General features: G+C 60.8%; 51 protein-coding genes (1 of these 51 running past the window's edge). 25 read left to right on the top strand and 26 right to left on the bottom strand.

Features of this window, described 5'->3' with window-relative positions; genetic code table 11:
* Window positions 1-178 precede the first annotated feature (178 nt).
* Window positions 179-670 (top strand): gliding motility lipoprotein GldH, encoded by a 492-nt coding sequence (locus tag GM79_RS00755; protein WP_035557572.1) that lies wholly within the window; start codon window positions 179-181, stop codon window positions 668-670.
* Window positions 671-743: 73 nt separating this feature from the next.
* Here GM79_RS00755 and GM79_RS00750 read toward each other — a convergent pair whose 3' ends face one another.
* Window positions 744-941, bottom strand: a complete 198-nt coding sequence (locus tag GM79_RS00750; protein WP_035557569.1) for a cold-shock protein — start codon at window positions 939-941, stop codon at window positions 744-746.
* A gap of 245 nt (window positions 942-1,186) precedes the next feature.
* Here GM79_RS00750 and GM79_RS00745 point away from each other — a divergent pair, with 245 nt between their 5' ends.
* Window positions 1,187-2,500, top strand: coding sequence for a hypothetical protein (locus tag GM79_RS00745; protein ID WP_035557566.1), 1,314 nt, complete (start codon window positions 1,187-1,189; stop codon window positions 2,498-2,500).
* A gap of 136 nt (window positions 2,501-2,636) precedes the next feature.
* Here the strand turns inward: GM79_RS00745 and GM79_RS00740 are convergent, their stop codons facing one another.
* Window positions 2,637-4,961, bottom strand: a complete 2,325-nt coding sequence (locus tag GM79_RS00740; protein ID WP_035557626.1) for a M1 family metallopeptidase — start codon at window positions 4,959-4,961, stop codon at window positions 2,637-2,639.
* 361 nt (window positions 4,962-5,322) lie between these two features.
* On the opposite strand from GM79_RS00740, the gene GM79_RS00735 reads away from it, so the two are divergent.
* The 3 genes from GM79_RS00735 (at window position 5,323) to GM79_RS22560 (ending at window position 13,103) form a co-directional block, all read left to right on the top strand.
* A complete protein-coding gene (locus tag GM79_RS00735; RefSeq protein ID WP_035557563.1) occupies window positions 5,323-5,919 on the top strand; it encodes a DinB family protein in 597 nt (198 codons plus the stop codon).
* A gap of 163 nt (window positions 5,920-6,082) precedes the next feature.
* On the top strand, window positions 6,083-12,364 hold the full coding sequence (locus GM79_RS00730) for an alpha-2-macroglobulin family protein (RefSeq protein ID WP_035557560.1): 6,282 nt from the start codon (window positions 6,083-6,085) through the stop codon (window positions 12,362-12,364).
* Between the two features lie 109 nt (window positions 12,365-12,473).
* A complete protein-coding gene (locus GM79_RS22560) occupies window positions 12,474-13,103 on the top strand; it encodes a hypothetical protein (protein ID WP_051718325.1) in 630 nt (209 codons plus the stop codon).
* A gap of 234 nt (window positions 13,104-13,337) precedes the next feature.
* On the opposite strand, the gene GM79_RS00720 is transcribed toward GM79_RS22560, so the two are convergent.
* Window positions 13,338-15,077 carry an APC family permease gene (locus GM79_RS00720; RefSeq protein WP_035557557.1) on the bottom strand — a complete coding sequence of 580 codons (1,740 nt, stop codon included), beginning with the start codon at window positions 15,075-15,077 and terminating at the stop codon, window positions 13,338-13,340.
* 203 nt (window positions 15,078-15,280) lie between these two features.
* Between GM79_RS00720 and GM79_RS00715 the strand changes: the two genes are divergently transcribed.
* From GM79_RS00715 to queG, 7 genes are all read left to right on the top strand, one after another.
* Window positions 15,281-16,516 (top strand): acyl-CoA dehydrogenase family protein, encoded by a 1,236-nt coding sequence (locus GM79_RS00715; RefSeq protein WP_035557554.1) that lies wholly within the window; start codon window positions 15,281-15,283, stop codon window positions 16,514-16,516.
* Between the two features lie 494 nt (window positions 16,517-17,010).
* Complete coding sequence (locus GM79_RS00710) at window positions 17,011-17,235, top strand: hypothetical protein (protein WP_035557551.1); 225 nt, start codon at window positions 17,011-17,013, stop codon at window positions 17,233-17,235.
* Window positions 17,235-17,582: a hypothetical protein gene (locus tag GM79_RS00705; protein ID WP_035557548.1), complete on the top strand. Its 348-nt coding sequence runs from the start codon at window positions 17,235-17,237 to the stop codon at window positions 17,580-17,582. The genes GM79_RS00710 and GM79_RS00705 overlap by 1 nt, the downstream gene beginning before the upstream one ends.
* A gap of 77 nt (window positions 17,583-17,659) precedes the next feature.
* Window positions 17,660-18,007, top strand: coding sequence for an HIRAN domain-containing protein (locus GM79_RS00700; protein WP_035557545.1), 348 nt, complete (start codon window positions 17,660-17,662; stop codon window positions 18,005-18,007).
* Window positions 18,008-18,134: 127 nt separating this feature from the next.
* Window positions 18,135-19,190 (top strand): Holliday junction branch migration DNA helicase RuvB, encoded by a 1,056-nt coding sequence (ruvB, locus tag GM79_RS00695; RefSeq protein WP_035557542.1) that lies wholly within the window; start codon window positions 18,135-18,137, stop codon window positions 19,188-19,190.
* 10 nt (window positions 19,191-19,200) lie between these two features.
* Window positions 19,201-19,854 (top strand): hypothetical protein, encoded by a 654-nt coding sequence (locus tag GM79_RS00690; protein WP_152559751.1) that lies wholly within the window; start codon window positions 19,201-19,203, stop codon window positions 19,852-19,854.
* Between the two features lie 123 nt (window positions 19,855-19,977).
* Window positions 19,978-20,913: a tRNA epoxyqueuosine(34) reductase QueG gene (queG, locus tag GM79_RS00685; protein ID WP_035557535.1), complete on the top strand. Its 936-nt coding sequence runs from the start codon at window positions 19,978-19,980 to the stop codon at window positions 20,911-20,913.
* A gap of 24 nt (window positions 20,914-20,937) precedes the next feature.
* Here queG and GM79_RS00680 read toward each other — a convergent pair whose 3' ends face one another.
* The 7 genes from GM79_RS00680 to GM79_RS00645 form a co-directional block, all read right to left on the bottom strand.
* Window positions 20,938-21,153, bottom strand: coding sequence for a hypothetical protein (locus GM79_RS00680; RefSeq protein ID WP_035557533.1), 216 nt, complete (start codon window positions 21,151-21,153; stop codon window positions 20,938-20,940).
* Between the two features lie 209 nt (window positions 21,154-21,362).
* Window positions 21,363-22,250, bottom strand: coding sequence for a ferritin-like domain-containing protein (locus tag GM79_RS00670; protein WP_035557527.1), 888 nt, complete (start codon window positions 22,248-22,250; stop codon window positions 21,363-21,365).
* Window positions 22,251-22,274: 24 nt separating this feature from the next.
* Complete coding sequence (locus tag GM79_RS00665; protein WP_051718324.1) at window positions 22,275-22,838, bottom strand: ferritin-like domain-containing protein; 564 nt, start codon at window positions 22,836-22,838, stop codon at window positions 22,275-22,277.
* 298 nt (window positions 22,839-23,136) lie between these two features.
* On the bottom strand, window positions 23,137-24,156 hold the full coding sequence (locus GM79_RS00660) for a ferritin-like domain-containing protein (RefSeq protein ID WP_035557522.1): 1,020 nt from the start codon (window positions 24,154-24,156) through the stop codon (window positions 23,137-23,139).
* A 40-nt stretch (window positions 24,157-24,196) separates the two neighbouring features.
* Window positions 24,197-24,997, bottom strand: coding sequence for a ferritin-like domain-containing protein (locus tag GM79_RS00655; protein ID WP_035557519.1), 801 nt, complete (start codon window positions 24,995-24,997; stop codon window positions 24,197-24,199).
* Between the two features lie 318 nt (window positions 24,998-25,315).
* On the bottom strand, window positions 25,316-26,149 hold the full coding sequence (locus tag GM79_RS00650) for a ferritin-like domain-containing protein (protein WP_035557516.1): 834 nt from the start codon (window positions 26,147-26,149) through the stop codon (window positions 25,316-25,318).
* 34 nt (window positions 26,150-26,183) lie between these two features.
* Complete coding sequence (locus tag GM79_RS00645; protein WP_035557513.1) at window positions 26,184-26,945, bottom strand: ferritin-like domain-containing protein; 762 nt, start codon at window positions 26,943-26,945, stop codon at window positions 26,184-26,186.
* 296 nt (window positions 26,946-27,241) lie between these two features.
* Here GM79_RS00645 and GM79_RS00640 point away from each other — a divergent pair, with 296 nt between their 5' ends.
* Together GM79_RS00640 and aroC are read left to right on the top strand one after the other, a co-directional pair.
* Window positions 27,242-28,816: a BatD family protein gene (locus GM79_RS00640; RefSeq protein ID WP_161787085.1), complete on the top strand. Its 1,575-nt coding sequence runs from the start codon at window positions 27,242-27,244 to the stop codon at window positions 28,814-28,816.
* Between the two features lie 120 nt (window positions 28,817-28,936).
* Window positions 28,937-30,016, top strand: coding sequence for a chorismate synthase (gene aroC / locus GM79_RS00635; RefSeq protein ID WP_035557507.1), 1,080 nt, complete (start codon window positions 28,937-28,939; stop codon window positions 30,014-30,016).
* An 18-nt stretch (window positions 30,017-30,034) separates the two neighbouring features.
* Here the strand turns inward: aroC and GM79_RS00630 are convergent, their stop codons facing one another.
* Window positions 30,035-32,275: an OmpA family protein gene (locus tag GM79_RS00630; RefSeq protein ID WP_035557505.1), complete on the bottom strand. Its 2,241-nt coding sequence runs from the start codon at window positions 32,273-32,275 to the stop codon at window positions 30,035-30,037.
* 215 nt (window positions 32,276-32,490) lie between these two features.
* Between GM79_RS00630 and GM79_RS00625 the strand changes: the two genes are divergently transcribed.
* Entirely contained in the window at window positions 32,491-33,093 is a 603-nt protein-coding gene (locus GM79_RS00625; protein ID WP_035557502.1) for a NifU family protein, read from the top strand.
* Between the two features lie 243 nt (window positions 33,094-33,336).
* Window positions 33,337-34,623: a PQQ-dependent sugar dehydrogenase gene (locus GM79_RS00620; RefSeq protein ID WP_035557498.1), complete on the top strand. Its 1,287-nt coding sequence runs from the start codon at window positions 33,337-33,339 to the stop codon at window positions 34,621-34,623.
* 138 nt (window positions 34,624-34,761) lie between these two features.
* Here the strand turns inward: GM79_RS00620 and secDF are convergent, their stop codons facing one another.
* Window positions 34,762-37,758, bottom strand: a complete 2,997-nt coding sequence (gene secDF / locus GM79_RS00615; RefSeq protein ID WP_072008485.1) for a protein translocase subunit SecDF — start codon at window positions 37,756-37,758, stop codon at window positions 34,762-34,764.
* A gap of 122 nt (window positions 37,759-37,880) precedes the next feature.
* Window positions 37,881-38,255 (bottom strand): hypothetical protein, encoded by a 375-nt coding sequence (locus GM79_RS00610; RefSeq protein WP_035557494.1) that lies wholly within the window; start codon window positions 38,253-38,255, stop codon window positions 37,881-37,883.
* A 40-nt stretch (window positions 38,256-38,295) separates the two neighbouring features.
* Between GM79_RS00610 and GM79_RS00605 the strand changes: the two genes are divergently transcribed.
* The gene (locus tag GM79_RS00605; RefSeq protein ID WP_035557491.1) at window positions 38,296-38,622 is read left to right on the top strand and encodes a hypothetical protein; all 327 of its coding nucleotides are present in this window, start codon (window positions 38,296-38,298) and stop codon (window positions 38,620-38,622) included.
* Between the two features lie 20 nt (window positions 38,623-38,642).
* Here GM79_RS00605 and GM79_RS00600 read toward each other — a convergent pair whose 3' ends face one another.
* The 6 genes from GM79_RS00600 to GM79_RS00575 all read right to left on the bottom strand — a co-directional run bounded on the left by GM79_RS00600 (window position 38,643) and on the right by GM79_RS00575 (window position 45,605).
* Window positions 38,643-39,164 (bottom strand): DUF6252 family protein, encoded by a 522-nt coding sequence (locus GM79_RS00600; RefSeq protein WP_035557488.1) that lies wholly within the window; start codon window positions 39,162-39,164, stop codon window positions 38,643-38,645.
* 46 nt (window positions 39,165-39,210) lie between these two features.
* Window positions 39,211-42,501, bottom strand: coding sequence for a hypothetical protein (locus tag GM79_RS00595; protein WP_035557485.1), 3,291 nt, complete (start codon window positions 42,499-42,501; stop codon window positions 39,211-39,213).
* 111 nt (window positions 42,502-42,612) lie between these two features.
* Complete coding sequence (locus tag GM79_RS00590) at window positions 42,613-43,275, bottom strand: hypothetical protein (RefSeq protein ID WP_152559750.1); 663 nt, start codon at window positions 43,273-43,275, stop codon at window positions 42,613-42,615.
* Window positions 43,276-43,314: 39 nt separating this feature from the next.
* Complete coding sequence (locus GM79_RS00585) at window positions 43,315-44,007, bottom strand: hypothetical protein (protein WP_152559749.1); 693 nt, start codon at window positions 44,005-44,007, stop codon at window positions 43,315-43,317.
* Window positions 44,008-44,091: 84 nt separating this feature from the next.
* On the bottom strand, window positions 44,092-44,790 hold the full coding sequence (locus GM79_RS00580) for a hypothetical protein (RefSeq protein WP_035557475.1): 699 nt from the start codon (window positions 44,788-44,790) through the stop codon (window positions 44,092-44,094).
* 146 nt (window positions 44,791-44,936) lie between these two features.
* Complete coding sequence (locus tag GM79_RS00575; RefSeq protein WP_035557473.1) at window positions 44,937-45,605, bottom strand: hypothetical protein; 669 nt, start codon at window positions 45,603-45,605, stop codon at window positions 44,937-44,939.
* 460 nt (window positions 45,606-46,065) lie between these two features.
* Here GM79_RS00575 and GM79_RS00570 point away from each other — a divergent pair, with 460 nt between their 5' ends.
* Window positions 46,066-46,710 carry a hypothetical protein gene (locus GM79_RS00570; RefSeq protein ID WP_035557470.1) on the top strand — a complete coding sequence of 215 codons (645 nt, stop codon included), beginning with the start codon at window positions 46,066-46,068 and terminating at the stop codon, window positions 46,708-46,710.
* Window positions 46,711-46,805: 95 nt separating this feature from the next.
* Here the strand turns inward: GM79_RS00570 and GM79_RS00565 are convergent, their stop codons facing one another.
* The 4 genes from GM79_RS00565 to GM79_RS00550 form a co-directional block, all read right to left on the bottom strand.
* The gene (locus GM79_RS00565; protein ID WP_035557467.1) at window positions 46,806-47,267 is read right to left on the bottom strand and encodes a DUF4268 domain-containing protein; all 462 of its coding nucleotides are present in this window, start codon (window positions 47,265-47,267) and stop codon (window positions 46,806-46,808) included.
* A 100-nt stretch (window positions 47,268-47,367) separates the two neighbouring features.
* Window positions 47,368-47,994: a uridine kinase gene (locus GM79_RS00560; protein WP_035557464.1), complete on the bottom strand. Its 627-nt coding sequence runs from the start codon at window positions 47,992-47,994 to the stop codon at window positions 47,368-47,370.
* Window positions 47,995-48,087: 93 nt separating this feature from the next.
* Complete coding sequence (gene rdgB, locus GM79_RS00555) at window positions 48,088-48,672, bottom strand: RdgB/HAM1 family non-canonical purine NTP pyrophosphatase (protein ID WP_035557461.1); 585 nt, start codon at window positions 48,670-48,672, stop codon at window positions 48,088-48,090.
* Window positions 48,673-48,962: 290 nt separating this feature from the next.
* Window positions 48,963-49,415: a hypothetical protein gene (locus GM79_RS00550; protein WP_035557457.1), complete on the bottom strand. Its 453-nt coding sequence runs from the start codon at window positions 49,413-49,415 to the stop codon at window positions 48,963-48,965.
* A 202-nt stretch (window positions 49,416-49,617) separates the two neighbouring features.
* On the opposite strand from GM79_RS00550, the gene GM79_RS00545 reads away from it, so the two are divergent.
* The 7 genes from GM79_RS00545 (at window position 49,618) to GM79_RS00515 (ending at window position 55,611) form a co-directional block, all read left to right on the top strand.
* On the top strand, window positions 49,618-49,887 hold the full coding sequence (locus GM79_RS00545; protein WP_035557454.1) for a type B 50S ribosomal protein L31: 270 nt from the start codon (window positions 49,618-49,620) through the stop codon (window positions 49,885-49,887).
* A 173-nt stretch (window positions 49,888-50,060) separates the two neighbouring features.
* Entirely contained in the window at window positions 50,061-51,269 is a 1,209-nt protein-coding gene (locus tag GM79_RS00540; RefSeq protein ID WP_035557452.1) for a GlmU family protein, read from the top strand.
* A 7-nt stretch (window positions 51,270-51,276) separates the two neighbouring features.
* Window positions 51,277-51,702 carry a hypothetical protein gene (locus tag GM79_RS00535; RefSeq protein WP_035557449.1) on the top strand — a complete coding sequence of 142 codons (426 nt, stop codon included), beginning with the start codon at window positions 51,277-51,279 and terminating at the stop codon, window positions 51,700-51,702.
* Window positions 51,703-51,704: 2 nt separating this feature from the next.
* Window positions 51,705-52,841 (top strand): ATP-binding protein, encoded by a 1,137-nt coding sequence (locus GM79_RS00530; protein ID WP_035557446.1) that lies wholly within the window; start codon window positions 51,705-51,707, stop codon window positions 52,839-52,841.
* Window positions 52,842-52,950: 109 nt separating this feature from the next.
* Window positions 52,951-53,877, top strand: coding sequence for a hydroxymethylbilane synthase (hemC, locus tag GM79_RS00525; RefSeq protein WP_035557443.1), 927 nt, complete (start codon window positions 52,951-52,953; stop codon window positions 53,875-53,877).
* Window positions 53,878-53,960: 83 nt separating this feature from the next.
* Complete coding sequence (locus GM79_RS00520; RefSeq protein WP_035557441.1) at window positions 53,961-54,617, top strand: peptidylprolyl isomerase; 657 nt, start codon at window positions 53,961-53,963, stop codon at window positions 54,615-54,617.
* Window positions 54,618-54,711: 94 nt separating this feature from the next.
* Window positions 54,712-55,611: an SDR family oxidoreductase gene (locus GM79_RS00515; protein ID WP_035557438.1), complete on the top strand. Its 900-nt coding sequence runs from the start codon at window positions 54,712-54,714 to the stop codon at window positions 55,609-55,611.
* A gap of 73 nt (window positions 55,612-55,684) precedes the next feature.
* On the opposite strand, the gene GM79_RS26215 is transcribed toward GM79_RS00515, so the two are convergent.
* From GM79_RS26215 to GM79_RS00510, 3 genes are all read right to left on the bottom strand, one after another.
* Entirely contained in the window at window positions 55,685-55,819 is a 135-nt protein-coding gene (locus GM79_RS26215) for a hypothetical protein (RefSeq protein WP_262489427.1), read from the bottom strand.
* A 13-nt stretch (window positions 55,820-55,832) separates the two neighbouring features.
* On the bottom strand, window positions 55,833-56,012 hold the full coding sequence (locus tag GM79_RS24480; protein WP_152559748.1) for a hypothetical protein: 180 nt from the start codon (window positions 56,010-56,012) through the stop codon (window positions 55,833-55,835).
* A 377-nt stretch (window positions 56,013-56,389) separates the two neighbouring features.
* A protein-coding gene (locus tag GM79_RS00510) for an ABC transporter permease (protein WP_035557435.1) crosses the window boundary here: on the bottom strand, window positions 56,390-56,500 show its end. Its footprint extends 876 nt past the window's final position; 111 of the gene's 987 nt are visible here — the last part of the coding sequence; its start codon lies off the right edge, out of view; the stop codon is at window positions 56,390-56,392.

Genomic DNA, 56,500 nt, shown 5'->3' with positions numbered 1-56,500 from the left:
CCGGCGCGGCGGCCGTGGGCCCGCTGGCGAAGGCGGTGGGGCGGCCGCACCCGCGCCGGCGGGCGACTAAGCGCCGCTGCTTTGTTTCCTACTGTGAATAATTGAGTGAGCGGGTAGTGAAGGTGTTCTGATGGAATAGATTCGCCGCCCGCTGATTACCTAATCTTGATTGCCGAATATGCTTTACCGCTTTGCGCTCCGATTGACCCTGGTTTTTGGGCTCCTGGGCACCCTCACAGCCTGTGACCCTAACCGGGTGTTCGAGCAGAATATCGACTTCCCGGATTCTTCCTGGGACGTGCAGCAAAAACCCGCTTTCACCTTCGCGATTGAGGATACGGCGGCTACTTACGACGTGTACTTCAACGTGCGCTATGCTTCGGCTTACGGTTTTTATAACCTGTATCTGAAGCACACGCTGGTAGGCCCGGCTGGCCGGGTGGGGCCGCCACTGCTACACCAAATGCTGCTGATGGACCCCAAAACCGGGGAGCCCAAAGGCAGCGGCACCGGCGACATCTACGATATTCAGATACTCGCTCTGCCCAAGCAGCGCTTCGCCCAGCCGGGCAACTACACCCTGACCCTGGAGCAGTACATGCGCCAGGACCAACTGCCCGGCCTCATGGCCATGGGCGTGCGGGTGGCCAGGCACGAAGCAAAAAAGTAGGGTTTCAAGCCCGTGAAAAAGCCGGTTCCGCAGCGTGCGGAACCGGCTTTTTGTGTTTTTGGCGGGCGTGGCGCTATTCCGGCAGGCGGGTTACGTCCACTGCGTTGGGGCCTTTTTTTCCGGCTTTGATGTTGAACTGAACCCGGTCGCCTTCCTGGATTTCGTGGATGAGGCCGGTTTGGTGAACGAAGATTTCTTCCTGGTTATCGTCGGCGACAACAAAGCCAAAACCTTTGGTATCGTCGAAAAACTTAACGGTGCCGGTGAGCATAAGCGTGGGGAGGGGGTGAAAATGAAAGGTGGCCTTCGATTAACGCAACTGGTTGGGCGTGGGTTAACGGCCTAAGACGAGCGCGCGGAAGGATACCGCCGCACAAAGGTAAAATTTTGGCACCGAACAGCCGCGCCCCACCGCGATGGCCGACATGGAACCTGGCCCCAGGGCGAACAACGGTTTGGGGGGCGCGTATAGGTTGAGCAGTCCATTCCTTCACCGATTACAACGCCCGCCCTGCCATGAACAACGACGAAACAAACCTGAATACCGAGTCCAACGACATTGCGGGCAACCGCGTGGATGGCCCCATTGGCAACACTGCGACGCAGCACACGCGGCCCGGCGCCGGCACGGGCATTCCCGGTGGTGCCCCCGCGCCGGCGGCGGCTGGCCGCCCCGCCGTTAGCACGCCCGGCGCGCCGGCTTCGAGCGAGTCCCTGGCTGATTCGGAAACGAGTGTGGCCGATGGGGCCGTGGATGCGGAAAACGACGAGCAGGAAAACAAGGAAGCCAACCCCGATGACCTCCGGCCCACCCAGCGCTACGGTGGCAATTTCGGCAACAGCACCCAGGGCAGCTACAACGACCGGGAGCGCCTCGAAAACCAGAATAGTGACCCCAGCCGCGGCGAGTTTGGCGCCCAGGATTTGGGCGGCACCACCCAGGGCGGCTATGGCAACCAGAACCGGTTGTCAGGGCCTGATGAACCCCGCAACGCGGGCGAAGAAAAATATTATGGCGGTAGCGCCGGCCGGCCCGGCCCGCAGGATAATTCCTACCGTGCCTACGACGGGGGCAACTACCAGACCGATGCTCCGGCCAACTACGGATTTGAGGCGGGCGCTCCAGTAGCGGCTACTTCGGGCCGGGCGGCCGATGCCGGCCAGATGCAAGGAACGGACTTCGACGGCCCCAGCGGCGACAACCGCAACCAGCCCGACCGCGCCGACCCGAACAGCGCTTTTCAGGTAGACAACGGGTCGGCAGCGACCAATGACCGGGGCTACGCCGATGATTATGGCAATACTTCGCTCCGGCGCCCGGATGCCAGCACCGGTGGCGCCACCGCCCCAGTTAGTAAAGGGAATCAGGAAACTGTTTCGGAAAGCCGCAACCAAACCGAAGATTACCGCCCAAACCAGAGCGGTTTCGACAAGCAGGGCCACCGCGAAGAGCAGCATCCGGGCTACTCTACCAACACGCCGGAATTTGCCGACCAGCGCGGCCAGCAGCCGGCCAGCAGCCGGGGCGACCGCGGCCGTGAGCCCGACTTCCGCACCGGCGACGACCGCAACGGCTATGTGGAGGGCAACGGCGGTGATACTTCCTTGGGCATGGGCTCAGAAGGAGGCTCTTATAACGATGCTTACGACGACAGCCAGCCCGGCAGCAACGCCGGCTCGCCGGCCCAGGGCGACCAACGCCTTGAAGACCGCGCCCAGAACTACGGCCAGACCGCCCGCCAGCAAAACCGCAGCACGGACGACGAGAACGAAGCCGACCACGGCGCCCCGCGCCGCAACGCCGGCCGCGACGGCGAGGGGAATGACTAGCCAGCTAGATAGCCACAAGCTTGTGGCTGATTTCTAGTAAACTGAGTAAATCAGATAGGCTTTTTTTTCACTAGCCCTTTAAAAAAAGAAGACCCGCCATGAAACTGACGGGCCTTCTTTTTTTAAAGCCAGACTTCTATTTTGTGCCGTTTTGCGCGGCCTGCTGCATGGGGTTTTGGGGGGCTTGCTGCTGCTGCTGAAACAGGTCGAAGCGGGAGGCAGCGGGCTGGCGGGGAAAGGCGTTGTTGCTCAGGTCGGTGTCGGCCGTTTGCAGGAAAGGGTCGAGTACGAAGCTGATAACGGGCTTGTCGGTCACCATTACCTTGGTCACTTTCTCGTTGTTTTTGCGCCAGATTTCGGCCGGAATCGTCCGTACTTCCTGGCTGTTGTCGGCGTAGGTAAGCTGCACGATAACGGGCATGACCAAGCCGCCTAAGTTGCGCAGGCTCAGCTCGTAAAAATACTGGGGCTGAGCGGCCAGGCGCTGCTGCTGCTCGGGGCTGAGGCCGGCGCGGTAGGCGGCATAGCGCTGCTGGTCGGCGGCGGTCACGGCCAGCGGGTTGTATTCGTTGTAGAAATCCTTCAGCTCCGGCTTTTCGTCTACCAATGTGGTTTTGAGGTCGGTGGCATTGCGCTGGGCCGAGATGGAAGGCGCGGCAGCGGCCTGCAGCTGCTGGAGGCGGGCTTTCTCCACGGCCGGGTCGCCAGTGCTTGGGGTGAAGGATTTCACCGATTCGAGGGCCAGGTCGGTGTGGTCGGTGGTGTAGAACCAGCCGCGCCAGAACCAGTCCAGGTCCACGGCCGAGGCGTCCTCCATGGTGCGGAAGAAGTCGGCGGGCGTGGGGTGCTTGTAGGCCCAGCGCTGGGCGTAGGTCTTGAAGGCGTGGTCGAAGAGCTCGCGGCCCATCACCGTTTCGCGCAGGATGTTCAGGGCCGCGGCGGGCTTGCCGTAGGCATTGTTGCCCAGCTGCAATACCGACTCCGAATTGGTCATAATCGGGTTTTGCACGCTCTTATCTGTGCGCATGTAATCCACGATGCTCTTCGGCTCGCCGCGGCGGGAAGGGTAATTCCGCTCCCATTCCTGCTCCGTCAGGTACTGCATGAAGCTGTTCAGGCCCTCGTCCATCCACGACCACTGCCGCTCGTCGGAGTTCACAATCATGGGGAAGAAATTGTGGCCCACCTCGTGGGTTATCACCCCAATCATGGCGTATTTCAGCTGCGCCGAATAGGTGCCGTCCTTCTCAGGCCGGCCGCCATTGAAGCTAAGCATGGGGTACTCCATGCCGAAAATGGGGCCGTGCACCGAGATGGCCACGGGGTATTCGTAGGGAATGGTGAACTTGGAATACGTCTTGATGGTGTGCGCCACCACTTCGGTAGAGTACTGGCCCCAGAGCGGGTTGCCTTCCTTGGGGTAGTAGCTCATGCACAGCACGGGCTGGCCGCTCTGCTTGATTTCCATGGCATCCCAGATGAACTTGCGCGAGCTGGCCCAGGCAAAGTCGCGCACGTTTTTGGCGGCGTAGGTCCAGGTTTTGGTGCCGGTGGCACGGCCGGCTTCGGCACTTACCGCCTCGGCCTGGCTCACGATGAGCACGGGCTTCTTGGCGTTTTTGGCCTGTGCGAGGCGCTTTTGCTGGGTGGCGCTCAGCACCTGGGTGGCGTTTTGCAGCGTGCCGGTGGCGGCCACCACGTGGTCGGCCGGCGCGGTGATGCTCACCTTGTAGTCGCCGAAGGGCAGCGTGAATTCGCCACCGCCCAGGAACTGCTTGTGCTGCCAGCCCTGGTTGTCGGAATACACGGCCATGCGCGGGTAGAACTGTGCAATTTCGTAGAGGTAATTCTTGTCCTCCGGAAAGTACTCGTAGCCGCTGCGCCCGCCCATTTTTATCTGGTCGTTGATGTTGTAGCGCCACTTCACATTGAAGGAGTAGGACTGGCCGGGCCGCAGGGGCGCGGGCAGGTCCACGCGCATCATGGTGTGGTTTACCACCGTTTTGAGCGCTTTGCCGTCGCGGCCCGTCACGCTTTCAATCTTGAAGCCGCCGTCAAAATCCGAGAGTAAGCCTTCCAGCGCCTGAAACTGCATTCGGTCCTGCAACTGGCTGACCTGGGTGGATTTGGTTGCTGATTTCTGGTCGTAAAGGTTCTGGTCGAGCTGCATCCAGAGGTAGGGCAGCACGTCGGGCGAGCGGTTGGTGTACGTAACGGTTTCGCGGCCCGTGATGGCCTGCTTGGCGTCGTCAAGCGTGACCTGAATGTCGTAGTCGGCCCGCTGCTGCCAATACTTGTGGCCCGGCGCGCCGCTGGCCGTGCGGTACACGTTGGGCGTGGGCAGCGTGGTTTCGAGCTGCGCGAATTTATCGGTGCCCGAGTTGGTGGTTTGGGCTTGCAGGGCCACGGTGGGCAACAGCCCGAGCCCCAGCAGGGCAATGCAACGACGCAGGTTTTTCAAAGTCAGCAAAGGGAAGAGGCGTTGGGGGTGAAACGGCCGTGCCCCTTGTGGCTGGCCGAAGCGCAAAGTTATCCAAAACTATAAGCTGTCAGTTTTTCCGAGCCGAGTATCAATACCGGGCTCCGTGGATGTTCCGGCGAATCCGGTCGAACGGAGACGGGGCCGACACGCACCAAAAGAGACTAAAATCCCGTTTAAGTCAAAAACATCAGGACCTGAACGCGTTAAAAGGGTCGTTTTAAAGTCGAGTCAAAGTGCCGAGCCGCAACCGCTTGCCGAGTGCAAGGCCGTCTGTTCAGGCGGTTGCAGCGTCGCAATCGGTCCCTGAATTGTATGTTTATAGTCTGTTAGCCCCGCGTCCATGTCCGCTGTTGTCCGTGCCACCTCCGATTTTTTTGACCAGCTGACCAACGACCTGCTGACGTTGCGGGTGCAGGCCCAGCGGCAATTCCGCACGCTGAGCACCGAGGAGCTGAACCGCCGGCCCAGCCCCAGCCGCTGGAGCGCGGGCCAATGCCTGGAGCACCTCAACATCGTGGGCGGCTACTACCTGCCCAGCATCGCGCGCCGCATTGCCAAAGCCCAGGCCGGAGGCTCGAAGCCCACGGCCACCGTGCGGCAGGGCTTTTTCGGCCGCCGCTTCGTGAACGCCATGCGCCAGCCGGCCAGCAAAAAATCCTACGTCACGCCCCAGCGCTACGCTCCCACCGGTACCCGCCTGCCCCGCACGGTAGCCGAAGTATTCAGCCGCCAGCTCGACGAGCTGCTGCGCCTGGTGCTGCTGGCCCGGCAGGTAAACGCCAACGCCGTGCTCATTCCCAACGCCGTTTTTCCGCTGCTGATGCTGCGTCTGGCTGACCAGCTGGAGTTTTTGGTGGTGCACATTCAGCGGCACATAATTCAAGCCGAGGGCGTGCTCGCGGGCAACCGGGCCAGTTCCAAAATGTCGGTGCGGTAGGCACGCGGCGGGCCGGGTTACGGGAGGGATGCTGGCCGCTGTTACGCGCTAAACAGCAGCCAGTGCGCATGACGGCGTCAAATATTAAAAACCCGCTTCTGGTGTGCAATAAAAGCGACGTAAGCATCTTTAGGGCATCACTCCAGTGCCGCTCGGCCTTTCTATGCGCATTTTCCTGTTTGCCTGCCTGCTCCTGACTATGGTTTTCAGCGCCGATTCGGCTGCCCCCGCGCCGCCCAATCCATTTGCGGCCCAGTGGAAGAAAATTGACGCACTGCTGGCCAAAAACCAAACCGCCACCGCCGCGCCTCTGGTAGAAGCCATTTACCGGCAGGCCAAAAAAGCGGGTAACAGCCCGGCCTACGTGCGGGCGCTGCTCTACAAAGTGCGCCTGCTGCAAGCCAGGCAGGAAGATGCCGACGAAAAAGGCATTGCCCTGCTCGAAACGGAGCTGAAAACCGCGCAGTTTCCGGCCCGGCCCATCATCCACTCGCTGCTGGCCGAGCAGTACACGCAGTACCTCAACCAGAACCGCTACCGCCTCTACCAGCGCACGGCCGGCGCCGACCCTACCACCGACGGCAACGCGCCCAACGGCGACGCGGCGGCCGACGGCGGCACCAGCCTCGCCACCTGGGACATGGGCCGGCTGGGCGCGGCCATCGTGCGGCACTACTACCAGTCGGTGGAAGACGAGCCCCAAAAGCAGCTGAAAACCACTCTGGCCGACCTCGGCGACCTGGCCGTGGGCGGTGATGCCGAAGGCCGCGCCCTGCGCCCCACGCTCTACGACCTGCTGGCCCAGCGCGCCATTGAGGGCCTGAAAAACCAGGAATTGTACGTGACCAAACCCGAGCAGCAGTTCCAGCTCACGGAACCCAAGCTGTTTGGAACGGCCGAAGAGTTTGCCGCCCTGCGCCTGCTGGCGCCCGATGCCGACTCACTCAACGGCCAGCTGCACGCGCTGCATGTGTTGCAGCGCCTCACCGCCTCGCGCCAGCAGCTCACGCCACCCAACCTCGCGGCCCTGGCCGACGTGGACCTGAGCCGGATTGACTACCTGCACGATATCACCCAGAATACCGACCTGGCCGACCAGTACGAGCCCGCGCTGGTGCGCCTGGCCGAAACCTATCGGGCGCTGCCCATCAGCACGGAGTTTATGGCGCGGCGGGCCGAAGCCGTGCGCGAAGCCGGCGACAACGTGGCCGCCGTGCGGCTGGCGCGGGAGGCCGAAGCCCGGTTCCCGAAGTCGCGGGGCGCGGCGCGGGCGCGGCAGCTGCGCGAGAGCATCGAGCAGATGGAAGTAGCCTTTTCGGCTTCCGATATTGTGGTGCCCAACCAGCCCTGGCGGCTGGATATGACGGCCCGCAACGTGGCCGGCCTGCACGCCTGGGCCTACCGAATTTCGCTGAATGAGTGGGAGAAATCGGGGGAGTACGATGAGAAAAACCGCACCGTGGCCCAGCGCTACGCCCGCGCCCTGCGGGCCGCGCCGGTCGCCACCTGGACGGTGGCGGTGCCCACGCATCCGCATGATTACAAGGAGCAGAAGTTTGCGGTGGCCGGTGCGGCGCTGCCCGTGGGCTATTACTTAGTCGTCATCAGCAACCAGGCCGCTAATCCGACAAAGGAGAAAGTGGGCGCGGTGACGAGCTACGGGTTTGTGGGAGCGAGTGAGCTGAGCGCCGTGAACCGGCAGGATACTGACGCGGGAACGGCTCGACTGCTGGTCCTCCAGCGCCAGAGCGGTGCGCCATTGGCCAGCGTGCAGGCCCAGCCCACGTACCAGTATTACGACCGCAAAGCCAGCAAATGGGTAACGAAGAAGGGCGGCATTGCCGCAACTGCGGCCACCGGAGAAGTGCTGCTGCCGAGTTTGGAAAAGGCAGTTTCGGATGAGAACGATTACAATAACCGCATTCAGGCCGTGCACATCTGGCGCGGCCGGGACACGCTGCGGCTCACCAACATCAATGGCTACTACCGCCCCGAGCGCAACCAGCCGGAGCAGGCCCAGCGCCGCACCTTCCTCTTCACCGACCGCGCCATTTACCGGCCGGGACAGACGCTGTATTTCAAAGGCATTCTGACCGAGACGCTACGGGCCAAAAGCAGCCTCGTGACCGGCCAAACCGTGAGCGTGCGGCTGGTGGACGTGAACGGCCAAACCGTGCAGACGCTGCCCTTCACCACCTCCGATTTTGGCAGCTTCCACGGCTCTCTCGTGCTGCCCACCAGTTTGCTGAACGGCGAAATGAGCCTGCAAACCGACCACGGCAGACTCAGCTTCGCGGTGGAAGACTACAAGCGCCCGACGTTTGAGGTGAAAATTGATTCGGTGCCCGGCCGGCCGGCGTTGGGCCAGCCGCTCACCCTCAACGGCCGCGCCCGCGCCTACGCCGGGCAGGCCACCGACGGGGCCACGGTCAAGTACCGCATCACGCGCCGCGAGCTGTGGCCCCTGTTTGGCTCTGGCTACGGCGACGGCTACGGGCGCGGCGGCTATAACCCCGGCGGCGGCCAGGGCAGCCAGGAAATTGCCCACGGCACCGCCACCACCGATGCCGAGGGCCGGTTCAGCTTCACCTTCACGCCGCCGCTGATGCCCAAAAACCCCGGCGGCCGGCGCGGCTGGGAGCCCGGCTTTCTGTTTGAAGTGACCGCCGACGTAACCGACGCGGCCGGCGAAACCCGTACCGGCACCCGCGCCGTGGTTATCGGCCGCAACCCGCTGAGCCTGGTTTTAGCCGGGCCGGGCGAAGTCGATAAGCAGGCGCTGCCCACGTTCACGCTGCTGAGCACCAACGCCACCGGCGAGCCGCTGCCCGCCATCGGCACCCTGCGCCTGCTGGCCCGCCGCTACCGCCCCAACCCGCCCGGCGTGCCCGGCCCGCCCGTCATATCTCCCGAGAACGAGCTGCCGGCCGAGCTGCTACGCACCCTGCCCTTCGACACCAAAACCAGCCCGGCGCTCGACCTGAATGCCGCCCTGGCCACCCTGCCCACCGGCCGCTACCGCCTCGAAGCCCAGGCCGCCGGCGCCGACACGGCCGCCCGCGCCACCCACGATTTCGACCTCTACGACTCGCGGGCTACCACTGTGCCCTTCGCCACGCCCGACTGGTTTGTGGCCCTGGCCGATACCGTGGCCCCCGGCCGGCCCACCGATATTTTGGTGGGCAGCAGCGAAGCCGGAGCCCGCATCCTGCTGGAAGTGGAGCGCGAAGGCAAGCTGCTGCGCCAGGAATGGCTCACGCTGAACGCCAACGAGCAGCGCCGCCTCAGCTTCGAAAGCGGCCTGGCCACGGCTCTTGGCCCACTCTATATTCACACCACGCAGGTGCGTGATGGCCACCTCTACCGCCACACGGCCACCGTGCAGGTAGCGGAGAAACCCCAACCGCTCCAGCTCTCCATCGCCACGTTCCGCGACCGGCTCCAGCCCGGCCAGAAGGAAACCTGGCGCGTCACCATCCGCCAGGCCAACGGTCAGCCCGCCGCCGCCGAGCTGCTGGCCACGCTCTACGACCAGAGCTTAGACGTGTTTCGCCCGCACAGCTTTATGGGGCTGGATTTTGGGGGTGGCTATTACCCGGCGCGTTTTGGCTGGCAGGGGGAATTTGGGGAGGTGAAAAGCTTGAGCCTACTGGGGCGTCAGTTGGACAAGGTTTCACCCGACGTAGAGTATCCCGGACTACTAACGTGGAATGACATCGTGTATTCTAATGACATCGCGTATACTGAAGTGCTGGAACGCCGCAGAATCAGGAAAAAAATGTACGGTACAGCTCACAACGCCAAATTCCGTGGCAACAGTGAGCTTAGCGAGGTGCAGGTAATGTCTAGAACTATGATGGGGGCGCCTATGGCTTCGGAGGCTATGGCTGATTCCGAGCAACTTAATGAGGTGGTTGTTGCGGGTGCTGGCTCGACAAATCCAAAGCCCGCCGTGCCCGACCTCGCCGCCGTGCCCACCCGAACCGACTTCCGCGAAACGGCCTTCTGGCAGCCGGCCCTGCGTACCGATAAGAACGGCGACGTGGTGCTCGAATTCCAGATGCCCGAGGCGGTGACGCGCTGGCAGCTGCTGGCCCTGGCCCACGACAAAAACCTGCACACTGGCCAGCTGGCCCGGCAGCTCGTGACGCAAAAGGAAATCCAGATTTCGCCCAACGCGCCGCGCTTTTTCCGGCAGGGCGACACCTTCACCTTCCCCGCCAGGTTCTCGAACCTGACCGACCACGCCACCACCGGCACCGCGCAGCTCTTCCTGCTCGACGCCGCCACCGGCCAGGACATCACCAGCCAGCTGCTGAAGGGCCCGGCGCAACAGCCCGTAGCCGCCGCCGCGCACCAGAGTACGGCGCTGGGCTGGGAAATTGCGCTGCCGAGTGATTTCGCACCGGTAGCCGTGACTTATAAAGTGGTTGCTAGTGCTTCGTTGTCAGTCGTTAGGGAAGAGAAAGGCAAGAAGGGGAAGGCCAAAAAGAGAAAAAAGAGCCAGACAACCGACAACCAACAACTGACAACCAGCTACTCCGACGGCGAGGAAAATACCCTACCCGTGCTGCCAAACCGCATTCTTATCACCGAAAGCCTGCCGCTGCCCATCGTGGGGCCGGGCACGCGGGAGTTCGAGCTGAAGAAGCTCAGCAGCACCAGCAGCGCCACGCGGCGCAATTACTCGCTCACGCTGGAAATGACGGCCAACCCCGCCTGGTACGCCGTGCAGAGCCTGCCCTACCTCATGGAGTATCCCTACGAGTGCTCGGAGCAGGTGTTTAGCCGCCTCTACGCCAACCTCATCGCGGCCCAGATTCTCAAGTCGAACCCGCGCTTCAAAACCATTTTGGCCGAGTGGACGCGGCAGGCGCAGAGTGGCGCCGCCGCGCAGAAAAACGCCCTCGAAAGCAAGCTGGCCCAGAACCAGGAGCTGAAAAACCTGCTGCTGCAAGAGACGCCCTGGGTGCGCGACGCCCAGAACGAAACCGCTCGCCTGGCCCGCCTGGTGGAGCTGTTCGACGCGCCCCGCCTGCAAGCCGAAACCGCCCGCGCCCTGCTCAAGCTCCAGCGCATGCAGCAGCCGGGCGGCGGCTTCCCGTGGTTCGAGCGCATGCCCGACGACCGCTACATCACCCAGCTCATCGTGGCCGGTTTTGGCAAGCTGAAAAAGCTGGGCGCCTTCGATGCCAGCCAGGACGACACGGCCCGCGACATCCTGGCCAACGCCCTGCGCTACCTCGATGCCAGCCTGGCCCGCGACTACGCCGAGCTGCGCCGCCAGAAAAACGTGAAGCTAGCCGACGACCACCTTGGCGACACGCCCATTCAGGCGCTCTACGCCCGCAGTTTCTGGCCAGCCCAGCCCGAAGCGCCCGCTGCCAAAACCGCCTTCGCCTACTACCGCAGCCAGGCTGCCAAGTATTGGCCTGCCCGCACGCGCTACCTGCAAGCCCAGATTGCCCTGGCCCTGCACCGCGAGAAGAAAGCCGCTCCCGCCGCCCAGGAAATCCTGCGCGCCCTCACCGAAAATGCTTTGCATTCGCCCGAGCTGGGCATGTATTGGAAGGATGTGCGCGGTGGCTACTACTGGCGCGAAGCCCCCACCGAAACCCAAGCCACGCTCATCGAAGCCTTCGATGAAGTGCGCGATGACCAGAAATCAGTGGACGAGATGAAGCTCTGGCTGCTCAAACAGAAGCAAACCCACAGCTGGGAAAGCACGCGCGCTACTGCCGACGCCTGCTACGCCCTGCTGCTGCGCGGCTCCGACTGGCTCACGCCCACTCAGCCCCTGCAAGTCACCGTCGGTGGCCAGCCCGTGAAGCCTGAGGCCGCGCAGGCCGGCACCGGCTACTTTAAAACTACTTGGCCTGCCGCCGAAATCCGGCCCGTGCAAGGCCGCGTCAGCATTACCAAGCCCGACGCGGGCGTGGCCTGGGGGGCGCTCTACTGGCAGTATTTCGAGGATATTGACAAGGTGACGTCCGCCGCCACGCCGCTCAGCCTGGAGCGCCAGCTCTACCGCGAAACCCGCACTGGCGCCGGCCCGGTCCTGGAAAAGCTCACGCCCAACTCGCCCCTACGCATCGGCGATGCGCTGGTGGTGCGCCTCGTGCTGCGCACCGACCGCGCCCTGGAATACGTGCATCTCAAGGACCAGCGTGCCGCCGGCCTGGAGCCCATCGCCCAGACCAGTGGCTACCGCTACCAGAACGGCCTGGGCTATTACGAGTCGCCCCGCGATGCGGCCACGAACTTCTTTTTGAGCGAAGTGCCGCGCGGTACGCACGTCTTCGAATACCGGCTGCGGGCCAGTCAGGCCGGCGATTTTTCGGGTGGTTTGAGCCAGGTGCAGTGCCTGTACGCGCCGGAGTTCGGGGCCAATTCGGCGGGTTCGCGGCTTCGAATAGTTGCGGAAGCGACTAACCGCGGAAAATAGGCCATTGGAGTGGTTAGAGGCCGTTTTCAGGGCTTAAAACAGTGGTGGCCTTGCATTTCGCCGGGACAGCCTGTAGTTTTGTCTTCAGTCGAGTTTATTTTAACCATCTATGAAGCATCTATTTGTCTTTCTTTCGCTGCTCCTGACCTGGAGCGGCGCGCAGGCTCAAACCGAGAAGCAGACTCCTGTTACGAAGCTGGCAGGCGAAGAAAACCTGAGCGTGCGCGAACGCGCCGAGCGGGATTTTCTGATGCCCGTTCGCCGCCAAAAAATGGCGACTGAGGCCGCTAAAGCCACCGCCGAAGAGAACACGGCCGCACCGGAAACGGACGCCACCGCCCACTACACCGAATCGGCTGAGGAAGCCCGCGCCATGCCGGCCCGCACCACCCGCAGCTACGAGGCCCGCAACACCGAGCGCATGGCCGCCCGCCGGGCCGAAGCCCTGGCCGAAGCCCGCCGGGCCAGCAGCCGTGGTCACGCTTCGCGCAGCAAATCCAGCGCCCACAGCACTAAATCCAAGTCCAAGTCTAAATCGGCAAGCGCGAAGTCCAGCAAGACCAAGACCAAGGCTAAGACCAGCAGCAGCTCCAAAAAGAGTACTGCTAAAAAACCAGTTGCCACCAAAAAAAGCAGCGCTAAAAAAGCACCGGTTAAAAAATCCAGCTCATCTGCTAAAAAATCAACGGCAAAAAATTCTTCCAAATCAGCTGCGGCCAGCAAAAAAAAGCGTCGCTAATTCAGAAATCCGCCAAACAAAATGATAATGCCCGGCCCCAGTAAATGGGGCCGGGCATTATCATTTTACTCAAGCAGTCACGCAAAGGTGACGGTATTGAGTTGTTCAGTTATGCCGGGCGCAGCTGAGGCATCCCGCTCGCACCGGTTAGCAAAGCACGCGGGACGCCTCGGCTGCGCCCGGCATGACGGCTTGGAAACCACGCTTGCTTATGGTTGAGTGCCGGCCAAGGCATCAGATAATCAGCCGGACGCCGCCCAGCTCGGAAATCTGGTACGGAAACCGGTCGCCGGGCGAGCCGATGAACATGAAGTTCTTGGGGATATTCCACTTTTCGGAAAGCTCCGTAATCAGCTCCGGCCCAAACTGGCCGTCCATGGTCACAAAATCAACCACAATCTGCTCGTAGGCGCGGTCCAGCACCCGAATGTCGTTGAGCAGGTCCTGGGGGTACTCTTCGCCATCCTTGAGCAGCGTCACGATTTTTAGGCGGGTGGTGAACTCGTTTTCGACCACGTAGGCCATCACCTTATTCAGGTTGGATACGTTGTCGCCCTTGGTGAAAAACACGAATTCCTGCTGCGAAAGCTCCCGCAGCTGCCGCCGCACAATGAGGCGGCCCAGCCGCGAAGCGCGGGGCATGTGCTGCTCGAAGGAATCCACGGCCGACAGAATAAAATTCAGAATGGCAATGCGGTTGAGCATGATGGACACCACGGCCATGGTGGGCAGAAAGTACTGTAGGAACACCACCAGGTACTCGGGGTGAATCTTGACGTTGCCGTACAGGGCCACCGAAACGCCCAGCAGCGCCAGCGTCACCGTGACGATGCCGGCGTAGACGGGGCGCGGCAGGTTGGGCCGCTTGCGCTTGAGGAGGAAATTGCCCAGCGCGAAGAAGGCCATCACCGAGAGAAACGAAATGGTGTACACTCCGGCCAGCGGCCCCAACTGGCCGTTGGTAATGAGCAGCACCGACACGCAGAGCAGGAAAAACGTGATAAGGATGACGTAGTTGCTGCCCCGCTTGTTCTCCTTGAGGAAAAATTGCGGCAGAATGCGGTCCAGCGTCATCCGTTTCATCAGGCCGCTCACGCCCACAAACGAAGTGAGCACGGCGCCGCTGAGCACAGCCACGGCGTTGACGGAGATGAGCGTGCCCAGCCAGGGACCACCCGTGACGGTGCCAATGTGCGAGAGCAGGGTTTCGGTGTGCTCGCCCACTTCGGCCATTGGCAGCACGGCAATGGCCAGAAACGCAATGAGCGGGTTGAACACCGTGACCACCACCCACATGTTGCGCAGCGTTTTCTGGAACACGCCCCTGGCCTGCTCTTCCACGAAGTTGGCCGAGCTTTCGAAGCCCGAAATGCCCAGCATGGCCGCGCTAAAGCCAAAAAACAGCGCGTTGATAACGCTGCCGCCCTTCACGGGCAGCGCAAAATTGAGCGAGAGGTTGTCCAGCCCGTTTTGGGCCAGGTACCACACGGCTACGCCCACGAGCAGCGTAAGCGAGAACAGGTGGGTGATAAAAATCACCACCGCCACGATGGCCGATTCGGACATGCCCAGGATGGTGAGCAGCAGAAACAGCGCCAGTAGCCCCATGGTGGCCGGAATAATGGGTAGCGTGTGCCACAGCGTATGCAGGTAGTGCATGGCCTCGTTGGCCGAGAGCACCGCCGTGGCCATGTACGACAGGATGGTGAGGCAAGCGGCCAGAGCGGCATTGCGCTTGCTGGTCGTATTCAGGAGTACGTTGTAGGCGCCGCCATTCAGGGGCAAGGCGCCCACCACTTCGCCGTAAATTTTGCGAAACAGAAACAGTACCACGCCCACCACCAGCAGGGCCAGCCAGGCATATTGCCCGGCGTAGGAAATGGCCAGGGCCGAGACGTACAGGCAGGAGGAGGAAATGTCGTTGCCGCAAATGGCAGTGGCCTCCAGTTCGTTAAGCTTTTTTTCGTGACTCATGGTTAGCCTGTAGCTAAAGCGGGCAAAATAAGAATGGTCGTTTGTACGGCGAAGCAGACGCTTTGGGGCAGTAAGAAGCCAAAATTAGTCAAAAGCTAGCGGCCCTTCGGTTTCAAATCAGGCTTTTATGCCCGCAGACCCCGAACCGCGCCCCCGTTGCGGCTGTTATCTTTGCATCGACATCCCACCCCAACCATCCCGTTATGTCCTCCCAAGCCGACGTTCTTTCCCCTGAAGCCAAAGCCCACAGCGCCCAAAAAGGCAGCACCAATGCCAACGGCTTCACCGATTATTTCGACCTCGATGGGCTCCTCACCGAGGAGCACCTGCTCATTCGCCAGTCCATCCGCGACTTTGTCAAAAAGGAAATCAACCCGAACATCGAAAAATGGGCACAGGACGCGCATTTTCCCTCCGAAATTGTGCGCAAGTTTGGTGATGTGGGCGCTTTCGGCCCCACCGTGCCGCAGGATTACGGCGGCGGTGGTCTGGATTACATCAGCTACGGCCTGATTATGCAGGAAATCGAGCGCGGCGATTCCGGCATGCGCTCCACGGCTTCGGTGCAGGGCTCGCTGGTGATGTTCCCGATTTACGCCTACGGCTCGGAGGAGCAGCGCATGAAGTTCCTGCCCAAGCTGGCCTCCGGCGAGTGGCTCGGCTGCTTCGGCCTGACGGAGCCCGACCACGGCTCCAACCCCGGCGGCATGACCACCAACATCAAGGACATGGGCGACCATTACCTGCTGAATGGCGCCAAGCTCTGGATTTCGAACTCGCCCGAGTGCCAGGTGGCCGTAGTGTGGGCCAAAAATGAAGCCGGCCGCATCAAAGGCGTCATCGTGGAGCGCGGCATGGAAGGCTTCAGCACCCCCGAAATCCACAACAAGTGGAGCTTGCGCGCCAGCACCACCGGCGAGCTGGTGTTTGAGGACGTGAAAATTCCCAAAGAGAACATTCTGCCCAACATCGACGGTCTCAAAGGTCCGCTTTCCTGCCTCGATTCGGCCCGTTTCGGCATTGCCTGGGGTGCCATCGGTGCGGCCATCGACTGCTACGAATCGGCCCTGAAGTACTCGCTCCAGCGCGAGCAGTTCGGCCAGCCCATAGCCGGGTTCCAGCTCCAGCAGAAGAAGCTCTCGGAGATGATTACCGAAATCACCAAAGCCCAGCTTATGGCCTGGCGCCTCGGAGTGCTCAAAAACGAAGGCAAAGCCACCAGCGCCCAAATCTCAATGGCCAAGCGCAACAGCGTGGAAATGGCCCTGCACGTGGCCCGCGAAGCCCGCCAAATCCACGGCGGCATGGGCATTACCGGCGAGTACCCCATCATGCGCCACATGATGAACCTGGAATCGGTGATTACCTACGAGGGCACCCACGATATTCACCTGCTCATTACGGGCGCGGATATTACAGGCATTCAGGCGTTTAAGTAAGCCGTCGCTTGCCCCATATAAAACCGACCGCTTCATCCGAGGCGGTCGGTTTTATTTTTTTTAAACCAAAAGCCAAAACCCATGGACCTGCTCGCTCTATTCGCCGCTGTTATTGGGGTAATCGGGTGGTTTTGCTACCTTTTGGGTTGGCGTGGTGCGGTATTGTGCTTAATAGCATGTGGGCTTGTCACCCTATGGGTACAAAGCGTTAACTGGCGGGGTAATGGTGGCTGTGATGGAGGGCTTTGCATATTCGGCTACTTAGCTGGTGTCTTGACCTGGCTGGCTGGCTGCATCGTCGCATGGCTCATCATCTTCTTTGCGATGCCCACAGAATACCGTCGTCGGTGGTGGGGCAGGCAAAAACCGTCAGATATGCTGTAATTTAGTGACAAGATGAAGCACGCTCCCACGCGTCCTAGCATCGCCACAACGCGGAGCAGTGAGCGGTGGGTAGGCCCACACACTTTGCTCGTTCCCTAAAATCTAATCCGATGTCCGCCCCTGATTCCCTGCACTACCTCACCGATGCCAGCGGCAAGCCCGAAGCGGTGGTGCTGCCGATGGCCGACTGGCTGGAGCTGAAGCAATACTACCGCCAGTTGCAGGGCCGCGAACTGGTGCTGGGCGGCCTGCGCGAGGCGCTGTGCGAGGTGCCCGAAATCATGGCCGGCCGCCATCCCGAAATTAGCCTAACCGATTTTTTGGCCGCTTCCTGATGCCGTTGACTCTCGTTGTCACCACGGCCAATTTCCGGCGCGAAGCCAAGCCGCTACTCAAGAAATACCGTTCGCTAAAGCCGGAATTGATTGATTTGGTTGAAGTGTTGCAGCGGGATTCTACCCACGGCGAACCGCTGGGGCAGGACTGCTACAAAATCAGGGTTGCTATTGCCAGCAAAAGCCGGGGCAAGAGCGGAGGGGCCCGCATTATTACCTATCGACGCGTTATAGATGTCGATACGCAGGCCGTTAAGCTGTTTCTGTTGTCAATTTATGACAAGTCGGAAGTTGCTTCCATCGGTCGCGATGAGATAGCGCGCTTGCGGCAGGAAGCAACTGAATGACAAGCAAGCCGCTAATAAAGCCCGTGTTTGCGGCCGAATGAGGGCCAAACCCGCCGCCCATACCGTAATTTGGCCCCATGATGAAAATCGTCCCCGCGTCCGAACCCCTGGTGCTGCTCGAATGCCTGGTGGCCGGCACCTCGCACCGCCCCAACCTGGAGAAGTACGAGCCGAAGCTGAAAATCGGCCAGAGTCTGCACCTCACCCGCGAGCCCGATAGCAAATATGACGACTGGGCCGTGCAGGTGCACACCGCCCCCGCCACCGACCCCGCCAACGTATGGCTCGGCTATCTGCCCGAAAGCCGCAACGAAACTGTGGCCCGTCTGCTCGATGCCGGCCGCAGCCTCACCGCCCGCCTCAACCACAAATCCTGGGAAACCGACTGGCTGCACCTCGATATTGAAGTGCTGCTGCACGAGTAAGGACGCTTTACGCGGCTGCACGCAACAAAACCATCCAGGTATTTCATCGTCCGGGAGCTTTTCTGTCCGTTAATCGGTTACTCATTAGCTTAGCAAGCGCCGACCAATAAATTTAGCAAATACCATTATGCGCGAAGCCTATCTCACCGGCGGCAACGAGAATTTTGATGCCACCGACAAGGACATCGACAAGGCCCTGCGGCCCCTTTCGTTCGACGATTTCACGGGCCAGGAAAAGATTCTGGAGAACCTAAAGGTGTTCGTGGCCGCTGCCAAGCAGCGCGGCGATGCCCTCGACCACGTGCTGCTACACGGCCCTCCCGGCCTGGGCAAAACCACGCTCTCGCACATCATCGCCAACGAGCTGGGCTCGGGCATCAAGATGACCAGCGGCCCGGTGCTGGACAAGCCCAGCGACCTCGCCGGCCTGCTCACCAACCTGGAGCCGCACGACGTGCTGTTCATCGACGAAATCCACCGCCTTAATCCCGTGGTGGAAGAGTACCTGTACTCGGCCATGGAGGACTACCGCATCGACATCATGCTCGATTCGGGTCCGAACGCGCGCTCGGTGCAGATTTCGCTCTCGCCCTTTACCCTAGTGGGCGCTACCACGCGCTCGGGCATGCTCACGGCGCCGCTGCGGGCCCGTTTTGGCATCTCGGCTCGCCTGGAGTACTACGATTCCAAGCTGCTCACCAGCATTGTGAAGCGCTCGGCCGAAATCCTGGGTACGCCCATTCACGAGGACGCGGCCTTCGAGATTGCCCGCCGCTCGCGCGGCACGCCCCGCATTGCCAACAACCTGCTGCGCCGCACCCGCGACTTTGCCCAAATAAAGGGCGACGGCACCATCACGGTCGAAATCGCCCAGTTTGCCCTCAACGCGTTGGACGTGGACGCCCGCGGCCTCGACGACATGGACAAGCGCATCCTCACCACCATTATCGACAAATTCAAGGGCGGCCCGGTGGGCATCAGCACCATTGCCACGGCTTGCGGCGAAGAAGGCGAAACCATTGAGGAAGTGTACGAGCCGTTCCTGATTCAGGAAGGCTACATCAAGCGCACTTCGCGGGGGCGGGAGGCTACCGAAGCCGCCTACCAGCACTTGGGCCGCTTGCTGCCGCAGAACATGCGGGGCAACAGTGGCAGCTTGTTTGATGAGATAACCCAAGGCTAAATTTCAAAAAATGCACAAGCAGATTCTCTCAGCAGCAATGTGCTTGTGCATTCTTGTTTCATGTCATAGTTCACAGTCCGACAACGAAATGGGCAAAAAGAATGAATCATGGGATGAGTCGATAAAGCGGTTGGCAGAAAATTATCGAAACGGCCGTCAACCAGAAGAAGATAGTAGTGATGTGGGCAAGGTGCTAGCCGGCGATGAAATAGAGCGTCTTGCAAAGAAGCACAAGTTACAGACGCATTATTTTGATACAGAGTGCCTGTATGAAGAAGGTGATTTATCGGCCGCAATAATTGAGTTTTTAACTAAGCTATTGCCTAATGAGAAATTTAGAATTGCGGAATCCTTATCCAACAACGGCAGCCGCTACGTGGCTCAAATCTTCCACACCGAAAAAAAAGTTGGTGAAGTAGTAGCTGATGTTGGAGCAGATTACTTGCCCGAAAACTTTTTTGCCGTGCTGGAGGCAATGCCAACAGCAATAGGTAGCGAAAACAAAATTTACATGGCAAATCCTCGTTTGTTCGGTCAGGAAGCTTGCTATGTTTCCGGAAAGGAGGAGGACCTGATGTCAGCTAGGGGCGACGGTCTACCCCTGGTACTGCCAACTGAAACCATGGATGATATAATGGCTGCAGATATTAGCAGGTTTAAATAGGTTGCGCCTTTGATAATCTTTGCTTTTACTTGTTGAAAGGCGCACCCAAATTAAAATTGGGAGCGCCTTTATTTTTATAGCTGTGCTCTCAATAGCATAGTCATCACCTCGCCACACAATCGTATGCTTCCCCAGTCCCAGTGGGCCCCTTTTATCAAGCGCCGCGCCGCAGAGCTTGGTTTCATGGCGTGCGGTATTTCCAAGGCTGAGTTTCTGGAGGAAGAAGCCCCGCGCCTCGAAACGTGGCTCACCAGGCGTATGAACGGCCGCATGGGCTACATGGAAAACCACTTCGACAAGCGCCTCGACCCGCGCTTGCTGGTGGACGGGGCCAAATCGGTGATTTCCCTGCTGCTGAACTATTACCCCGCGCCAGAGGACCAGCAGGCCGACGATACCCTCAAAATCAGTAAGTACGCCTACGGCCGCGACTACCACTTCGTCATCAAAGACAAGCTGAAACTGCTGCTGGCCGATATGGAAGCCGAAATAGGCCAGATTGGTGGCCGTTGCTTCGTCGACTCGGCCCCGGTGCTAGACAAGGCCTGGGCCAAGAAAAGCGGCCTCGGCTGGGTGGGAAAAAACTCCAACCTGATAACGCCCGGCGCCGGTTCGTTCTACTTCATCGCAGAGCTGATTGTGGACGTGGAACTGCCCGCCGATGGCCCCATTCGCGACTACTGCGGCACCTGCACCAAATGCGTGGACGCTTGCCCCACCCAGGCCATCACCGAGCCCTACGTGGTAGACGGCAGCAAGTGCATCAGTTACTTCACCATCGAGCTGAAGGACCAGATTCCAACCGAAATGGCCGGGCAGTTCGGCAACTGGGTTTTTGGCTGTGACATCTGCCAGGACGTGTGCCCGTGGAACCGCTTCTCGAAGCCGCACGCGGAGCCGCAGTTTCAGGCGCACCCCAGCCTGAAAGACCTGACGCCCGGCGACTGGCGCGAAATCACCCACGAGTTATTCACGGAGCTCTTCCGCCAGTCGGCCGTGAAGCGCACGGGCTACGAGGGGCTGAAACGAAACATCAAATTCGTGCTCGGCAACGAATAGGTTGCCGTCGTAACAGTGGCTGTACTACCCGATATCGAGTTTGAAGGTCGAGTTTTCGATACTGCCGAATACGCGCCCTAGCACGCGCCGGTAAATGCGCGCAAACTGCCGGTAGCACCACACCCGAAAGTCGGGTACTTCCGCTGGACTGAGTATTTTGAGGGATTTGCGGAGTTCCTTTTCGAACAGCGCCTTGTTGAAACTGACTTTCAGCAGAATCATTTTTACGTAGTCTAGCATAGCGTCAGGAATACGAAAAGAAGAAAAAGAGTAGTGTTAGCCGCTATTTCCCGCGACAGGATAACGGCGACCAACTGGTAATAAATATACACTATAATGCAAGGACTACGCAAGCGGCGCCCCCGGAATACCATCGCCTCAGTAGGCCGGATACGCAAAAGGAGCAGCCTGAGCCACTCCTTTCGAAATAAGAACAAAATCTTGTATGCCTAGCCAAAAATGGCAAGCAGTGCCGTTGCCTGAAGCGTCGGCAGCGGCTCGTCGAAAGCCTCAGCAAACGACCTGGACTGCACCGCGTTGAGCCCGGTGAGGATGGTGGGAAAGGGCACCACCGTGGTGCCAGCCGAAATCTGCCGCTCGTTGGCTTCGAAGGTATAAATGGATACGGGAGCGGCGCCGTTGCCAGAGCCAGGAACCAGCACCGGAGCAGCAGGAGCGGGGTCGGCAGTGCTGGGCCAGCTTTTTACGGCAATGGCCGGGGCGGCCGTGCGCCGCAGGGTGCGCAGGTGCGACGCATGGCGGGCTTCCACCAGCTGCATGCGAAACACGGCGTCAAACAGCGCCTTGTCGGTGGTGAGGAAGGGCATTTGGCCGAGGTAGATGCTGGCGCTGGCGTCCTCCAGCTGCTGGGCCAGCTGCAGGAAAGCCGCGTAGTCGCTCAGCACATCAGGAAACAGCACCGGATTGGCCGGATTGTTTCGGCGGCCACTGAAGTCGAAGCTGGGGGCGGCAGGTGGCGTTAGTCCGGCAAGCGAAAAGTTGTCGCGCAGAAACCGGGCGTGGCCCCGCTGCTGTTCCAGCAGGAGCACGAAATCGGGCCGAACGGCAGCCTGGGCCGCACTGGTGAGCACGGGAGCCGCCAGTGCCTTGGTATACAAATCCACGAGCAGGTCTTCGAGCTTGAGCAGGAGCACGATGGCATCGAAGGCATTGTTGGTGAGAGCCGCCTGCGCGGGTGCGGCCAGGGCCAAAGGCAGGGTGGCTAAGGCAGCGCGGGCACCGGCCTGGCCCACCTGGCGCAATAAGTCGCGGCGGGGCGCGGCGTCCGAGGGGGCGTCGACGGAGCTGATGCGGTCGAGAAGCAAGAGGAAATTCATGCGAAATCAGGCAAAAAAGAGGTGCTACACCGTGGGCAGCAGGATGGGCGAAATCACGATGGGCAGGAAAAAAGCTTTTGTTTCGTCTATTACCTGGGTGGGCGTCTTGGCCAGGCTCACGCTTTGCAGGGCGCCGGCATTCACCACCACGTCGGTGCCGGCGAAGGAGCCGGGGGTACGCAGGTCGCGCACAAAAGCAGCGTGGCGGGCTTCAGTCGAGGCAATTTTGGCCAGAAGTGCCGCCGTGGGAACGGCCGCCAGCAGGCGCAGGCTGCCGGCATAGGCCGCCACGGACAGGTCTTCAAGCTGCTGTGCCGCTGTCAGCACGCCGGCCCGCGTGGCAAGGTTCAAGCTGGAAAAATCCAGGGGCAGCGGTTGTTGCAGTAGCACATCGTAGGCATTGGTGCCCAGCAGGAAGCGCAATGTTTCGCGGTGCACCAGCTCGTGGTCGCGCAGGTCGTTGAAAGACAGCTTTTCGGCGTCCGAAAAGTCACCGGGCAAAGCCCCAATCACTTTCTGGTAAAAAGCAACTTGCACCTGCTTCACCAAATACAGGTAGTTGAGCAGGCCCACGTCGCCATCAGTCAAGGTTAGCAGGTTCGGATTTGCTGCGATTGGCGCGGGGGCAGGGTCGGAGCAGCCCGCAAGCACCAGCGATGCAGTAGCCGCTGAAGCACCTGCTACCCGTAAAAAAGTCCGGCGGTGCAAAGCCCCGCTCCGGGAAAAAAACGAATCAGACATAAGAATAGAACCGCCGGGTGCCCAAGCGCACCTCGCCGCTGCCTACAAAGATACTCCTGGCGGCCCGGGGGTGGCATCTCCATAAAAAAAGGTGAACCCGACCTGGATTCACCTTTCTTAAAAACATTGATTATCAGCTGTAATCCTAAGAAAGCAGCGCAAACGTAGGAGTGCCGGTTTTGACGAAGTTGCGGGCTATGGCTTTCACCGTGGCCATGTCCAGAGGCTCGTCAAACGCTTCGGAAGCGGCAGCTGCAACACTGGTAGCGGCCAGGCCCGTAATATTAGCCGTCGTGAGCAAGGCGCTGATGTTGGCGCCGGCCTGGATTACATTGTTTTCGGCCGGGAAGAAAATGGTGGCCGCTGTGCCCGAAGCCGGCGTGCCCGGTCCGTACACAGCATCGGTGGTGCCGGGCACGGGGCCGTTGTTGTCGCGGCCCGACACCCAGCTTTTGGGTGCAGTGCTAAGGTTAACGCCTGGTGCCGCAAACGAGGCCCGGTCGCCGGCCGGCTGCAGCCCGCCGCGGCGCATGGTGCGTATGCGAGCCGCGTGGCGGGCTTCCACCGAGTGGATGTTGAGGGCGGCTTCGAGCACGGTTTTATTCGACATCAAATCGGTAGCGCTGCCTTTGTAGGCGCGCACGCCGGTGTCTTCCAGGGCCTGGGCCACGGCCAGAAACGTATTCGGGTCGGTTAGTACATCGGCGAAAAGCGCGGCGCGGGAGCCGCCCTGCGCCCCAGTGAAGTCGAAATCGGTAGCAGCCGGGGTCACCGGTGCCGCGTTGAACGGCGCCGCCGTGATAACCCCGCGCAGGAAGGCTACGTGGTTGTTCTCGTCGGTTTTGATGGCGTTCAGCGACTTGACGTTGTTGGCACTAAGGGCGCTGGTGATGGCGATGCTGCCCGTGCCGAGGTTGTAGAAAGTGGCTTCGAGGTGCTCCAGCAGCAGCGCATAGTTGAGCACTTCCAGTACGGTGGCCTGCGTGGCGGTGGCACCGGCATAGGCCTTGTTGAAGATAGAGCCCAGGGCAAACGGCACGGCGGCGGTAGCCAGTTTGCCGCCCAGGCCGCTCAGGTGCCGGAACACGCGGCGGCGCGAGTCGAGGCGGCCGTACACTTCGGGGTCGGCCTTTTCGATTTCAGCGAGAATATTCAGAAGATTCATGAAGCAGGAATATTATAATTAGGAAAAAGCCCGTCAGAACCTACACCAGGCCTGATACGTCCAGCTTTGAGCCGGCTTTCAGGAAGGTGTTGGCCACGGCCACTACCTCGGCCGGGGACTTGGAGCGCTCCAGGCCGGTGGGGGTGGCCGAAACGGGCCCGCCTGCCACAATGGGGCCGCCGGTAGTCACCTGTACCACGTCGTCGCCCACGAACGTGGCCTCGGCCAGCAGGTCGCGGATGAGTGCCGCGTGGCGGGCCTCTACCGACACGATTTTGCCCGCCAGCAGCAGGTTCAGCGGGGTTTGGATGTAGCGCCCGGCGCCGTTGTAAGCGGCCACGCCGAGGTCTTCGAATGCTTTGGCTGCGTCGAGTACGCCGAGCTTGCCGCCCGTGCCGCCCGTGCGCACGCCAAAGTCGATGCTCGTGAAGTCGGGCTCCAGGCTGCGAATGGCGTTGCCGGCCAAAGCGGCGCGGAAGAAGTCGCGGTGCGCTACCTCGTGGTAGTGCAGGTCGTCCAGAATCTGTTTTTCGGCGCTGCCTGCGGTCAGGGACTTGTAGTAGTCGCCGTCCTTCAGCTGGGTATAAAAGGCGGCTTCCAGCTGTTCCAGGGCGTAGGCGTAGTTGAGGACGCCCAGGTCGTTGGTGCTCGTGATGCCCACATTCACCAGGCCGGTAGCAGGCGCGGTGCTGGGGTCTTTATCGCAGCCGGCCAGTACGAGCGCCGTAGCGCCGGCTGTGGCGCCGGCATACAGGAAAAACGAGCGCCGTTTGATGGGCGCGTACAAGGGCGGCGCGGGCTGGGAAGAGGTAGCGCCAGCGGGCCGGTTAGTGTCGGACATGAGAAAAATGAGTAATGGATTAAGAAATGAAATCGTCGGGCTGAGCGCGTCAGAAAAATTGAAAGCAGCTCCCACAGCACTCCCAAGCCTCCTGCGTGGCCTGTTCGCAGCCGAATCAGGGCCTTGCTAATGCAACGGCAACGCCTGAAAAATCAATGCTGCCAAAATTTTATCGAAATAACGGCGGAAAATCTACCCATAGGGTTCATTTTTAATCAGAAGCAGACTGCCGGTCTGCTTAAGAACGAAAAAGCCGGCCCCGCATAAGCGGAGCCGGCTTTTTGATACTACTTGCTTCGGGAAGGAAGCTGGCTGTGCTTAAGCACCAACCAAGCCACCAGCACGCGAATTGTCAAGTACTTCGGCCTTGGTCAGGATTTCATCGAACGAAGCCTGTGCGTCCTTAGCCGAGTAGCCGGTGCCGAGTTTGGTGATGTCCACGTTCGACTGCGTGGTGGTGCTCTCAGGAATGGCGCCTTTGTAGTGGGGCTGACCGTCGAGGTCGCCATCGCCGCTAATCCACGGAGTTTGGCCACGCATGTAGCGGATGTGCGCCGCGTGACGGGCTTCCACCGAGTGAATCTGCAAGGCAGCCTGGAGTGGGTTCACCATGCCTACGCCGGTGATGTTCACATCAGGAATACCCAGCAAGTCGCCAGCGCGGCCTTTGTAGGCCCGTACGCCGGTATCTTCCAGCAGCTGGGCTACTTCCAGTTGCTTGGCAAACGAAGTGAGCGTCGCAAACGTGGCCGTCTTAAAAGTGACCGGAGCGATGGGCGTGCCACCGATGGTGGTGATAACCGTTTTCAGCAGGCTCACGTGAGCCGCTTCGTGCTTCAGGATTTGACGGATAGCACCCTGTGCTGCGGCAGATGCCGTAGCGAAGAAGGGCGAAGCAACCATCTTTTTGTAGAAGTCCTCTTCCAGGTACTCCAGCGTGAGGGCGTAGTTAAATACCTCCTTGGGGTCGCCAGCGGTGGTGCCAGCATAAGCCTTTGAAAAGAAAGCGGCCAGGAAAGCAGGCGCCGAGGCCAAAGCCGCGCGCTTGCTCACCGTATTCAGCGAGCTGAACACGGAGCGCCGGGTATCCAGGCGGCCCATTACGTCGGGGTCAACCTCGGAAAGCTGATTGATGATATTGAAGAAATTCATGGCGAAGATTGATTACGATTGAAGGGAAGGGGGATTAATTAACGCCAATGGAGCTACCATCCAGCTTCTCGGTAATGAAGGCTTGCGCGGCGGTAAGCACCTCAGCAGGCGTTCTGGCTACATCGAGCCCGAGGCTGTTTACGACGTCGTCGGCGGCAAAAGAGCCATTCTCAACCAAGTCACGAACGTAGGCAGCGTGACGAGCCTCAACCGAAACAATCTGGCCGGCAAGTACCAGGTAAGCAGGCGTTTTGAGGAGCTTGCCCGCACCGTTGTAGGCCGATACGCCGAGGTCTTCGAACGTTTTGGCCGTGCCCAGGATGTTGGCGCGGCTGGTGAAAGTAGCGGCGGGGTATATAGGCGTCAGGCCGCGCAAGGTCTGGCCAGCGGCGTCGCGGTCCAGAGCGGCTTTGAAGAAGTCGCGGTGAATGGCTTCGTGCTTGGCAACCTGCTTGAAATAATCAAACTCGGTGGCACTGAGCAGCGTTGCGCCGTTGGGCAGGGCCGCTACTTTAGCGTAGAAATCAGCTTCGAGCTGCTCCAGCGCATACGCGAAGTTCAATACGCCTACATCACCCGAACCCAGGCTGATGGAGCCGTTGGCCGTAGTGCTGTTGCCTTTGGGCAAGGCAGGGGAGTTGTCGTCATTATCGTCCGAGCAGCCAGCCAGAACCAGGGCCGAAGCACCGGCCGTGGCACCGGCATACATGAAAAAGGAGCGCCGCTTGATGGGCGTGGACAGCGGCTGAGCGAGCGTGGATTCCTCGGTGCCGCGGGGCTGAAGATTGTCAGACATGGAAATAGAAACGATTAGGTGGAAAAAGAAAATTTAGTGGTCAGGCAATACAATTTCCGCCGACACCGGAGTGCGGCTTTTAAAAGTAAAAACCAGAACAGGTAGTGGGATTTGGATGCAGATACGCAGAAAGAGCCCCCAAAGGATTCCACAAGCCGGTTTTTTTTATTCTCCCAGCATCGATTCGCTGGAAGTAAGGCCGCCGCAAACCTTTGGGGAAATGGCATCCCCGCGTTTAAACGCTACTTTTAGGGTTCGCCAACGGGCCAGCGACTATGGGAAGACTTTTTGGGTGGATGGCAGGAATAGCAGGCGTGCTGGGCGCGGCAGCAGCCAGTGCCCAGCCCACGCTCGGCGTGCCCAAACCGGAAATAACTGCGCCGGCTGTCAGTTCGCGGCCCCAGCCCAAACCCACTGCCCCGGCCGATGTGGCGCTGCTGCCGGGCCCGGCCACGGTGCCCGTCACGGGCGTATTCACGCTGGCCTTCCGGCTGCGGGGCGGAACCCTGGGAGAGTATTCGGAATTTCCGGAGCTGGAGGGATTCAAAAAAAGCGGTAAAACGAGTACCACCACCATCCGCACTGTGCAGGGCCGCCGCTTCACCGACCTCACCATTACGCAGCGTTATGCGCCCTACGGCGAGGGCGAGTTCAGCATCAAGCCCTTCCAGCTAACGGTAAATGGCGTGGTGCTGCGCAGCCGGGCCGCTACTGTGCGCGTGCTGCCCGACCCGCTGGCCGCACCGCCAGCGGCGGCGCCATCCGCGCCCGGCACTGGGCCCGCCAGTCCATCGGCCCTGACGCTGCCGGCCGACCCCACCGCGCCGCTTCAGGCCGTGGGCGACCTCGATAAGCTGTTTGGCAAACCCAAGGCCGCGCAGTATCAGGAACTGCCTGATGGGGCTTTTCTGGCCGTGCTGGCCGACCAGCCCAGCGTGTATGTGGGCCAGGGCGTGCGGGTGGGCCTCTACTTTTTCCTCAAGCCGAGTGACCAGGCCATGCTGGCCTTTCACGATTTCAACGAGCAGCTGCCGCCGCTGCTGCAGGAGCTGCACCAGGCCACGGCCTGGCAGGAGCCCGGCCCCGAAGCCAGCGTCACCCCCGACAGCGTGCGCCAGCAAGGCCAGCTCTACCTGCGCTTCCGGCTGGCCGAAAACGTGTATTATCCCCTCACGGCCAGCCCGCTACGCTTCCCCCCCCTGGCCCTGACCATGGTGAAGTATAAGTTTTTGAAAAAACCAGAGGCCGGCCAGGATAACCGCCTGGCGGGCTACAAAACGTATTTGTCCAAGGGCCTGACCGTGGCAGTGCGCGGCCTGCCGTCGCATCCGCGGCAGGCTGCGGTGGCCGTGGGCGCTTACCAGCTGCAGGAGACTATTAGCCGCAAGGTGCCCCTGGTGGGCCAAGCCTTTACCTACACTTTTGGCGTGCAGGGGCAGGGTAATCTAGCTGCGGTACTGGCGCCGGAATTCGTAGCGTGGCCGGGGCTGGAAGTGTACGGCCCTGAAGTGCGCGAACGCGCCGCGCCGGGCGGGGGGCGCAAGCTATTTCGCTACCGGTTGGTGGCGCGGCAGCCCGGCACCATTCCCTTGGATAGCCTGATTCAGCTGGTTGTCTTCAATCCCGGTACGGCCCGCTACGATACGCTGCGGCCCGCAATCCGGCCCCGCATTAGCGGGGCGGTGGCGACTCCAAAAGTGCTGCCCAAGCCCGCAGAAGACCCTTTTTACGGCCCGGCCCTGGCTGAGGCCGATGCTCGTATGCAGTCGCTGGACGTGTACCGTGACGTGCGTCGCTACGCCAGCTGGCTGTTGATTGGGCTGGTGGGCGTGGCTGGGGTTGGCTGGTGGCGGGCCGGGCGCTCGGGCTGATTATCGGTGGCGCGGTGCCAACTTTGCCATCCCAGTTATCAGTTGTCAGTTGTTCGTTGTTAGTCAAATAATCAAAAACCCCTGATAGCCAGCAACTAGCAACGAACAACTAATAAATTCATGTCTAATACCTTCGGTTCCCTTTTTCGCATCACCACCTTTGGCGAGTCGCACGGGGCGGGCATCGGCGTGATTATTGACGGCTGCCCGGCGGGCGTGGCCGTGGACGCCGCCCACATTCAGACCGCCCTCGACCGGCGCCGGCCCGGCCAGTCGGACCTGACCACGCCGCGCAAGGAGTCGGATACCGTCCAGATTCAGTCGGGCCTGTTCGAAGGCTTCACCACCGGCACGCCCATCAGCCTGTTCATCCCCAACGCCGACCAGCGCTCGGATGACTACTCACACATTGCCAAAGCCTACCGCCCCAGCCACGCCGACTACACCTACGATGTGAAGTACGGCCGGCGCGACCACCGCGGCGGTGGCCGCAGCTCGGCCCGCGAAACGGCGGCCCGCGTGGCCGCTGGCGCCATTGCCGGCAAGTTGTTGAGCCACTTCGGGGTTGAAATCGCCGCCTATGTCTCCGCAGTGGGCGAAGTAGAAGTGCCCCTGGAGTATCAGGCGCTTGATTTGAGCCTTATCGATGCCAACCCCGTGCGCTGCCCTCACCCCGAAACGGCCGTGCTGATGGAAGCCCGCATCCGCGCCGCCCAGGCGGCGCACGATACCGTGGGCGGCGTGATAACCGGCGTGGCCCGGCACGTGCCCGCCGGCTTGGGCGAGCCCGTGTTCGACAAGCTGCCCGCCGTGCTGGGCCACGCCCTGCTCAGCATTAACGCCGTGAAAGGCTTCGAGTTTGGCTCCGGCTTTGAGGGCACGAAGCTGCCCGGCTCGGTGCACAACGACGAGTTTTATACCGACGAAGCTGGGGCCGTGCGCACCCGCACCAACCACAGCGGTGGCAGCCAGGGCGGCATCAGCAACGGCCAGGATATTTATTTCCGGGTGGCGTTCAAGCCGGTGGCCACGCTGCTCCAACCCCAGCAAACCATCAACGACCAGGGCGAGAGCATCACGCTGGTGGGCCGGGGCCGCCACGATGCCTGCGTGCTGCCCCGCGCCGTGCCCATCGTAGAGGCCATGACCCAGCTCGTGCTAGCCGACCTGCTGCTCCGCGCCCGCGCCAACCAACTCTAGGAATGCGCCTCGGCGCCCTCAGTGCTGCACGATGACGAATTCGACGCGGCGGTTGCGGGCCTTGTGGGCTTCGGAGTCGTTGGGGGCTACCGGCTGAGCGCCGCCGTAGCCGCGGGTAGCCAGTCGGCTAGCATCAATCTTTTGCCGCATCAAATACGCTTTCACGGCGGCGGCACGCTGTTCGCTCAGCACCTGGTTGGGGGCGGGGTTTTTGGCGTCGCCGGTGTTGTCGGTGTGGCCGTCGAGGCGAATTTTCAGGCTGGGGTGTTCGGCTAGCGTTTGAGCCAGGCGGTTTAGCTCAGGAAAAGAAGAGGGCAGGAGCACCGCTTTTCCCTGCACGAAAAACAGATTGTTGAGCGTGATTTTCTCCTCCGCAGGTTCTACGGTCACGGCCACGGTTTTCAGTTGGCCGGGCACAGCAGCGGCAGGAGTGGCCAGGCGCAACGCCGTGGTCCGGCCGGCCGCTGCTTCAATGGGTTCGGCCAGCGGCAGCAGAAACAGGTCCTGGGTCACTTCGCCGTAGCGGGTGGTGTCGGTGAGGTCCAGGTTGTCGGAGGCGGCCAGGTAGCCGGCGGCTTCGGCCCGGAAGCCGTACTGGCGGCCGGCGGGCAGGGCCAGCTGGTAGCGGGCCTCAGCCGGGTCGGCGTGGGCGGTGCCGGCGGCCAGACCATCCGGCAGCCGCTCATAGGCTACGGCAGCGCCCGGCACGGGCCGCCCGGTGCGGGCGTCGAGCACCCGGCCGCGCACCAGTACCGTGGGCCGGGGCCGCACGGCCGCTGGCAGCCGGGTCCGGAAAAGGTCTTCCAGCGGCGTGATTCCGTCGCGGGCACAGAAATAGGCGTAGTCGCCAGCCACTCCTATGGCGTAGCAGGCCTCAAAACCTTCGCTGTTGAAGCCGGGTCCGAGGTTGAGCGGCTCGCTCCAGCGGGTCCAGGTATCGTCCAGGCGCCGCGTCATAAACACGTCGCTGTCGCCGTAGCCGGGGTGCCCGTCCGAGCTGAAATACAGGGTTTGCCCGTCTGGGGCCAGAAACGGGGCGTTTTCCGAGCCGGCCGTGTTCACCACTTTTCCCAGGTTGCGGAGTTGGCTCCAACGGTTTTGTACATCGCGGAAACTCACGTAGAGGTCGCCGGTCTGGTCGGCTTTATCCCGGTCGCCCACGGCCAGCACGATGGTATTGCCATCGGCGGCGAGGCTGAAATAGTAATAGCTGGGTCGGGCCGGCAAGCCGGGAATCACCACTGGCTCGGGGCGTTCCCAGCCCCCGTCGGCCCGGCGGCGAGCCAGCGAGCAGCCGCCTGAGCTAGCCGGCGAGCCGTCGGGGTTGTAGTGGTTGAGCACGAGCAGGGTCTGGCCGTCGGGCGTGATGCCGAGCGGGCAGCTGTAGCCACCATTGTTGAGCGGCGCCCCCACGTCGTGAGCGGGCCCCCAGCTGCCGTCGGGCTGGCGGCGGGTGCGCCAGATGTCGCAGCGCTCGGGTTGGCCGGGCGGCACGGGTGGCCGGTGGCCGAAGTACAGCTCCTGCCCGTCGGGGGAGAGCACGGGCGAGCCCTCGTGGTGGTCGGCCGAGTTCACCTGCGACCCCAGCCGCTCGCGGCGCAGCCCGGCCGGTACCCCCGGCGCCAGCCGGATGCCCGAGTGGTGCCAGGCCCGCAGCCGCCGCGCGCGCAACGTGGCCGGGGCCGCCTCAATCTGAAACCCGGTCAGGTTGCCCGGCGGCGGTTCGAATTGGTGAGTAAATACTTCCTGACCGTTGGCGTAATAGCGCACCGTGGGGCCCTGCCGCACAATGCGCACGGTGTTCCAGCCATCGACCCGTAGGGCTGGGGCGGCCGCCCCGCCGGCCGGGCTCAGCAGCTGCCATTGTCCGGTCCGCCAGCGGCCCACGGCCAGCCGCTGCCCCGGCAGTACCCCCACCACGTTGGCATTACTGCCATCAGCGCCGCCCCATACAAAAGCCCCCGTGGTTCCGAGCAGCTCAATTTCCAAGGCAAAATCCTGTGCGGTGTTCAGGACCAGGGGCCGCCAGGCGAGGTGGCCGCCGGCAATGCGGTTGTCGAGCCGGTATTCGCCGTTGGCCAGGCTCACGCGCCAAGTGGCATCGTCGCCGGTGAACCAGCCGCGGCGGTTATCGGCGAAAGCTTCGTCAAGCGTCAGGTCGGGCGGCAGGGTTGGCTGGGCGCGGGCGGCGGGGCCGACGAGCAGAAGCAAAAGCAGCGCCAGCCGCCAGTGAAACAGAGAAAGGGCCGGGCACATCATGGCGGCAAGGTAGGGCGGCGAGGGCTGCCCGCGCCATCCGTGCTGGCCCGGATATTGGGCCGGGCGCGGACGCCCGCAGCGCTGCGCGCCTAGCCCCGGCGTGAAGCGCATTTGTACTCATGTACGTACATTTGCAACCTCGGTCGCCCCGTTGCGGTTGTACCTTTGTCGCGGTCGCTTCGGCCGCCTTACCCTTTGATTTTAAGCCCTAAGCTATGTCCGCTGTTTCCATTTACGCCGAAGCCTCGCCCAATCCCGAGAGCATGAAGTTCGTCCTCAACTCCAACCTGCTGGTTGATGGGGTGAGCGTGGATTACCCCAACCTCGAAGCCGCTTCCAACTCGCCTTTGGCGCAGGAGCTGTTCGGTTTCGATTACGTGGGTCGCGTGTTCATTGCTCAAAACTTCGTTACCGTCACCAAAAGCCAGCCCGAAATGGCCTGGACGCAGCTTATTCCCGAGCTGCGCCAGTTCCTGAAAAGCTACGTGGAGGCCGGCGGCCCCGTTTTCCTGGTTGACCCCGCCGCCGAACAGAAGGCTGCCCAGGCCGCTGTCGCTGGCGACCCCACCCAGCAGGATGGCCAGATTGCCCAGAAAGTCATTGACCTGCTCGATAATTACGTGCGCCCCGCCGTGGAGCAGGACGGCGGCAACATCACCTTCAAAAGCTACCACGAAGGCGTGGTGACCGTGAACCTGCAGGGCTCGTGCTCCGGCTGCCCCTCGGCCACCGTCACGCTCAAGTCCGGCATCGAAAACCTGCTCAAGCGCATGGTGCCCGAAGTGCAAAGCGTAGTGGCCGAAGGCATTACGGTGTAAGCTGACGATTGAAATCTAATAATCAGATTCTGCTTTTCCACAGCTGATTCTAGAAAATGCAAGGCCCCGACGCAGCTCAGCGTCGGGGCTTTTTGCTGTGGTAGGAATAACCAGCTCAGTAGAGGATTTGGCGTTTCGCTGTAATGCCCTGTGGATCGTTGAAATAACAGTATCGGGCTGGCTGCGTACTTGATGGAGGCTCATTAGCTTAACGCAGCTTCCATATTATAAAGGCAATACCTCATGAACCAACGCCAATTTATCAGTGCCTCAGCTATTCTGCTAGTCGGGTTTTGCGCGGCCTGCAGCAACTCCGGCCAGGAGCAGCGCGCCCAGGCCAGCGACAACGCTACAGCGCAGCTTACGGACCAAACCGGCCGCGCCCCGCTCGAAACCCGGGAAGCCAATGTGCCCGGCCAGCAGCCCACGTTTCCCGAGCAATACCGGGCCAGCGGCCTGAAATCGGCTGCCGACTTCGAGGTGCTGGTGCTGGCCAAAGGACTCGAAAACCCGTGGGCCGTGGAGCCCCTGCCCAACGGCGACCTGCTGGTAACCGAGAGGCCGGGCCGGCTGCGCATCGTGTCGGCCCCCGGTAAGCTTGGCGAACCCATCAAAGGGCTGCCCGCCGTGTATGCGACCGGGCAGGGCGGCTTGCTCGACGTGGCGCTGAGCCCGAAGTTTGGCACGGACCAGACTATCTACTGGTCGTTTTCGGAGCCGCGGGGCACGACGGGCAACGCCACCAGTGTGGCCAAAGGCGTGCTCTCGGCCGACCAGCGGAGCCTGAGCCAGGTGCGGGTGATATTCCGGGCGCTGCCGGCTTACAACGGCGACAAGCACTTTGGTTCCCGCCTCGCCTTCGGGCCCGATGGCCTGCTTTATGTAACGCTCGGAGAGCGTTCGGACCTGGAAATCCGGCCGCAGGCCCAGCAAATGGGCAGCCACATGGGCAAAACCCTACGCATCACTTCTGACGGCCAACCGGCCCCGAACAACCCCTTCGCCAAGCAGGCCGGCGCGCTGCCCGAAATCTGGACGGTGGGCCAGCGCAACGTGCAATCGATGGCTTTCGACGCCCAGGGCCAGCTCTGGACCGTGGACATGGGCCCGCAGGGCGGCGACGAGCTGAACCGGCTGGAAGGTGGCAAAAACTACGGGTGGCCGCTGGTGACCTTTGGCGAGGAGTACTCGGGCGAACCCGTGCCCAATGCCGTGACCACCAAAGCAGGCTTCGTAGACCCAGTATACTATTGGGACCCGGTGATTGCGCCTTCGGGCGCCGAATTCTATTCCGGCGAGGCGTTTCCAGCCTGGCGCGGCAACCTGTTTGTGGGCGCTCTTAAAGACAAAGAGCTGGTGCGCCTTCAAATTGAGAACGGCCGGGTAACGGGCGAAGAGCGGTTGCTCTCCGACCGTAAGCAGCGCATTCGCGATGTACGGCAAGGGCCGGATGGCGCCCTGTATATCGTCACGGATGAGGCGAATGGCGAGCTGTGGAAGCTGGCCCCCAAGGCGACCGCCGGGCAATAGCGCGGCCGCCAGCTGCGGCAGGCAGCAGAAGCCGGATAACAGGCACAAAAAAGGCCGCCCGATGGGCGGCCTTTTTTGTGCCTGCTGGAAATTTGCAGTAAGCTGATTTAGGCAATCAGCCGCGAATTTCCTGAATACTTATACGTTTGACGTGCTCAGGCGTGGTGCATCGCTGGCCGAGTTGGTGAAGTCCTCGCCGGCGGCTTTGCGCTCCCGCTCTTCCTTCTTGCCGTAGGTGTCGAGGATAATGGGGGTGGCGATGAACAGCGATGAGTACGTGCCGAAAATCATCCCGATAATCATCGAGAACGAGAAGGAACGGAGGGTTTCGCCACCGAAAATGTACAGCACGACTACCACCATCAGAATAGTGGAAGACGTGATGATGGTGCGCGAGAAAGTCGAGTTCAAAGCCGGATTCACCACTTGGGCGAAGGTCAGCTTGGGGTTCTCCTGCAAGTATTCACGGATACGGTCGTAGATAACCACCGTGTCGTTCATCGAGAAGCCAAGCACCGTGAGCACGGCGGCCACAAAAATCTGGTCCATCTCATACACCACACCGAAGGCGCGGGCAATGGGGAAGGCCGCGATAACCAGCAGCGCATCGTGGAACAGCGCCACTACGGCCGCCATCGAGTACTGCCACTTATCGAAGCGGAACAAGACGTAGATGAAGATGCCCAGCAGCGTGAGGCCCAGCGAAAGCACCGACGTGCGCTTGATGTCGTCGGCGATGGTGGCACCTACTTTGGAGGCCGACGGCACCTGCGGGTTGGCCGAGGCAAAGGACTGCAGGCCTTGGTCGAGGGCGGTGCGTACTTGCTGGTCGGCTTCCACGCTCTCGTCGTTGGCCAGGTAGCCGGTGGTCACGCGCAGGCGGTTGGGGGCACCGTACTGCTTCACTTCCAGGCCAGCGCCTTTGAAGGCGGGGCGCAGCTGCTCGGCTACGTCCGAGGCCACCATCGTTTTGTTGAAGTCAATGACGTAGGCCCGGCCGCCTTTGAAGTCTACGCCCAGGTTCGGGCCGCCCTGGTAAGCCATCAGAGCAAATCCGATGAGAATAACCACGCTCGAAAACACGTAGGCAATTTTGCGCTTGCCCACGATGTCGAAGTTCAGGTTCTTGAACAGGCCGCGCGAGAGGAAGGTGTCAAACGTCAGGCTGTGGTCTTCTTTGCCCTTCACCATCCACTCGATGATGAGGCGCGACACGAACACGGCCGACAGGAACGAGGTGAGCACGCCAATGCCCAGGGTCACGGCGAAGCTCTGCACGGGACCCGTGCCGAAGAAACCGAGGATAAGGGCAATGAGCATGGTGGTCACGTTCGAGTCGAAAATGGCCGAGAATGCGCGCGAGTAGCCCTTGTTGATGGCATCGGGTACGGTCAGACCGTGCGCCAGCTCTTCGCGGATACGCTCGAAAATCAACACGTTGGCGTCAATGGCCGAGGCAATAACCAGAATCAGACCGGCGATGCCGGGCAGCGTGAGCGCCGTGCCAAACTGCGCCAGCACGCCCAGAATCAGGAACATGTTGAAGAGCAGCGACACGTCGGCCACCAGGCCGGCGCGGCCGTAGTAGGCGGCCATGAAAATCATGATAAGAATCAAACCGGCCAGCGACGAGTACAAACCCTGGTCGATGGCTTCCTTGCCCAGCGAAGGGCCCACGATGGCTTCTTCCACAATGCGGGTAGGCGCGGGGAGCTTGCCGGCCTTCAGCTGGTTGGCCAAATCCTGGGTGTCTTCGATGGCGAAGCTGCCCGTGATGCTGGTACCGCCGCCCGTAATCTCGCTCTGCACCACCGGGGCCGAAACCACGTAGTCGTCGAGCACCATGGCCACCTGCTGGCCGATGTTGGCACCCGTCATTTTAGCCCACTTGCGCGAGCCGGCGGGGGTCATGTTCATCAGTACTTCGGGCTGGCCATTCTGGCCGATGTCGGCGCGGGCATCGCTGATAACTTCGCCGCTCATGGGGGGCACGCCGTCGCGGGTTTTGCGCACGGGCACCAGCTCCAGGTATTCCTGCTTGTCGATGGTGGTGGGCTTCAGGTTCCAGAGCAGGGCCAGGGTGGGGGGCAGCACGGCTTTGGCCTCCGGCGAGCGCAGGATGGCGTTCATGCGGGCGGTGTCGCGCAGGTTCACGCCCAGGCGGCCGGGCATGGTGAAGAGGCGGGCCAGCTGGCCGCCTTTGGTAGAAGTAGCGGCCGAATCGGCGGCGGCGTCTTTGGTTTTCTTGGCGAGCTGCGCGGCCAGCGAGGTGGTGTCGCCGGCGGCGGCGGTGCCGGCCAGGGCGGCGGTATCAGCAGCAGCGGTAGCGGTGGTGCCGCCGGCTTTCTGAGCGGCCTCTTTAGCCGAAAGCTGCTGGTCGAGCTGCACGAGGTAAGGGCCTACTTCGTTCTGGTTCCAAACCTCCCAGAACTCCAGCTTGGCCTGGCCTTGCAGCAGCTTGCGCACGCGGTCGGGGTTGTCAACGCCGGGCAGCTCAATCTGGATGCGGCCGGTGCCCTTCACGCGCTGAATGCTGGGCTGGTTCACGCCGAACTTGTCGACGCGGGTGCGCAGGATGTTGAACGAGCGGTCGATGGCTTCGTCCACTTCTTTGTCGATGGCGGCAATTACCTTATCGTTGCTCGAATTGATGTCGATGTTACGGCTCTTGTTGGTGGTGTTGGCGAAGATGGTAGCCAACGGCTTGCCGGGCGCCGCCGCCTGGTAGGCCTGCGAAAACAGCGTGGTGAAGGGCGTGCCCGAGTTGGACTTCTGAGCTACCTGGGCCTGCTCCAGGGCCTGGTTGAAGGCGGCGTTTTTGCTGTTGCCGCTCATGGCTTTCACGATTTCCACTGGCGAAACCTCCAGCGTGACGTGCATGCCGCCTTTGAGGTCGAGGCCGAGGCCGAGCTCGCTCTGGCGCACTTCGCGGTAGGTGAACGGGCCGAATACCGGCGCGCGCCACACCGAATCCAGGTAGTGCTGGCGGGCCGATTCGTTGAGTTTGCCGTTGGTGGTGGCGTAGGCCACGGCCTTCTGCTGCACCCCGCGCGAGATGTAGGTGAAGAACAGGAAGTACGCGCACAGCGCCGTCACCACAACGGTCAGGGCGATGATTAATCCTTTATTACGCATTTGATTGAGTTATAAATTATGAATTATGAGTTATGAATTGGGCCAACCGGAAACGAAGAATCGTGAATTAAGAATCGGACGTAGCCAACTCATAACTCATAATTCTCAATTCATAATTCTTTTTAGGGTGCTTGCGGCGACAGCGCCACGGCCAGCAGCCGGGCCCGGAACACCTCACCGGCGCGCACGCCAGCGTGCAGCCGCGGCACCGCCAGGGCCCGGCGCAATGCCGGCAGCCACATGGCGGGCACCGCTGCGGGCAGCCACGCTACCAGCAGCGGCGCCACGAAGTGGTCGGGCGTGCCGGTGGCTTCCAGCAGTACCTTTTGTTTCACCACCGTGGCTTTGGGCGGCGCGGCCAGGCGGGTATCGCCCGTGCTCACCGGCAGGCGCAGCACACTCACGGCGCGTTGGTTCAGGCCCAGCACCAGCAGCACCGTGGCGGTGAGCAGGGCAAAGCGGAGCGAAAACCAAAAACGGGAGAGCAGAACCAGCATGGGTATAAACGGGGACTGCAAAGATAGGCTTTTGAAAAGAATGAGGGCAAGGCTGTTTTCGCGGCCCCTAAAACCGGCGCCGCAGGGCATCGCGGCGACCTTGCAGGCGGGTAAAGCGGAGTTGCAAGGCCGCAAGGCGAAGTTGCAGGCATGTAAACCGCAGTTGCAAGCGTGTGAATTGAACCTGCAAGCGTGTGAAGCGGAGTTGCAAGGTTACAAAACGGATTTGCAACCCGGTAAAGCGAGGTTGCAGGCGTGCAAATCAAAGTTGCAGGCCGTTGAAGCGAAGTCGCAGCCGTGCAAAAACCAGTTGCAGGGCTATAAATCCAACTTGCGTACTGTTTCTTCGCGGATGAGGCAGGAATGAGCAAGGAAAAGAATGCGGGCTTAAAAACGCACGTCGAAGCGCCCGTCGGTGACGCGGACTTGCTTGCCCGTAGCCGGGTCAGTGCCCACGAAGTGGAAACGGCCGGAGACAATGCCTTGGGAGGGGTCGAAACGTGTGATGGTCAACTCGCCGGGGTCCTGGTCGAGCTTGATGTACTGCGTTCCAAAGGAGTAAGACGCCTGGGGGCTGCCTTTGGTGTTTTTAAACGCATAGGTCTTGCCTTCTTCGACGAGCAGGCTATCGGTGGTGATGTTGATGCCCCCAGGAGGATTGGGCTTCCAATCCGTGGCTGGAATATTGAGGAAGTAGCCGCCGCCTTTGCCGGCACCGAGGTAAACGTACTGCACGAAGAGGCCGGGCTTGCCGCGCCCGTCGCGGGGCACGAAGACGCGGCCGTCGACGCGGCAGCCCAAGGTCATGGCGCCGGTGGTGGTTTCGGCGGGCAGGTCGGGAGCCTCGTCTTTCTTTTTGCACTGGCTCAGCGTGAGCAGGGCGAGGAGGGCGAGCAGGGGAAAGCGCATGGGAAGAGGGGGGGAAAGAAGGTGGAAAAATGAGCAAAAGGAAAGCTTAGAAGCGAATGTCGAAGCGCCCGTCGGTGACGCGGACCTGCTTGCCGGTAGATTTATCGGTGCCCACGAAATGGAAACGGCCGGAGAGAATGCGTTGGGAGGGGTCGAAGCGTGTGATGGTCAGCTCGCCGGGGTCCTGGTCGAGTTTGGCATACCGCGCGTCAAAAGAGCAAGACGCTCGGGGGCTGCCTTTGGTGTTTTTAAACGCATAGGTCTTGCCTTCTTCGACGAGCAGGCTATCGGTGGCGATGCGAACTGCCTCTACTGGATTGGGTTTCCAGTTCGTGGCGGGAATGCTGAGGAAGTAGCCGCCGCCCTTGCCGGCGCCGAGGTAGGTGTACTGCACGAAAAGGCCGGCCCGGCCCTTGGCGTCGCGGGTCACGGCCACGTGGTGGCAGCCGTTGTCGTTGGGCAGCATCGTGTTATCAGAATAGTAGTTGCGGCCGTCCAGCTGCAACAGCAGCCGGCCCCCGTAGAGGGAAAAAAGCACCCCAGTGTAGGTTGCGGTGCCACTGGTTGCCCGCTGCCGGCTCGAAAAAATGGTTTGGGCACTGGGCGCGCTCAGGTTATCGGCCCGCAGGTAAGCTTCGATGCCAAAGACCTGGCCCAGCTCGTTGACATACGAGTTGGTGTTGGGGATAGCAACCACGTCGTTGCCATCGAAGCGCAAAGCTTCGCTGCTCCCGCTCGTGTTGCGCACGCCGCTGTTCAGGATTTCGACCCGGCCGCAGGCGGCTACCTCGTTGGTGCACGCCAGGGTGGTGGGTAGGTTGAGGCCGGGCGGAACGCCCATGCGCGCGTTGGCATCTACATATATCCGGCTGCTGGTGCTGAGCCGGACGTTGCCGCCCTGCTCGATGCAGATGTGGCCGCCCCCGCGAATAAGCAGCTCGCCATCGACAACGACGTTGCCGCCGTTGCGCACGAGCAGGGTGGCATCAGCCCCGATGCTGAGCGTGGAATTTGCCGCGATGGTGAGGGTGGCCCCGTCCTCCACCACCAGGTAGGTGCCGGCGTAGAAACTCACCTCCGTGGTTTGGTAGGGAGCCGCCGCGCCGACGGTTAGCCGGCTGTCTTTGCCTACCGTGAGGCGGCCCTGAGCCCGTAGCGCGATTAGCAAGTGTTCGGTGCGCTTGGTGTAGCGGGTCAGGCCGCTCGATTGGTTGTACCACCGCGGCTGCGCGCCGCTGTGGAGGCCTAACTCGGCCCCATTCGTGATGCGCAGTGGGTCGGTCAGCGTCACGCCGTTGGCGTTTTTGGTTTCACGGCTGATGAAACGGCCCGCCGTATCGTAAACGTCCTGTATGTAGGTGGTCAGGTTATAGGAATCAAGGGGGCCGTTAAGTACCCCGATGTCGGTGCCGATGTACTGGTACGAATAGGTTTCGACCTTGTCGAAAACCCCATTATTAAACAACCCGGTGTAATCGTCCCGGTCGTGGGTAATCAGGCGGGAGCCGCCGATTTCGTCCGTGCCCAGGATGGTAAAGTCCGCTACGTTATAGGCCGTTGCGGAAAAGTTGTAGTGCCAGAGGTCGCGCAGCTGCGCATTGCGGGCGGCGTTGGCGCCCGTATTTTCCAGCAGCAGGTTGTTGTAGAATCGTACCGGGTCGGGAATCAGGCTGGTATAAAAGGGCCGGAACAATTCCACGAGCGGCATTTCAAAGGTGTCGTTGCCGCCGTCGGTGTAATCATCGAGAGTCGTATTATTAAACCGGGCATAATTACTGGGTCCGTCCCACAAGTCCAGCAGGGTCCGGGCAAAAATATCTTCGGAAACGAACGGGTGGTTCAAGTCCAGATTTCGGTCAAAACCAGTGCTTGCAGCCAAGTATAGTTGGGTTCTGCGCCTTCCATGATACCCGTTTCCACTTTCGCCTCTCCCAGATTCCTGGTCAAGGACGCTGGATGTCATTTCGTCCATTATGTAGGAGAATGCACCAGCGAAGCCTTCGGTGATGGTCGTGTTCGGATGCTTATTGTTACGCACCAAAAAATGTTCACCTCCTGTTTCGCTCAGCCACCGGCTCCTTTGCATTTCATGCATGGCAAAGTGGCCAAACTCATGCATTGCCGTTTCTTCAGATTGGAGCACATCTGTCTCAAAATGAATGTTGCGCGTGAAGCGGTCGTAATAGGCGCCTTCGCCAGGGTCTTCAATCTTAATCGCCAGGGTGGAGGTGAAATTGGCCGCGGCTCCCAGCTCCTGCTGCAAAAGCTGCTTCGACCATTTAATCCAGGTAAAGGTGCGCCCCGCGCTGTTGGGGTCGAGCGAGATTTCCCGGTTGCCACCCACTGCGGTTCCGAAGTTGAGCGTTTGGCGGGTGCTGCTGTAGCTGAGCTGCTGCCGGCCGGTTTCAATCCGGGTCCAGCTGTACCAGGCGCCGGACCGCTTAATCCGCACCTTCTCGGGGCTGTCAATCAACTCAACGGACAGGTACACCTGAATTTTACTGGTGTTGATGGAGCAGTGGTCGAACTCTACCACGCGGCTACCATTCTCAATTACGAAGCCCTGGTCATCGGTGTACAGCTGCTTAATGGTCATGTCCGGCCCGACGTCCACGCTGCGCATAACCCGCACCCGCGCATTTTTTAAGAAAATCGGCACCTGTTGGCCGTCGCCGTCACGCTCGTGCATGGTAAAAACGCGCACGTTCTGAATCCGGCCCCGGTAGCGCCGCTGGCCCAAGCCACACCCGTCGCGGGCCAGTGGGTCCGTCGGCGGGGCATTTTCCGAGTTCGTAGGCGAAGCATAGCGCATAGGCACGGCGTAGGCGAGGCCCTCCACGAAGCGCATCCCGATATAATCTTGCGGGCCGGCCTCCTCATTGGCCCCGATGTTGGATACGGGTATCGCGCTGCGGGGCACACTGAGCCGGGCGGGGGCGGTGGCCTCATTGCCCACCAGCCAGGAGCGCCGCAGGCGGGCGTAATCGGCTACGTCCCATATTTCGGCGCTGCCATAGGGCGTGAAGTAAACGTAACAGTCGTGGTTGATTAAAGTATTCGCGCCGTCTCGCATCGTCGCAAGCGTGGCCGTAACCCGAACCGGATAATACGGCAGCTGCGCCGGGGAGTAGTTGAGCCGAATGGAAACGGTAGTGGCGGCACTGGCTGACAAGGACCGATAAGCGGGCTGGTCAGCCAGTGCCGCTTGTAACAGGTAAGAAACGGAGGACTTGGCCGCAACCAATGCGAACTGCGCTTGTCCGGCTTGCGGCAGCACTTCAAGCTGTAGGCTCAGCTGCCCACTCAGCTGCGTGGTCTCGTACGACTGAAAACGCATCCGCAGCGATTTAAACTCGGCTTGCGTCGTGTCGGTGTTGGTTGCCTGCGCGTAGCCCGTTAGGTTTAGGCCAAGCAGGAGGAAGAGGAAAGAGTAGAAGTGTTTTATGGTTCAGCGAGGGATTTTATAGGTGAGTAGCTCCCAGGTTTGGTTGTTGGTGTAGACGACTTTGGTGGTGCCGACGTAGCGGCTGTAGTAGAGGTGGCGAATCCAGTTTCTTTTAGTGGAATCGACCTTGCTACCGTAGTCGGGAATGAGGTGCACGGAGTGGGCGAACGTGCCGGCGGGGGTGGTCACGGCGGCCGTGTCGGCGAAAGTGAGGCGGTCGAGCAGCTTCTGCCCCAGGCGGATGGGGTAGCCAAATCCGACCTCGGGCGAGTACAGCGTCCCCACCGATGAGGTATGGGTCAGGACCCAGTCTTCGCCGCGAAAAAGCGGGTCGGAGGCGAGGTACTCCGTTCCCAGCCCCCCGGCGCCGGGAAAGTAGGTGCGGTTGGAATGGGTGACGCTGGCTTGGTAGCCCTGCACGCAGGGCACGCGCTTGTCCCCGTCGCTGTAGCGGGTGCTGTGGCTTTCGCGGGCAAAGCTCACGCGCATGGTGTCGTAGACGGCCGGGCTGGTGCCACGTAGCTGGTAGACCCAGGTGCTGCCTTTGGGAAAGTACCAGTAGTCGAGAAAGGCCTGCGGGGCACGGGTGAGCTGCGGGCACTCGGCCGGCTGTTTGCGGCAGCTACTCAGCGCGGTGGCCAGCAGCAATAGGAAAAGTCTTTTCATGCACGTGTGGTAAAAGGGTTAGGAGAAAAGAAAAATGAGTTATTGGGGAGCGAGGTAGTAGCTGGTCAGCTCCCAAGTGCCGAGGTTGGCATACACTCGGCGCGTGGTGCCAATGCCCCGCGTAAGGTGGTAGGAGCGCACAAAGGGGCCTTGCGTGGAGTCGTGAACGGCGTTCACTCGCAGGTGCACCGAGCGGTTGAAGGTGCCGGCGGGTACGCGCACGGGCAGCGTGTCGAGCAGGATGGGACCCCGGTTAGCGATGGACTGCCCGACTGGACGTTGCGGGTAGGACCATAAAAAGCCTATGTCGTACATGTTCTGCGCATTCTGCGTAACGAACCACTGGCCGCCTTCCTCCTGAGTTTCGAAAGATTCCAGGCCGCGGAAGTCGTTGAACGAGCTATAGCCGCGGAAGTAGCGGCGGTTGGAGTGCCAAAGGGCGTAGTCGTAAAGTTCGACGCAGGTGGGCAGGCCGTAGGTATTGGAACCGGGCTGGAACACGCGCACCTCCGTGCCGATGACGGTGACCGTGTCCACCTCCGTGGGGTTAGCGCCGCGCTTGTGATAAACCCAGTAGGAGCCCATGGGAAAATACCAATAAGCCAGAAATTCGGCCGGGGCCCGGCGCACCTGTGGGCACTCGGAGGCGGGCGGACTGCTTTTGTCGCAGTTGCTGGCGCTGGTGAGCACGGCAATGAGCAACAGATAGAGGGAGCAAGGAAGTAGTCTCATGATTATTTAAGTAATGAAAGGAGGCGCGTCAAAAAGCCGCGTCAGTAAACCAATTCCATCTGCGTTCGCCCGGCCAGCGGCGAGTTATTTGGGAGCGAGGTAGTAGCTGGTCAGCTCCCAGGTGCCGAGGTTGGCGTATACCCGGCGCGTGGTGCCAATGCCCCGTGTGAGGTGATAGGAGTACAGATAGTCCACCCGTGCAGAGTCGTCTAGGAAGGGGATGCGCAGATGCACCGAGCGGTTGAAGGTGCCGGCGGGTACGCGCACGGGCAGCGTGTCGAGCAGGATGGGGCCCTGGTTGGCGATGGGCTGGCCCACGGGTCGTTGCGGGTAGGACCACAAAAACCCGAGGGGCGACAGGTTCGCCGCCCGGCTTTCCTGGGTGACGAACCACTGGCCGCCTTCTTCCTGTGTCTGAAGCGACTCCAGGCCGCGGAAGCCATTGTTGGAGCTGGTGCCGGGGAAGTAGCGGCGGTTGGAGTGCTGGAGGGCGTAGTCGTACAACTCGGTGCAGGTGGGCAGGCCGTAGGTATTGAAACCGGGCTGGAACACGCGCACCTCCGTGCCGATGACGGTGACTGTGTCCACCTCCGCAGGGTTAGCGCCGCGCTTGTGATAAACCCAATAGGAGCCCGTGGGAAAATACCAATAAGCCAGAAATTCGGCCGGGGCCCGGCGCACCTGCGGGCATTCGGCGGGCGGCGGACTGTTTTTGTCGCAGCTGCTGGCGCTGGTGAGGACTGTAAGGAGCAGCAGATGAAGGAAATAAGAAAGTCGTTTCATGGCGTGGACGGGTAGGGTTGAGACAAGAAAGAAAACCAGTAAGGCATATAAGCACCAGGGAGAAAAAAATATATAGTGTGGGTCTCGACTGGGTTCCGCTGAAGCGCGCGAAATGGTGCGTCGGCGCTGAAGAAGTGTTTCATGGTTTAGCGAGGGATTTTATAGGTGAGCAGTTCCCAGGTTTGGTTGTTGGTGTAGATGACTTTGGTGGTGCCCACGTAGCGGCTGTAGTAGATGTGGCGAATCCAGTTGCCGCCCTGCGTCGAATCGACCTTGCTGCCGTAGTCGGGAACGAGGTGCACGGAGTGGGCGAACGTGCCGGCGGGGGTCACGACGGCGGCCGTGTCGATGAAGGTGAGGCGGTTAAGCAGCTTCTGCCCTAGGCGGATGGGGTAGCCAAATCCGACTTCGGGGGAGTACAGGGTTTGCACCTGCGAAGTGTGGTTCATGACCCAATCTTCTCCTTGAAAAAGCGGGTCGGAGGCCAGGTACTCCGTTCCGGGTTGGTCCGCGCCGGGAAAGTAGGTGCGGTTGGAATGGGTGATGCTGGCTTGGTAGCCCTGCACGCAGGGCACGCGCTTGTCCCCGTCGCTGTAGCGGGTGCTGTGGCTTTCGCGGGCAAAGCTCACGCGCATGGTGTCGTAGACGGCTGGGAAGCTTCCCTGCAATCGGTAGACCCAGGTGCTGCCTTTGGGAAAGTACCAATAGTCGAGAAAGGCCTGTGGGGCACGGGTGAGCTGCGGGCACTCGGCCGGCTCTTTGCGGCAGCCGCCCACGGCAGTGGCTAGCAGCAGGCAGAAATGGAGGGGTTTCATTGCTTAACGGTTGATGGTGAAGTGGAGCAGAAGCGGAATGAATGGAGCGCAGGCAGAAATGGCAGGGCACAAAAGACCCAGCGCACACCAAGATGTTTCCGTGGCCAAAACCAGGAAATACCGCAATCCAGAAGAAAAAACGTTACGGGTCGGAAACCGACAAGCAGCGTGCAGGAACGTGCACGAACGCCGGAAGCACTGCGCGGGGCAGGCGGCCAAGAGTTCGGTAGAAAAACTCGGGCGGATGAAAATGGGCCGTGGAGGAAGCCCGGTGGTGGGTACCGCGGTGGAGGCGCGGCGTGTTATTACGTCAAATATAGAAGGGCACGGGCCCACAGGCGGCACAATTAAATATCGAATTTTTGTTGGGCGCTGTACTAAGCGCGACAATTGCCGAAAAATTAGTAACCTTGAGGGCCGGCGGCCATTCTACCGGTTTCACGTTTTCTCCCTTCTTTTTATGGATGCCCGCGAGGATAAACAATACGCCATGACCACCGTGCTGGTGGCCTTCATCGCCGAAAACGCCGCCGCCATCGGGGCCAGCGAAGTGGCCGCCGCCGAAGCCGCCGACATTGCCCCGGCCTACCAGCGGCTGACCACGGCCGTGGGTGCCGCGCCCCTCAACACCAAGCCCACCACCGAACAGGCCACCACGGCCCGCGCCGCGCTGCTGGGGGCGCTGCCCGCCCTGCTGGGGCCGTTGCGCTCCATCGCCACCAAAACCGCCGACACCGCCCTGCTGGCCCGCGCCACCCTCAGCAAAGGGCAGCTCCGCAAGATGAAGCCCGAGGAGCTGCGCGATGTGTCCAAAGCCCTCTTCGACGCCGCCGATGCCCAGGCTGCGGCCCTGCTGCCCTACGCCCTCACGGCGCCCGTGCTCGCGCAGCTGCGGGCGCTGCACGCGGCCTTTGCCGCCACCGTGCGCAGCACCAGCGTGCTCATCGACCAGCGCAGCCAGGGCAACGAAACCACGTCCGAGCTGTTGCGCGCCCTGATGCAGCAGGTGTACGAGCTCGACAAGCCCATGGAAGTGTTCCGCCTCCTCAACCCGGCCCTGTTCGGCGGCTACCAGCGTGCCCGCCGCGTGGGCAGCGCGGGGTAGGGGCACCGGTGCGGTGGTGGTGGTGGCGTGAGGGCTTAACAAAAGCGCCGGCCCTGGTAGGGCCGGCGCTTTTGTTGCGGTAACGGAGCGCCGGCCTACTTCAGCGCCTCAAAGGTGTACTGCGCATCGGCCCAGAAAGCGTCCAGCGCCATCATGCGGGGCTTGAAAAACGAAATCAGCGCCGGCCAGTCGTCCCGGCTGAACAGGTTGACGGGCTTGAGCTCTCTATAAATGCGGCTGAGCGGCACGCCGTGGGCATCCGTCGCGTGCGGCTCCCAGGTCCAGTCCTCGCCCAGGGCCTCGTGCAGCAGCAGGCGCAGCTCCAGCAACTGCTCCCAGAACAGCTCCCGGATGCCCGCGTCGGGGTGGCTCAGCTCGATGGCGATGGTGGCCTGGCGGTTGTCGGCCTGCATCCGAAAATACAGGTGCTTGACCCCAGTTTTGTAGTTTATCCAGTTGGTGGTCTCGCCCTCGGCCGAGGGCACGGGCGCCATGTATTGCCCAAAGGCCGTCCAGAACGCCTGGCGGAGCTGGGTTACTTCTGTTTTGCTGTACATGCTACGGGTAACGTGTGGGCCACAAAAAAAAGCACGTCAGGCGGCGCATGACGTGCTTTTTAACCGGGCTGTGCTTCAAATAAAGTCAGCGCCGACGCGCTTAGCGGCCGGCCACCACCTTGCCTTGCAGGAAGCCCACCAGCACTTCCAGGCCTTTCTCGAAGTGGCGGTTGTTGGGAATCACGATGTCGGCGTAGTGCTTGTAGGGCGCGATGAACTGCTCGTAAGTAGGCGCTACGTGGTGGGTGTAGCGGTAAAGCACGTCGGCCAGGTCGTAGCCCCGCTCGTCGCGGTCGCGGATGATGCGGCGGTGCAGCTTCACGTGTTCCTGGGCATCGATGTAGACTTTGAGGTCGAGCAGCCGGGCAATTTCCTCGAAGTGAAACACGAAAATGCCCTCCACCACCACGATGGGCGCCGGCCGGAACACCAGCTCTTTGGCTGCCACTGCCGCGTTGTTAAAGGTGTATTCCTGGCGCCGCACCTCGTGGCCCTGGCTGATGCGCAACACATCGTTGGCATAGGCCGCGGCGTCGATGCTGGCGGGCAGGTCAAAATTCTCTACGCCCTTATCGTCGCGCAGCTGCTTGTCGCGGGGGTGGTAGTAGTTGTCCTGCGAGATGAGGCAAATCTGGTCTTCGGGAAACGCCGCCAGTAACCGGCGCAGAAACGTGGTTTTGCCAGAAGCGCTGCCGCCGGTGATACCAATAAGATAAGGAGTTTGCATAGCAGGCAAAGATAACGCGTGGCCGCAAGCCGAACGAAAAATCCGGCCCAAAGAATTGCGCCAGGCCGCGCTAATTCTTTTCCGCTCACCGGTTTACTCCGTGCTCAAAAAAGCCAGCAGCCCCGCCACCGCCCGGGCCCGGTGGCTGATGCGGTTCTTCTCAGCGCCGCTCATTTCGGCAAACGTGCGGCCGTCGCCCTCCGCGGGTGCAAACACGGGGTCGTAGCCAAAGCCGCCCGCGCCGCGGCCATCTTCCGTGATGTGGCCGGCCACTTCGCCCGCAAATTCGTGCGTCGCGCCGTCGGCGCGGGCCAGCGCCACCACCGTGCGGAACCGGGCCGAGCGGTCGGCGGCGCCGGCCAGCTCCTGCAGCAGCTTGGCCACGTTGTCGGCGGCCAGCCGCTGGGGGCCGGCGTAGCGGGCCGAGTACACGCCCGGCTCCCCGTTGAGGGCCGTGACCTCCAGGCCGGTGTCATCGGCGAAGCAATCCACGCCGTAGCGCTGGCGCACGTATTCGGCTTTCTGGCGGGCGTTGCCGGCCAGGGTATCCTGCGTTTCGGGTAGTTCCTCGTGGCAGCCAATGTCGGCCAGGCTCAGTAAGGTGAATCCGGCGGGGAGCAGCGGCCGGATTTCGTCGAGCTTGTGCTCATTATTGGAAGCGAAGCAGAGTTTGGTCATCGAATCTGGAAAGGTCAGAAATGGAAATCAGGGAGTAGCTTTAATAGGACTTGGGGACTCAGTTGCTGGCGCGCGCCTCCGACGCGTTACCTCTTGGTCAATCGCTGACGCGCGGGCCCAACGAGACCAGAAGGACGGTGCGAATGGCGGCGTTGGGAAACGCAAAGCCAGGAAGCCACGCGTCGGAGACGCACGCCAGCGGCTGACTGCGCAAGTTTTGTTCAAGCGGGTCGGGCCTGGAGTCACTCCGGTTTAAATCAACCATAGCGGATGAAACCCCCTGTCCGGCCCTAGCGGAACATGGACTTGATGGTGCCCCAGGAGCGCTGCACCGCGCTGGGCGTGCCAGCCAGCACGGTAAGGTAGCTCTGGTCGGGGCCGGGGCCGAGCACAGTGAGGCGGTAGGTGAAGGGCCCCCCGGCGCTGGGGGCCGCCGTGCCAGTGCCGCCGGCGGTCCGGTACACGTTGGCATCGAGGTACTGATAGCGGCGCTGGCCGTTGGCCGTCACGTTGGTCATCACGGTGTAAGTCGATTCAGTGGCCGCTTTCCGGGCCAGCTCGAAGCCGGTGACGTCGGTTTCGGTATCTACTTCCCATTCTACGCGCACCACGGTGCCATTGTGGGCGGCCGTAAAGAGCGTGAGCGTCGCGGCCAGGGCTGTTCCCATTCCGCCCAGCACCACCAGCACGGCCACCAGCCCAGAACGGCAGCACAGACGGCGGATGAGGTAGGGGAGTAGCACGCGCGGCGGACCGCCCCCAAGTGGGGGTCGGATTCAAATGTACAACCATTTCGGAAAGCCAACAAGCTCAGCTACACCCATCGGCGAAACCTGGAAACAGGAAAATATTGGCTGCTTAGTTGGGTATGTACCAGCTAAGCTGTACTTTTGCAGTCCCTTCCGCAAAATCGGCAGGGTTCAACTGGTAAAACTGGCCCCCGATATGAAAAAAGAGACTCATCCCGAATATCAGGAAGTCGTGTTTCAGGACACTTCCTCGGATTTTAAGTTCATCACCCGTTCCACGATGAAGCCGACCGACACCATCACGATGGAAGACGGCAAAACGTATCCGCTGGTGAAAATCGAAGTTAGCTCCGCTTCGCACCCCTTCTACACCGGCAAAAACATGTTTATCGACACGGCCGGTCGCGTGGAGAAATTCCGCAGCCGCTACGCCAAGAAAGAGCAGAGCAGCGCCAACAAAGAATAGCTTCTTCGTCAGCTGTTAGCCTCTAGCTGATAGCTGTTAGCTTTTCAAAACTCCTTTCGGCAAACCCGGAAGGAGTTTTTTTATGTCCATTGCCAAAAGGACAGACTGTAATTTTGGGCTCTTATTAAAAAGAAGCTATTAGCTGACGGCTATTAGCTATTAGCTTAAAAAAGATGCGCGTTCTGCTTTTTGATGACCCGGCCATTCGGCCGCATTTGTTGCCCTTCACGTTTACGCGGCCCGTGGCGGCGTTGCGCTGCGGCATTCTGACGCTGGCCGAGAAGTGGCAGCACCGGCTGGGCGCCACCACCGTGGGCTACCTCACGCAGCCGTACTTGCAGGCCAAGTTTCCGGCCGGCGAGGTGAGCGGCCCGGCCCTGCTCATCAACGGCGCCGTGTGCCCCGACGACTTGCTCACGCGCCAGGTACAGGCGCTGCTGCCCGGTCAGGCCCTGTATTGCGATGAGCTGCTGGTAGCGGCGCACGTCGCGGATGCCACGCTCGTGGCCGAACTCATTCAGGACGGCCTGCCCGAAACCCGGCAGGTGGCCGAGCCCGTGGTCGTCATCACGCGCCCCTGGCAGCTGTTCCTGTTCAATGGGGCCGAAATCCGCCGCGACTTTGCCCTCCTGACCAAAGGCCGCACCTCGGAGCCCGTGAACGACCCGCACACCATCATGTACGGCGCCGAAAACATCTTCATCGAGCCCGGCGTGAAAATCCGCGCGGCCATTCTCAACGCCGAGGACGGGCCCATTTACCTGGGTAAAAATTCGCAGGTGCACGAGGGCGCCATCATCAAAGGTCCGCTGGCGCTGTGCGAAGGCTCGCACATCAACGCCGGCGCCAAAATGCGCGGCGACAATACCGTTGGGCCCTTTTCTAAAGTGGGTGGCGAAGTGGGCAATAGCATTTTGCTGGGCTACAGCAACAAGGGCCACGACGGCTACATGGGCAACTCCGTCATCGGCGAGTGGTGCAACCTGGGAGCCGATACCAACACGTCGAACCTCAAAAACAACTACGCGCCCGTCAAAATATGGAGCCACGTAGCCGGCCGTTTCGTAGATACCGGCCAAACGTTTTGCGGCCTGATGATGGGCGACCACAGCAAATGCGGCATCAACACCATGTTCAACACCGGCACGGTGGTGGGCGTGGGAGCCAATATTTTCGGGGCGGGCTTCCCGCGCACGTTCATTCCGAGCTTTAGCTGGGGCGGGCCGGCGGGTTTTGAGACCTTCAAGCTGCCTAAAGTGGCCGAAGTAGCCGAGCGGGTGATGGCGCGGCGCAGTCTGCCGTACGACGCGGTGGAGCAGGGCATCATGCAAACCGTGTTTGAGGCCACGGCGGGAGATAGAATCTGGGAAAAAGCCAAGTAAAGCAGGTATGCAGCTCTCAGAAGAAAACCAGCGCACCCTGCTCATCGCCGCCAACCAAGCGGTAGAAGAGTATGCGTCGTACTCCGCTAATTCTTTGTTTAAAGGCGCAGGCGTTGAAATAGCTTATCCGCCCAATGGTGGGTTTACTCCCGAAGAAGCTGAGGCGCTGAAGCTCCTGCAAGGCAATGCTGTGGTAAGGTCTGCGCTACGTAAAGTTTTGGCCGATTGTGCAGCCGGCGTTGTGTTTGACTTGTTCAACATGATAGACGGAACAACTGAACCCAAACAAGGTGGATGGAGCCAAGTAATGTTAGGCGATAAGCCGGCGGACTGGGAAGACCAGGGATTTCTGCACGATGAATTCTTTGCGGCGTACTGGGACTGGCGAGATATTCGGCCCGTTGGAAACTGGCGTTTAGACCTACTGCCTTAATAATGACCTTCACCGACATTCCCAACCAAGCCGCCGTGAAGGACCTGCTGCGCCAGTCGGTGCGGCGGCAGCACGTGGCGCACGCCCAGCTGTTTCGGGGCAGCGAGGGCGGCGCGGCGCTGGCCCTGGCCCTGGCCTACGCCCAGTACCTGAACTGCGAGGCGCGCGCCGCCGATGCCGACGACAGCTGCGGCCACTGCCCGGCCTGCACCAAAACCGCCAAGCTGGCCCATCCCGACCTGAACTTCATCGTGCCCGTGACCACCACTAAAACGGTGGCCAAAGACGCGGTGAGCAGCAAGTTTATGGCCGAGTGGCGCAGCTTCGTGCTCGACAACCCTTACCAGGGCCTCAACGACTGGATGCAGCACATTGGGGCCGAAAACAAGCAGGGCAACATTAGTAAGGACGAAGCGGTGCAAATTCTGAAGCTGGTGTCGCTCAAGGCGTTCGAGGCACGCTTCAAAATCGTGATTCTCTGGCTGCCCGAGCTCATGCACCCGGCCGCCGCCAATGCGCTGCTGAAACTGCTGGAAGAGCCGCCGCCTGCTACTATTTTCCTGCTGGTGAGCCACGCGCCCGAGCAGCTGCTGCCCACCATCATCAGCCGGGTGCAGCCGGTGGTGGTGCGCCCGTTTTCGGAGGACGACATTGCCGGTTTTTTGCACGCCCGGCACCACGTACCCGAGGCCAAAGCCCGGCAGCTCGCCCAGCTGGCCGACGGCAGCCTGGGCGCCGCCATCGCCAGCCGCGAGGCCAATGCCGACCACAACTACTTCGAGTTTTTCCGCGACTGGATGCGCCTGTGCTTCAACTACGGCAGCAAGGCGGGCGAGATTCTCAAGAAAAGCGAAGAGTTTCAGAAGCTGGGCCGCGAAAACCAGAAAGAGCTGTTGGCCTATTCTCTGGGCCTGTTGCGCAAGGTGCTGCTGTTCGGCATCGACCCTAAATTTGTGCCGCATCTGGCTGGTGGCGAACAGCAATTTGTGGCGGGCTTTGCCAAATTCGTAACGCCGCGCAACGCCGATTTGCTGACCAAAGAACTGACCGACGCCCATTACCACATCGAACGCAACGCCAACCCCAAAATGGTGTTCGTGGACAGCTCCCTGCGGCTGGGCGGATTTTTGAAGGTTTGAGTGTTAAATGTTGAGTTGTCTTGAACCTGTGCTCAACCCTCAGCCCTTAAAACTCAAAACTCAGCCTTTAAAACTCAACCCTCAACTCTCGAAACTCAACCCTTCTAGCATGACTATTCGCCTCGCCACGCGCGCCAGCCGCCTCGCCCTCTGGCAAACGGAACACGTGGCCAGTTTGCTGCAGCAAGCCGGTTTTGCCACCGAAATCGTACCCATGCAAACCATCGGCGACGCCGTGCAGGACCGTTCGCTGGCCAAAATCGGGTCCAAAGGCGTGTTCACCGAAGAGCTGGAAGTGAGCCTGCGCCGGGGCGAAACCCACCTGGCCGTGCACTCGGCCAAAGACGTGCAAAGCAGCATTCCGTCCGACCTGGAGCTGCTGGCCTTTCTGGAGCGCGAGCAGGTGAACGACGTGGTGCTGAGCTTCAACGAGCAATTTTCGCTCGAGAAGCCCGGCATTGTGCTGGGTACCAGCAGCACCCGCCGCAAGGCCCAGCTACGTCGCTTCTACCCCGAAGCCACCACGGCCGAGGCCCGCGGCAACCTCCAGACCCGCCTGCGCAAGCTGGAGGAAGGCCAGTTCGATGCGCTGGTGCTGGCCTATGCCGGCGTGCACCGCATGGGCTACGACCACCTCGTGCGTCACGTGCTGCCCAGCGCGCAGTTTGTGCCCGCCACCGGCCAGGGCAGCATCGCCATCGAATGTGCGGCGGACCTGAATCCGGACCTCAAAGCGCAGCTTAAAGCGGCCCTCGACCACTCCGCCACCCACACCTGCCTGCTGGCCGAGCGCGCCTTCCTGCACACTATGGAAGGTGGGTGCAGCATTCCGTCCTTCGCATTGGCCACTTTGGATGATGCCGGCGTGGTGCGCCTGCACGGCGGCCTCATCAGCCTGAGCGGCGAGGAGTACGTGGAAGAAATCCAACTGGCGGCGGCGGCCGATGCCTACGCCCTGGGCGTGGCCGTGGCCGAAGCGGTGCTGGCCCGCGGCGGCCGCGAAATTCTGGCCAGCATTCGCGAGCACCGCGGGTAGCGCCCGTGTTTGCGGCTGTTAGCCAGCAACAAGCGTGACGCTGTATTTTCGTGATATTATAACCTGCCTGTTTTCTTTGCCCAATGAAATTATCTATTCATCGTTTTGGGTTGCTGCTACTCACTTGGTTGTGGGCCGTGGGAACTGTTGTTGCCGCCGATAAACCCGCCAAACCGGCCAAAAAAAGCAGCCGCGACGAAGTCGTTACCATCACCACCGCGCAGGGCGTTATTCGCGTTATCCTGTTCGATGATACGCCTTTGCACAAGGCGAATTTTCTGAATAAAGCCAAAAGTGGTTTCTACGACGGCACCTCGTTCCACCGCGTAATTCCCGATTTCATGATTCAGGGTGGCGACATCAACTCCAAAGACGATGACCCTAGCAACGACGGCCTGGGCCGGGCCGACGATGGCACGATTGCGGCCGAGCTGGGGCCGGGCCATCAGCACAATTTCGGGGCCTTGGCCGCTGCCCGCCAAGGCGACTTCGCCAATCCCCAGCGCGCCAGCAGCATCAGCCAGTTTTACCTGGTGCAAAACCACGACGGCACCCATCGTCTCGACGGGCAGTACACCGTGTACGGGCAGGCCATTCAGGGCCTCGATGTTATCGACAAAATTGCCGCCTTGCCCCGCAATAGCCGCGACCATCCCAACACCGATGCCAAAATGACCATGAAGGTTGAGAAGCTGAAGCGGAAAAAAATCACCAAACTCTACGGCTACAAATACGAATAGCAGGTGTTAGTTGTCGGTTGGTAGTTGCTGGTTATCAGTGGCTTTGAAACAGCCTTCCTGACAACTGACAACTGACAACCAGCAACTACCAATAATGAAAATTCTCATCACGGGTTCCAATGGCCTGCTGGGCCAGAAGCTGGTGGACCTGCTGCGGCAGCAGGCGGGCGTGGAAGTAGTGGCCACGTCGCGCGGCGCCAACAAGCTGGCCGGGCTTTACCCCGATGTCCGTTTTGTGGCCCTTGATGTAACCAGCGCGGCGCAGGTCCGGGCCGTGCTGGCCCAAGAGCAGCCCACCCACCTCATCCACACGGCGGCCATGACCAATGTAGATGAGTGCGAACTAAACCAAACGGCCTGTTGGGAGCAAAACGTGACGGCGGTAGCACACCTGGTCGCCGCCTGCGCGGAGCACAAGGTTCACCTCACCCACCTTAGCACCGATTTTATTTTCAGTGGCTCGGCCGGCCCACTCACGGAAACGGCCGAGCCAAATCCAGTGAATTTTTATGGCCACAGCAAGCTGGCTGCTGAGCGCTTGGTGCAGGCCAGTGCCGGCCGCTGGGCCATTGCCCGCACCGTGCTGGTGTATGGCGTGGCGCACGAGTACGGCCGCACCAATATCGTGGTATGGGTGCGCGACTCCCTGCGCGCCGGCAAATCCATTAAAGTAGTGGCCGACCAGTGGCGCACGCCCACCCTGGCCGAAGACCTTGCGCAAGGCTGCTGGCTGCTGGCTCGGCAGGCTGCGCAAGGCATCTACCACCTCAGCAGCGACGAATTGCTCACGCCCTATGCCATGGCACTACGCGTGGCCGACTACTTTGGTCTCGACAAAACCCTGATTGAAAAAGTAACCGCCGATACGTTTTCGCAGCCCGCCCGGCGGCCGGCCCGTACCGGGTTTTACATCGATAAGGCCCGGCAAGAACTTGGTTATCAGCCGCACACCTTCGCCGAAGGCATCGCGCTAATTGGAACCCAAACCAAATAATGCCAATGAAAAACCCGCCGGGATAGACGGCGGGTTTAAATTCAACGGGGGTAGACCGTGAGTGAGGGTAGAGCTAGTGGTAGAAGAAGTGTTGGTGGTAGAAGAAGTGCTGGTGGTAGAATAGAACGCGGTAGAAGAAGTTATCGATGGGCAGTAAATCGGCGTTAGACAGATGTTTAACCTTGCGGGAAAGACAAGTCGAATGCATAACTATTTGAAAGTCAGTTTTTAGGGAAAAATCCTGCTAAAAGCCCACCCACCAGTATAGCGGTGTGGCTTTGCAAGGCTGCTTTCCCCAAAGCATAGGGTACAACCAACCCATCAGGGGTGATGAAATCGATTCCAACATTGACGGGCTGAGCATTACGGCTCGCTGCGGTGACGCGGTAGGGAAGGCTCAACGCAGGGTAAGTAAGTAGATACATAGAGCAGTAGCGGCGCCCTGATTTGGTAGCAGGCTGCCTAAATGTGATACAATGTTACGGCGCTGATTTGCCTCAAAAAAGGACATTATTGTAGTCTGCGCGACATTTAAGCACCGTGTTTTTAATTAATAAAATGCATTGTTAAACAATGATTAGTCATATAATAAAAATGCGCAAGTTGCTTATTTTTGGATTAAGTAATTGAAAAACAACGTATTGTTTTAATTTATTTTTGGTTTAAAGGATGATAATTTGTGTGAGAAAAAAGCTCGTTTGCGACATTGAACGACGCTTGGCAGGTGAATTATTCTGACAACTACGACTACTTGGATTTCAGCGGATTTATTGAAAAATCAGACGGAGACAAGGCTTTTCTTGCCCAGGACTAGTAGCGATAATATGCTTGTTATTAAGCAGGTAGATGGGAATATGAATATCCACCAAGCTGTTGGTTCGGCGCGGAT

Source organism: Hymenobacter sp. IS2118 (genome assembly GCF_000715495.1).
In the GTDB taxonomy this organism is placed as follows: domain Bacteria; phylum Bacteroidota; class Bacteroidia; order Cytophagales; family Hymenobacteraceae; genus Hymenobacter.
This window is presented reverse-complemented; position numbering and strand designations above follow the sequence as displayed.

Coding starts and splice junctions, on each gene's coding strand:
- GM79_RS00520 (WP_035557441.1), top strand. CDS start 53,961: ATGAAATTATCTATTCATCGTTTTGGGTTGCTGCTACTCACTTGGTTG.
- GM79_RS00650 (WP_035557516.1), bottom strand. CDS start 26,149: ATGAATTTCTTCAATATCATCAATCAGCTTTCCGAGGTTGACCCCGAC.
- GM79_RS00710 (WP_035557551.1), top strand. CDS start 17,011: ATGTCCGCCCCTGATTCCCTGCACTACCTCACCGATGCCAGCGGCAAG.
- GM79_RS00735 (WP_035557563.1), top strand. CDS start 5,323: ATGTCCGCTGTTGTCCGTGCCACCTCCGATTTTTTTGACCAGCTGACC.
- GM79_RS00670 (WP_035557527.1), bottom strand. CDS start 22,250: ATGAATTTCCTCTTGCTTCTCGACCGCATCAGCTCCGTCGACGCCCCC.
- GM79_RS00560 (WP_035557464.1), bottom strand. CDS start 47,994: ATGCAAACTCCTTATCTTATTGGTATCACCGGCGGCAGCGCTTCTGGC.
- GM79_RS00600 (WP_035557488.1), bottom strand. CDS start 39,164: ATGCGCTTTCCCCTGCTCGCCCTCCTCGCCCTGCTCACGCTGAGCCAG.
- rdgB (WP_035557461.1), bottom strand. CDS start 48,672: ATGACCAAACTCTGCTTCGCTTCCAATAATGAGCACAAGCTCGACGAA.
- GM79_RS00655 (WP_035557519.1), bottom strand. CDS start 24,997: ATGTCCGACACTAACCGGCCCGCTGGCGCTACCTCTTCCCAGCCCGCG.
- GM79_RS00515 (WP_035557438.1), top strand. CDS start 54,712: ATGAAAATTCTCATCACGGGTTCCAATGGCCTGCTGGGCCAGAAGCTG.
- GM79_RS00540 (WP_035557452.1), top strand. CDS start 50,061: ATGCGCGTTCTGCTTTTTGATGACCCGGCCATTCGGCCGCATTTGTTG.
- GM79_RS00625 (WP_035557502.1), top strand. CDS start 32,491: ATGTCCGCTGTTTCCATTTACGCCGAAGCCTCGCCCAATCCCGAGAGC.
- GM79_RS00700 (WP_035557545.1), top strand. CDS start 17,660: ATGATGAAAATCGTCCCCGCGTCCGAACCCCTGGTGCTGCTCGAATGC.
- GM79_RS00545 (WP_035557454.1), top strand. CDS start 49,618: ATGAAAAAAGAGACTCATCCCGAATATCAGGAAGTCGTGTTTCAGGAC.
- GM79_RS00570 (WP_035557470.1), top strand. CDS start 46,066: ATGGATGCCCGCGAGGATAAACAATACGCCATGACCACCGTGCTGGTG.
- aroC (WP_035557507.1), top strand. CDS start 28,937: ATGTCTAATACCTTCGGTTCCCTTTTTCGCATCACCACCTTTGGCGAG.
- GM79_RS00535 (WP_035557449.1), top strand. CDS start 51,277: ATGCAGCTCTCAGAAGAAAACCAGCGCACCCTGCTCATCGCCGCCAAC.
- GM79_RS00730 (WP_035557560.1), top strand. CDS start 6,083: ATGCGCATTTTCCTGTTTGCCTGCCTGCTCCTGACTATGGTTTTCAGC.
- GM79_RS00565 (WP_035557467.1), bottom strand. CDS start 47,267: ATGTACAGCAAAACAGAAGTAACCCAGCTCCGCCAGGCGTTCTGGACG.
- GM79_RS00620 (WP_035557498.1), top strand. CDS start 33,337: ATGAACCAACGCCAATTTATCAGTGCCTCAGCTATTCTGCTAGTCGGG.
- GM79_RS00715 (WP_035557554.1), top strand. CDS start 15,281: ATGTCCTCCCAAGCCGACGTTCTTTCCCCTGAAGCCAAAGCCCACAGC.
- secDF (WP_072008485.1), bottom strand. CDS start 37,758: ATGCGTAATAAAGGATTAATCATCGCCCTGACCGTTGTGGTGACGGCG.
- GM79_RS00720 (WP_035557557.1), bottom strand. CDS start 15,077: ATGAGTCACGAAAAAAAGCTTAACGAACTGGAGGCCACTGCCATTTGC.
- GM79_RS00640 (WP_161787085.1), top strand. CDS start 27,242: ATGGCAGGAATAGCAGGCGTGCTGGGCGCGGCAGCAGCCAGTGCCCAG.
- GM79_RS00705 (WP_035557548.1), top strand. CDS start 17,235: ATGCCGTTGACTCTCGTTGTCACCACGGCCAATTTCCGGCGCGAAGCC.
- queG (WP_035557535.1), top strand. CDS start 19,978: ATGCTTCCCCAGTCCCAGTGGGCCCCTTTTATCAAGCGCCGCGCCGCA.
- GM79_RS00610 (WP_035557494.1), bottom strand. CDS start 38,255: ATGCTGGTTCTGCTCTCCCGTTTTTGGTTTTCGCTCCGCTTTGCCCTG.
- GM79_RS00690 (WP_152559751.1), top strand. CDS start 19,201: ATGCACAAGCAGATTCTCTCAGCAGCAATGTGCTTGTGCATTCTTGTT.
- ruvB (WP_035557542.1), top strand. CDS start 18,135: ATGCGCGAAGCCTATCTCACCGGCGGCAACGAGAATTTTGATGCCACC.
- GM79_RS00660 (WP_035557522.1), bottom strand. CDS start 24,156: ATGAATCTTCTGAATATTCTCGCTGAAATCGAAAAGGCCGACCCCGAA.
- GM79_RS00750 (WP_035557569.1), bottom strand. CDS start 941: ATGCTCACCGGCACCGTTAAGTTTTTCGACGATACCAAAGGTTTTGGC.
- hemC (WP_035557443.1), top strand. CDS start 52,951: ATGACTATTCGCCTCGCCACGCGCGCCAGCCGCCTCGCCCTCTGGCAA.
- GM79_RS00680 (WP_035557533.1), bottom strand. CDS start 21,153: ATGCTAGACTACGTAAAAATGATTCTGCTGAAAGTCAGTTTCAACAAG.
- GM79_RS00580 (WP_035557475.1), bottom strand. CDS start 44,790: ATGAAACGACTTTCTTATTTCCTTCATCTGCTGCTCCTTACAGTCCTC.
- GM79_RS00645 (WP_035557513.1), bottom strand. CDS start 26,945: ATGTCTGACAATCTTCAGCCCCGCGGCACCGAGGAATCCACGCTCGCT.
- GM79_RS00575 (WP_035557473.1), bottom strand. CDS start 45,605: ATGAAACCCCTCCATTTCTGCCTGCTGCTAGCCACTGCCGTGGGCGGC.
- GM79_RS00745 (WP_035557566.1), top strand. CDS start 1,187: ATGAACAACGACGAAACAAACCTGAATACCGAGTCCAACGACATTGCG.
- GM79_RS00530 (WP_035557446.1), top strand. CDS start 51,705: ATGACCTTCACCGACATTCCCAACCAAGCCGCCGTGAAGGACCTGCTG.
- GM79_RS00595 (WP_035557485.1), bottom strand. CDS start 42,501: ATGCGTTTTCAGTCGTACGAGACCACGCAGCTGAGTGGGCAGCTGAGC.
- GM79_RS00755 (WP_035557572.1), top strand. CDS start 179: ATGCTTTACCGCTTTGCGCTCCGATTGACCCTGGTTTTTGGGCTCCTG.
- GM79_RS00590 (WP_152559750.1), bottom strand. CDS start 43,275: ATGAAAAGACTTTTCCTATTGCTGCTGGCCACCGCGCTGAGTAGCTGC.
- GM79_RS26215 (WP_262489427.1), bottom strand. CDS start 55,819: ATGCATTCGACTTGTCTTTCCCGCAAGGTTAAACATCTGTCTAACGCC.
- GM79_RS00630 (WP_035557505.1), bottom strand. CDS start 32,275: ATGATGTGCCCGGCCCTTTCTCTGTTTCACTGGCGGCTGGCGCTGCTT.
- GM79_RS22560 (WP_051718325.1), top strand. CDS start 12,474: ATGAAGCATCTATTTGTCTTTCTTTCGCTGCTCCTGACCTGGAGCGGC.
- GM79_RS00585 (WP_152559749.1), bottom strand. CDS start 44,007: ATGAGACTACTTCCTTGCTCCCTCTATCTGTTGCTCATTGCCGTGCTC.
- GM79_RS00605 (WP_035557491.1), top strand. CDS start 38,296: ATGAGGGCAAGGCTGTTTTCGCGGCCCCTAAAACCGGCGCCGCAGGGC.